We start from the raw sequence: 56,851 nt of genomic DNA on the forward strand, positions 1-56,851 counted from the left end.
GGTGGCTAGCTAATAAACTAACTGGGCCACTCGGCTTGCCGTTGAACTGGCTTGCCTCAGCGAGGAAGGCGTATTCTACGCATTTCCTGGTGTTTGTCAAGGGCGTTGTTTTCGATGTAAAACCGACCACATCCAAAACCGCTGGCTTTCGTAAAAGCACTAACTACCTGACAAACCGAAGCTTTTACACTTCATTCACCGCTGGTAACGCTTGGCGTCCCCGGCAGCGGATGCGTACTTTACGGTTTCCCTGCCGGGTTGGCAAGCGGTTTTTAAGCGTGATTTTGATAGAGGCGCAAGTGGTGCTCATTAGACACCACGGATTGAGTCTGGCACCAGTGAATCCGACCCGAGGTCGGCGATGCTCCGCGCACCGGTAAGGGTCATTGCAACCCGCATCTCTTTTTCGAATAGCTCAAGCAGATGGGCCACCCCGGCCTCTCCAGCAGTGGCAAGCGCATAGATGAAAGCACGCCCAATCAATACAGTGTCAGCCCCCATGGCGATCATCCGCACCACGTCGAGCCCGCTGCGCACGCCGGAATCGGCCAAAATGGCCAAGTCACCCTTTACCGCATCGGCGATAGCAGGCAACGCACGTGCAGTAGAGGGAACACCATCGAGCTGGCGGCCACCATGGTTGGAAACAACAATACCATCCGCACCGAAGCGAACCGCATCACGAGCATCCTCGGGGTCAAGTATGCCCTTAATGATCATAGGGCCATCCCATTGTTCTCGAATCCACTCCAAGTCCTTCCAGGAGATGGACGGATCAAAGTTGTCACCCAGCCAGGCAATATAGTCCTCAAGCTCCGTTGGTTTACCGCGATAATCAGACACGTTACCCAAATCATGGGGACGACCATGGATACCCACGTCCCAAGCCCATAAAGGATGTGTTACGGCCTGAAGCATGCGCCTCACTGGCCCGCTCTTTCCGCTCATACCAGAATGAGCATCGCGATAACGTGCGCCAGGAACAGGCATATCAACGGTAAAAATCAGCGTCTTGACACCAGCAGCCTTGGCCTTCTCCAGCACATGCTTCATAAAACCCCGGTCTTTCAGCACATAGAGCTGAAACCAGAGGGGCCGATCAATTGCCGAAGCCACCTCATCAATAGGGCATACCGATACCGTCGACAGCGTAAACGGTATACCTTTATTAGCCGCTGCCCGCGCCGCCTGCACTTCTCCGCGCCTAGCGTACATACCCGCCAGCCCCACCGGCGCCAGGGCGATCGGCATGGCAAGCTTTTCACCAAACAGCTCGGTTTCAAGTGACAGCGACGACATATCCTTCAGCACACGTTGGCGCAATGCGATGCTGGCAAGATCCTGAACATTATGGCGCAGCGTATGCTCCGCGTAGGATCCACCGTCGGCATAATGAAAAAGAAAGGGAGGTATACGACGCTTGGCGGCTTGGCGGTAATCCGTAGATGCTGAAATGATCATGAGGAGCCCTATGCGATGGATGCGCTAAACACTGACGCTCCAAAGTAAAAAATTGGTTTTACCAATTTACAAAAAATTAACACTAACAGTAGTGAGCCACCCTAAGCGTGTCAAACAGTGATAACGATTAAAAGCGCTATACTTTAGTTTAAATGCACTGCCAGCAAACATTATAAACGCCAAAGCACATCCTTCAGACGCTTGAGATCGACTTCCAAAGCTTTTAATATTGGTCTTACCAATTGCGGACGCTAATCGACATGAGCTATTAAATATGAGCTATCCACCGCTCCGCCAACAGCGCTTGGCCGATGTTATTACCGAGCGCTTAGAAGCCATGATGCTGGAAGGCAGCCTAAAGCCAGGCCAGCGCTTACCCCCCGAACGTGAGTTAGCCGAGCGCTTTGGCGTCTCGCGCCCCTCTTTACGGGAAGCTATTCAAAAATTGGCCGCTCGCGGCTTACTTACTAGCCGCCAAGGCGGCGGCACCTTTGTTAACGACGATCTTAGCAATGGCTATACCGACCCGCTGCTGGAAATGCTTTCTCGTCACGACGAGTTTAACTTAGATTTACTTGAATTCCGTGATGCTATGGAAGGAATATCCGCCTATTACGCCGCTCTTCGCTCCACACCCGCCGACAAAGCCATACTGATTCAGCGCTTTGAGGAGCTCGATGGCGGCTTTGCAGGCGCGGATCCTATTCAAGAAGCTAAACTAGATGCGGCGTTTCACCTAGCGATTGCCGAGGCCGCCCACAATGTTTTGCTGCTGCATACCATGCGCGGCATTTTTCATCTGCTAGAGAAGAGTATTGTGAATAACTTGGCCCATTTATTTGCCAAGGAAGGTTCGCGCAGCCAGTTAATGCAGCAGCATCGCGCCCTGCTCAATGCCATTTTGGAGGGGCGAGCTGAAGATGCCCGTGCCCGCGCCCATGAACACTTGGTATTTGTTGAAGAAGGTCTACTTGAGATGGCACGTGCAGAGACACGCGCTCAGCGCGCCCTTCGCCGCGCTCAAGGCAGTAGTAAGACGACGGCATGAACAGCACTGGCGTGAATAACCAATCACCCACCCCTCTGCCACTGCGATGGCGACGCCTATGGCTACTGGTCATTTCGCTTGGCTTGCTATTTTGTATGTGGCAGGCCGCCCAACTGGCGCGGGAGCAAGCGCTTTCTAACTTACAGGACGATGCCGAAAACGAGCTGCGGCTGTCTGCCGCCAACTTAAACGGCTATTTACTGCGCTACGACTACCTGCCGCAAATGCTTGCCACTCGGGAAGGTGTGCAGCGCTTCTTGGCCTCTCCCGATAGCCAAGACCCGATGCCGCTCAATATGCTACTGGATCGTTTCCGCTTTACAGCGGGAGTTTCAGACGTCTATTTACTCAATCGCGATGGCGACACAATCGCCGCCAGTAATTGGCACCGCCCTAACACCTTTATCGGCCAAAACTATGCTTTTCGCTCTTACTACACCGATGCTATTGCCGGGGGTCAGGGGCGCTTTTTTGGTTTAGGCATCAAGTCTCTTGAGCGGGGTTACTACTTTTCATCGCCCGTGTGGCTAGACGATACCTCGCCCGATGCGCAGCCGGACGGCGTGCTAGTGGTTAAAGTGCTGTTAGATGACGTTGAAGAAAGCTGGGCAGAGCAGGATGCCGAGCTGTTTGTCACTGATAGTGACGACATTATCTTCATGGCCAGCCACCCCGAGCTGCGCATGAATGCGCTCTACCCGCTCACCGATGAGCAACGCCAAAGCCTGCGGGCAACGCGCCGCTATGCCATGGAGCCGTTGACGCCTTCGGGTATTGAAGTCAATGCACCTTACCGCCAGGGTAGTCAGTTGGTAAGTTTCTCCCAAGGCCCGCTGAGCAGCAGCGACTATCTTAGCTTGACTCGGCATATCCCCGAGTTTGGCTGGCAAATGCATATTTTAAAGCCGCTAACACCGGTGATTAGCGCGCAGTGGATTGCCGCTCTCATGGCAGGCGGCCTCTACGGCGTGGTCACTCTCGGCGCAGGCATTGGCTGGCAACGCCTGAGGTTGCGCCGTGAGCGTGAAGCGTTTGCCGAGCGGGAGCGCAACACCTTGGCACGCGTTCGTGACGAACTAGAAGTTAGCGTGGAACGCCGCACCCGTGACCTAGTGGCCAGTAATCAGCGCCTTTCGGATGAAATTGAAGAGCGCCGCCGCGCTGAAGCCAACTTAAGACAAACCCAAGACGAGCTGATTCAAGCCGCCAAACTCGCTGTATTGGGGCAGCTCGCCGCGGGCATCAACCATGAGCTTAATCAACCGCTGGCGGCTATTCGCGCTTACGCGGAAAATGCCCGCCGCTTTATGGCATTAGCCCGCCACGAAAAAGCGGATGCTAATCTAGAACAAATTGTTGAGCTGACCGAACGTATGGCGGATATCAGCGCGCAGCTGCGCCAGTTTTCGCGTAAGAGCAGCGAGCGCCAGGAGGCGATTTCGGTACAAGCCTGTATCGACTACGCTCTACGCCTGTTTCAAAGCCGCCTACGCGAAGGCAATATCAGCATTATTCAGGATTGGCCCAATGAAACGCTATGGGTGCAAGGCGACTTGGTACGTCTGGAACAAGTGTTGGTAAATTTAATCGGCAATGCGCTGCAGGCAATGAAAGGCGTACCGGTGCCACAACTGACCTTGGGCGCCCATACCCAACATCAACAGGTTATTATTAGCGTTACCGACAATGGCCCCGGCATCCCCGAGGAGCACTTAGGGCATATTTTTGACCCCTTTTTTACCACCAAAGCACCAGGGAGTGGCTTAGGGCTGGGGCTCTCGATCTCATCACGTATCATGGACGATCTAGGCGGCAAGCTGCAGGCGACTAATCAGCCCGAAGGCGGCGCTCGCTTCACCATTACCCTGCCCCATTCACCGATAACCCACACCCAGGAGAATTCCTCTTATGCATGAGCCGTCGACGCTGCCGGTCATGGTGATCGACGACGAACCGCATCTGCGGATCACCGCCAGCCAAACCCTCGAACTTGCGGGCTATACGCCCTACTGCTTTGAATCAGCAGAACAAGCCCTGGCGGCATTAACGCCAAACTTTCCGGGTGTCATTGTCAGTGATATCCGCATGCCAGGGATGGATGGCATGGCGTTACTCCATGAGCTACATAGCCGCGACGCTACTCTGCCCATCATTTTAATTACTGGGCACGGCGATATTTCCACGGCCGTGGAAGCCATGCGCGCTGGGGCCTGGGATTTTCTCGAGAAACCCTTTGCCGGTGATCAACTGCTAGATGTGGTGCGCCGAGGCATAGAAAAGCGCCAGCTCAGTTTGGAAAACCACCGTCTTAAAGCCGAACTTGAAGTGCAACAAGCCGCGTTGGGGCCGCGACTCGTTGGGCGCACAGCGATTATTTCGCGGCTGGCCGCAATGATTCAGCGTATCAGCCAGGTAGAGGCCGATGTACTGCTATTTGGTGAGACCGGCACCGGTAAAGACTTAGTGGCCCGTGCGATTCACGAACGCAGCGGACGGCGTAATAGCCCCTTTATGGCGATCAACTGTGGCGCTGTGCCCGAAAACACCATTGAGTCCGAGCTGTTTGGTCACGAAAAAGGCGCCTTCACCGGCGCTGTAGAGCGGCGCATCGGCAAGTTTGAACACGCCAATGGCGGCACGGTGTTTCTGGATGAGATTGAATCGATGCCCATGGCGCTGCAAGTCAAACTGCTGCGGGTACTGCAAGAGCGCAGCGTAGAAAGGCTAGGCGCCAATGAAACAGTCCCGCTCGATATTCGGGTGATTGCGGCCACCAAGGTGGATCTCAAAGCCGCCTCCGAAGAGGGGCACTTTCGCGAAGATCTTTACTACCGGCTAAACGTGGTCACCCTGCCGTTGCCTGCTCTGCGCGAGCGGCGTGAGGATATTCCCTTGCTGTTTCAGCACTTTGCCGTGGTCGCTGCCAACCGCAGTGGGCTGGAAGCACCGACCCTCGACAGCCCCGCCATTGCCGCTCTACTGGCCCATGACTGGCCCGGCAACGTGCGCGAGCTGCGTAACCTTGCCGAGCGCTACGTGCTGCTGGGCGCCGCCTTTGACTATCGCCTGGATGCGCTGTTGGAAGGGGTTAATGCCGACACCGAGGAGCCTACCCTGCCACGCCAAGTAGAGCTGTTTGAAAAGAGCCTCATCAGCCAATCGCTAGCGCGCTACCATGGCCGGGTAACCGATGTGTGTCGCCACTTAGGCATTCCGCGCAAAACCTTTTACGACAAGCTTAAAAAGCATGGCCTCAATGCCGACGACTATCGCCACAGCAGCGAACCTTGATGCAGCAACTCACCTAATACCGACCAGGGCGGCACCCAAGGTATTAGCGTTAACGTGGCAATCAGCATTAGCAGGTTGGATATTGGCCGCCGGCTATCGCCTAGCTTAAGCGCCGTACCAAAGGAGCGCTTTAACCGCGCGCCTTCAAGGTCAACGCTGTATATCTCATCCAAACTCAAGTGGATCAAAAACCCTACCAAGGTGGCAGCACCGTGAGACCAAGCCAGCCACGCTGGCTGGTTGAGTAAATTAAAGCTTAACGCGGTGGTGAGCAGGCTACATAGCCCGCCCGCTAGCAAGGAATGCCAAATACCACGGTGCACTGTAAAACGCGAGAACAGCACCCCCGCCAAATAGCGCACACAGAAGTAGATCCCACCGCAGGCAATCAACAACGCACCCGGCGTCAGCCATGGCTGTAACAACAGCGCGCCCAATACCAGGGCGGGCACCGAAAGCAGGTTGAATATCAGACGGATAGAGTGGGATCGGTCAGCATCAATGTCGGGCAAAATGCCCCCAAAAGTGACCAGCGCAATCATCACTACCGCTTGTGAAGGCGGCCACCATTGGCCTTTCCAGCCTGCGTAAGCTATCAGCATGCCGCCCGCCGCTGCTACCGTAATATGCGTGCGAAAATTAGCCATGAAGCGGCATCCCAGAACCTGCAAACAGAGAACTGTATAAATTAACAGATTTCTGACGCCCGCAACATGGCTTAAGAAGAAAAAAGGTTGGCTGAGCAACTGCTTAGAGAAACAACGTTAAAGTTAAGTTTCTGCCAAAAAGCGGTCTTTCAATTTAACGTAGTTACCTGCGGTATAAGGGAAGAACGCACGCTCTTTCTCTTTCAGCGGCCGAAGCGCCTTAGCCGGATTACCGGCATACACATAGCCACTTTCCAAATGCTTACCCGGCGTTACCACGGCGCCGGCGGCGATTATGACCTCATCCTCAACGACCGCGCCATCCATCACAATCGCGCCCATGCCCACAAGTATCCGGCTTCCCAAGGTACAGCCATGCAAGATCGCTTTATGGCCGATGGTCACATCATCGCCAATGGTGAGCGGAAACCCTTCGGGGCTGAAGTCACTGGCGTGGGTAATATGCAGCACGCTGCCATCCTGCACGCTGGTACGCGCGCCGATACGAATACGGTGCATATCGCCACGGATAACCGTCATCGGCCAGACGGAGCAGTCGTCGCCCATCACCACATCACCAATGACCACACTGGCCGGATCAATATAAACGCGCTCGCCCAGCTGGGGCTCCATACCTTGATAGCGCCTTAACGCACTGCTCATAACTCGCTCCTAGGGTTCTGATGGACAGCTTAGAGAGTTTAATTACCTCACTATAGCAACCCGGCCAGTAGAACAATAAAGGTTAGCGGAATCGACACCCAGCGAATGATATTGCGCCACACCCGATAGCCACTTTCACCAACGCCTAACGCGCTCACTACCCTCTCGCGGGGCATTACCCAAGCGGCAAAAACCGCTATCAATAGGCCTCCCAAGGGCAGGAAAACATCCGGCGGTATACTGCTGACAAGCTCGAATACATTGCGCCCAAACAGCGGCCGAAACTCCGAAAGCGTTGAAAAAGAGAACGCTGATAAAAGTCCGATCAGCCAGACGCTGAGCGCCACAATCGCTGTCGAGATGCTGCGGCGCAGCCCCAAGCCCTGCAGCGTGGCGACCATTGGCTCCGCAAGGTTAATGGCAGATGTCCAAGTCGCCAGCAGCAGCAGTAAAAAGAATACGCTTAACCACACGGAGCCCCAGGGCAGCTCAGAGAACGCAATGGGAAGGGTGACAAACATTAACCCTGGGCCGTCAGTAGGATCCATGCCTTGGGCAAACACCACCGAGAAAATAGCGATCCCCGCCAGTAACGCCACGCTAATATCGAGTACCGCGACCGCAACGGCTGCCTTGGGCAGACTTTGCTCTTCAGGCATATAAGCGCCATACGCCATCAAGGCACAGGCCCCTACCGCCAAGGTAAAGAACGCATGCCCCATGGCATGCACCACCACTGAGGGGGTCAGCGCCTCGAAAGAGGGCAGGAATAACCACGCTAACGCTGGCGCAAAACCATCGGTGGTCGCAGCATAGCCCGCTAATAGCAGCAATAGCAGGTATAACAGCGGCATCAGCAGGTTATTGAGCCGCTCTAGCCCCTTGGCAACGCCCGCCGCTACAACCGTCATGGTCATAAACAGAAACAGTGAGTGATTGAAGATCAACAGCCCCGGGTTGGCCAAGAAGGCTTCAAAACCAGCGCCAATCTCAGCGGCACTCGCGCCATTGAAATTGCCATTAACAGAGGCCACCAAAAACTCAATCGACCAGCCGGACACCACCGAGTAGAACGACAAGATGCAGAATACGGTGAACGCCCCGAATAGCCCCAGCCAACGCCAGTGGGGCGATGCGCCAGCCTCGGCCGCCAGGGCACTCAAGGCTTGCATCGGCCCCCGCCGCCCGGCACGACCAATCAGAATCTCCGCCATCATCACTGGAATACCCAGCAGCAGCACAAACGCCACGTAAATCAGTAAAAACGCCGCACCGCCGTTCTCTCCGGCCACGTAAGGGAAGCGCCAGATGTTGCCTAACCCCACCGCAGCACCTGTTACCGCCAAGATAAAGGCCCGCTTCGACCCCCAGCGCTCCAGCGTTTCGCTCATCACATGCTCCTGCCATTGGTGGCATTAAAAGGCGGCAAGACTAGCAGGCACTTGCGTGCAGGCCAAACCCTGTTATTGAACCTAGCATTGAAACACGGCTCAACCGCCCGCACTGTGTCATTATTATTGCGCTCTTTTTACGCGTTCCTGACGTTTTAATACTTATGTTTTTAGAACTAGGTTTTTAGAATCAGGTTTTAAAAGCATGCCACCCGAGGTGTCTATGTCCTCCAACTCTGTGTCCACCAATCCGCTACTTGAAACCCACGAGCTACCTCCCTTTGGCGAGATTCGCGCCGAGCACGTGGAACCTGCCGTGGACACGCTGCTAAGCGAAAGCCGTGAGGCCATTGATCGCCTGGCTGAACAGGCAGCCGCCACCCCACCCACATGGGACAATTTTGCAGCGCCACTTGAAGCGGTTAATGACCGCCTCACCAAGGCGTGGTCACCGGTATCGCACCTCAACGGCACCATGAACTCCCCAGAAATGCGCGAAGCGTACCAAGCATGCCTCGAAAAGCTCTCTGACTTCGGCACCTGGGTAGGCCAACACGAAGGGTTGTTTCATGGCTGGCAAGCGTTAAAAGATGGCCCGGCCTGGGAATACTTGGATGCCGCCCAACGGCGTACCGTGGAGAACGCTCTGCGCGATTTCCGCCTAGCCGGTGTTGACCTTCCCGTTGACCAGAAAGCTCGCTACGGTGAGATTCAGTCGCGGCTCTCACTGCTGTCAAACCAGTTCTCTAATAACGTGCTGGATGCCACCCAGGCATGGCACAAAGACATTGATAGCCAAGAAGCTTTAGCAGGGGTGCCGGAAAGTGCCCTCGACACCTTAAAAGCCACCGCCGAGGCGAAATGCGTTGCGGGCTACCGTATTACTCTGGATTTCCCCAGCTTCTTCCCGGTGGTTAGCTACGCCGATAACCGCGAGCTGCGCCGCGAAGTGTATACCGCCTTCGTTACCCGAGCTTCTGATGAAGGCCCGGATGCGGGTAAATTCGATAACGCGGCAATCATGGAAGAGATTCTGGCGCTACGCAGTGAAATGGCCCAGCTGCTCGGTTTTGCCACCTACGCCGATTACTCCCTCACCACCAAAATGGCGGAATCTCCCGAGCAGGTACTCGACTTTCTTAACGATTTAGCCCGTCGCGCGGTGCCACAGGCGAAGGAGGAGTTTGCTGAACTTAGCGATTATGCCCGTGATGAACTAGACCTGGAGACGCTGGAGCCGTGGGATGTTGCCTATGCCAGTGAAAAACTACGCGAAGCGCGTCACTCTATCTCCCAGGAGCAGTTACGCCCCTATTTTCCGGCGCCCCAGGTAGTCGATGGTTTGTTTCAGGTGGTTGAACGCCTTTACGGCGTGTGCTTTGAGGAAGATACCCAGGCGTCCCGCTATCATGATGACGTGCGCTATTTCCGCATCACCGAAAACGGGCAACCGATTGCTGGCTTTTATCTCGACCTCTACGCCAGAGAAGGTAAGCGTGGCGGCGCGTGGATGGCCGACTGCCGAGTACGGCGCCAAACGGAGCAGGGCCTGCAACTACCGGTCGCCTTTCTTACCTGCAACTTCACTGCCCCGGTAAGTGGCCGCCCTGCCTTGCTTACCCACGACGAAGTCACCACGCTGTTCCATGAGTTTGGCCACGGCCTTCACCATATGCTGACACAGCAGCAGATTGCCGATATTTCTGGCATTAATGGCGTCGCCTGGGATGCCGTCGAGCTGCCTAGCCAATTTATGGAAAACTACTGCTGGGAGCGTGAAGGCTTAGACTTACTCGCCAAGCACGTGGATAGCGGCGAACCGCTACCTGCAGAGCTACTTGAGCGACTGCAGGCGGCCAAGAATTTCCAGTCGGCCATGGGTATGATGCGCCAAATCGAGTTTTCGCTATTCGATCTGCGTCTACATCATGAAGTAAGTGCTCCCAGCGCCAGCGATGTGCAAGCTTTGTTAGATGAGGTGCGTGAAGCAGTATCGGTGCTGCCTAAAGTGTCGTTCAACCGCTTCCAAAATAGCTTTGGTCACGTATTTGCGGGTGGCTACGCTGCCGGTTACTACAGCTACAAGTGGGCGGAAGTTCTCTCGGCGGATGCCTGGAGTGCCTTTGAAGAGGCCGGTATCTTTGATCCTGAAACAGGACAGCGCTTTCGTCGCGAAATTCTTGAGCAGGGCGGTGCCCGCGATGCCGCTGACCTGTTTGTCGCCTTTCGGGGCCGAGAGCCGAGCGTTGAGCCGCTGCTGCGCCATAGCGGCATTCGCGCCGCTTAGCACTTTTCTCAAACCAGTTACTAGCCTTCTCAAACCACTTTCCCATACGCGGTGCCTTAGGCACCGCTTGTTTGGAGAACCCAATGTCGACTATTAAACGTTTTATCGCCGGTGTTACTTGCCCGCGCTGTGCGGCGATGGATCGTATCCGCGCCTGGGAGCAAAATGGCATTCGCTACCGGGAGTGCGTCAGCTGCGATTTCTTCGAGCAACTACCCATTGAGGAAGACGCACTTACCGAAATGACCACCCGGGTTAATCAGGTACGCGATGATCAGAAGCAGCAGGATGTACAGCCCGTGCGCATTCTAGATCCAGGTAAACCCTCGCGTTAACACCTCATTTCTATCCCCTCACCCTTATCTCCTCGCCACCACGGCTGGCCTATTCAACCTTCACCAGCCAGGTAGCCCTACCTTTACGACCCGACTTAAAGCCGTTAGCGTACGGACAACTCAATTTGTGTGCGGTTATCCGCACACAAAAAAGCCGTCATCGTGCGAACACTCGGACACTTCAGCTGTTAGCACTTGCCACCAAAGTTGAATAAAAAATTTATAAACAACTGATTTTAAAAGAACAAACTTTAAATGGCACAACTATCGCTGTTATATAAAGGCATACCTGCTTAAAGCAGTATCGACTGGCGGTATTGATCGACGCCGGCAGTATATAACCCCAATAACAGCTAGGAATTTTCGCCATGCGCAAACATATGCCTAAAACGTTTACTCTTCTCGCCAGCAGTGCTCTGCTTGTAGCGGCCGCCAGCAGTGCTCAAGCGCAAGCAGACCGCTCCGATTGGCCCGATAACTTTACCGTAGGTACCGCTAGCCAAGGCGGCACTTACTTTGTTTACGGTTCAGGCTGGGCAAACTTTATCGCTGATGAGTTAGGCGTATCTGGCGGCGGTGAAGTCACCGGCGGTCCTACTCAAAACCTGGCGCTCGTGCACACAGGCGATATGGCATTTGGCTTAACCACCATGGGCCCTGCTTCTGACGCCGTTAAGGGTGAAAGCCCGCTGGCACCTGGCATGCAGATGGATAATGTATGCGCCATGTTCCCCATGTACGAAACGCCGTTCTCCATTACCGCGCTTGCCGACAGCGGCATCGAGTCAATTTCCGATATTCCTGATGGCGCACGCATCGGTTTTGGCCCGGCTGCCTCAACCTCGGATACTTACTTCCCGGCCATTTTAGAAACCCTGGGCGTTAACTTCGATCGCCGTAATGGCGGCTGGTCAGACTTAGGCGGTCAGTTGCAGGATGGCTTGCTTGACGTTGTTGCCTTTGCCGCTGGCATTCCGATCCCCGCCGTTAGCCAGTTGGAAGTGCAAACGGACGTCAACATCATCGAATTTAACGAAGAAGAGCTGGCCACGGTGCTGGAAAACTTCCCGGTTGCTGAGTTTATGATTCCGGCCAACACTTATACGACGCTGGAAGAAGACGCCCGCGCTGTCTCCATGTGGAACTTCGCCATTGCTGGCTGCGACCTGCCGGAAGATTTCGTTTACGAAGTCACCAAGGCCACCATGGAAAACAATGACCGCATGCGTTCCGTGCATCGCAGTGCTGAAACCAGCATTCCAGAAAACATTAAGCACAACACCGTGCTGCCGTTTCACCCAGGCGCTGCACGCTGGTACGAAGAGAACGGCTATGAAATTGCTGATGACATGATCAACTAAGCAACTTTTCCCGTTCTAACTGCCCCGTTACCGGCCCCGCCGGGCGGGGCAGCTTTCGCTGCTGCTACCCCTTTGTCTGCTTTTGCTGTGAGGGTGAACTCTAATGAGTCACAAAACCGACCAAGACCCCAATGACCTCAAGGATGATGCCCACGCGGCGTCTGTGATACCAGAGTCCATTGCCGATGGTGTCGATGAAGACGTTGTTGAACCCAATCGCCGCCTGTTTACTGGCTGGCAGTTCCTGCTATTTGCGGCATTAGCGATCGCTTACTCAAGTTTCCATCTGATTTCACTCAACGTGTATCCGATGGAAACCTGGTCGTTTCGTATCGTGCATATTGCCGGTGCGCTTATTCTCGGTTACGGGCTCTTTTCTGGTGCCCGTTTTGCCGACGACGATCACCAGGCGTCAGGTGCCTGGATCAAATGGCTTAGCTACGCGTTACTGATTCCTGCCGCCTATACTCTGGCGCAAGTTCTGTTGATGTATCAAACGCTCAGCGGCGGCGCCATGCGCATCGACCCGAGCATTGAAAACTGGCACTACGGCTACCCGTTAATGGCGACGACAGCGGCGGCTGTTGTGTTGTCATGGTTTTATCGTCAGGCACGTCATCGCTTCAATCCTGCAGACTTGGTACTGATGGTCTGCGCGCTGGCCAGCGCTGGTTATTTGTTAGTGGCTTATAACACCAATATCCGCATGTCGACGGGTACCTCTTTCGCACCGTCAGGCATTTCCTGGGCGGCGATTGCGGGCTCACTACTGATTCTGGAGCTCACCCGCCGGGTCGCAGGCCTGGCCCTGGTGGTTATTTCTGCGGTTTTCCTGACCTACGTTTTCGCCGGGCCCTATCTGCCAGGCTTTTTAGGCTATCCGGGGCTGTCACTACAGCGCTTCTTTAGCCAGGTGTATACCGACGCAGGCATTCTCGGCCCCACCACCGCCGTGTCGTCGACCTATATTATTCTGTTCATTATTTTTGCTGCCTTCCTACAGGCCTCTAAAGTAGGCGACTACTTCGTTAACTTTGCCTTTGCCGCAGCTGGCCGTGCCCGTGGTGGCCCTGCCAAGGTGGCCATTTTTGCCTCTGGCTTGATGGGTATGATTAACGGTACTTCGGCAGGTAACGTGGTTTCCACCGGCTCATTGACCATTCCCCTGATGAAGAAAGTCGGCTACCCATCACGTAGCGCAGGCGCGATTGAGGCAGCCGCCTCAACCGGTGGGCAAATCATGCCGCCGATTATGGGCGCGGGCGCGTTCATCATGGCCGAAGTGACCGGTATTCCCTATACCGAAATCGCCCTTGCCGCTGTTATTCCGGCGATTCTGTATTTTGCCTCTATCTATTTTATGGTCGACTTTGAAGCCGCCCGTAAAGGCATGCGTGGCATGCGCAAAGATGAGATTCCGCTGTTCTCGAAGCTGGTAAAACAGGTCTATCTGTTCGCGCCGATTATTATCCTGATTGTCGCCCTGTTTATGGGCTACTCGGTGATCCGCGCGGGCACCTTGGCCACGGCGTCAGCCGCAGTGGTTAGCTGGCTCTCACCCAATAAAATGGGCTTTCGGGCGATTCTTAAAGCGCTGCAAATAGCGGGCACTATGTCGATTCAGATTATCGCCGTGTGCGCCTGCGCGGGCTTAATCGTCGGGGTTATCTCGCTGACCGGTGTGGGCGCGCGTTTCTCGTCACTGCTACTTGGCTTAGCGGGCGTGAGCCAACTGCTGGCACTAGTGTTCGCCATGCTGATCAGTATTCTACTCGGCATGGGTATGCCGACTACCGCTGCCTATGCGGTGGCCGCTTCCGTGGTCGCTCCCGGCTTGATCAATATCGGCATTGAACCGCTAATTGCTCACTTCTTTGTGTTCTATTTTGCGGTCGTCTCCGCGATTACCCCCCCTGTTGCCTTGGCCTCCTATGCCGCGGCCGGTATCTCCGGCGACAACCCCATGGGCACCTCGGTGGCCTCGTTCAAGATTGGCTTGGCCGCGTTCATTGTGCCGTTTATGTTCTTCTACAGCCCGGCCATGCTGATGGAAGGCTCACCGATGCAGATTCTGCGCGTTGGGTTAACCGCGACGCTGGGCATTGTGCTGCTTTCTGGTATGGTTCAAGCGTGGTTCTTTGGCCCCGTTAACCTAGTGCAGCGTGTCGTCATGCTGGTGGGCGCGCTGTTTTTAATCTACGGCGGTATCTATACCGACATTGCCGGCCTTGCGATTGGTATCGTGCTATTCATGATGCAGCGTAAGATGCACGGTGGTGGTAGCAAAACGGCACAAGCTGGCTGATTGGTTTAGGCCACAAACGCTGAAGTAAAAAAACCCCGCTCAACAACGTTGAGCGGGGTTTTTAATGGGCGCAGGTGGGTAAATAATCTGGCTGAGTTAATCGGTCAGATTATCGACGATCTTCAGCACCGGCGCCGCCTGGTTAAGCGTGTAGAAGTGCAGGCCTGGCGCGCCGCCCTCCAGCAAGCGCTGGCAAAGGCGGCTCACCACATCGGTGCCAAAGGCGGCTATCGCTTCGCTGTCGTCGCCATAGGATTCCAACTGCTTGCGAATCCAGCGTGGTATCTCGGCACCGCAGGCGTCAGAAAAACGCGCCAGCTTGGTGTAGTTGGTAATTGGCATGATGCCGGGAATAATCGGCTGCTCGACGCCCAGCGCGCGGGCTTTATCGACGAAGTTGAAATAGGCGTCGGCGGTGAAGAAGTACTGGGTGATGGCCATATTGGCGCCAGCCTTCATTTTACGCGCGAAGTTTTCTACATCCTTATCAAGATTAGGTGCCTGTGGATGAGATTCAGGATAAGCAGCCACCGCAATATCGAAATGGTCGCCCGTTTCCGCGCGAATAAACTCAACCAGCTCGTTGGCATAACGTAGCTCGCCAATGCTTCCCATGCCAGAAGGCATGTCACCACGCAGTGCGACGAGGCTCTCGACCCCTTCCTCACGGTACTGCGCCAGCAGATCACGCAACTGCGCTTTTTCACTGCCGATACAGGAGAGATGCGGAGCGGTATTAATGCCACTTTCACCAACCGCACGCACCACCTCACGGGTACGCGCCTGGGTAGATCCGCCGGCACCGTAAGTCACCGAGAAAAACCGAGGGTTCCGGGCGGCCAGCTCATCGCGAACGTGGATCAGCTTGTCGCGCCCAGCATCGGTATTGGGCGGAAAGAATTCAAAGCTGATACCTAGCGGATGCTCATGGCTGCTCATGGGATTTCCTTATTAGAGATCAAAAGTAATGATATTTTGAGGTATTCTCGCTGTTCCAGCGCGCTGCGGCTAATGAAAGATTCCACGCTTGGCCTTTAATTCGGCTCATGTTAGCGAGCCACCACATACAACGGGAGGATAAATGGATCTTGCACCTGGGGCGCTCGTTGGGCCGTTACTTATGCTACTCAGCTACGTGGGACTAGGCTGGCTCGCCGCCCAACGACTCAAGCTAGATCCTCGCCCGATTGCGACGCTGCTGGTTTACCTGATAGCGCCTTTTACGATTTTTCGCGCGCTGATGAACGGCGGCCCAACACCTGACTATCTTTTACTCACATTAGCGTTGTTCATTCTGGCCAGCCTGATGGCACTGGTGGTACAGCGTATTACTCGCCACCGTTTTGGCGAGCAGGAAGCGGCCTTGCTGGCGTTCTCCTCAGGAACAGGTAATACCGGCTATTTTGGCCTACCGATTGCGCTGATTTTGCTGCCCCCTGAAGGCGTTACTCTTTACCTGTTCTGTATGTTGGGGATTAATATTTACGAATTTACCGTGGGCTTTTACCTTAGCGCACGTGGTCGTTTTTCAGTACGCGAGAGCCTGATCAAAATTTCTCGCTTACCGCTTATCTATGCATTCTTATTCGCGTTACTGCTTAGCGCCCTTGAAATCACCATACCCGCTGCGGCAATGAATTCGCTGGCAGTATTCCCTGCCACTTACACACTGCTAGGCATGATGATTATTGGCATGACGCTTAGCCAAGTGACGCTTTCCGCCTGGGATACGCGCTTTGTAGCCGCCTGTTTAGGGCTACGCTACCTGATGTGGCCATTGGTCATGCTAGTGGCCGTGTTAATACTGCAGTGGGTTACGCCACTTTCCTCAGAGTTAGCCCTAGCGCTGCTGTTGATAGGCGTGGTGCCCATGGCTGCTAATGTGGTGGTGGTGGCGATGGAGTTGGGTATTCAGCCGCAGAAAGGCGCGTTAGCGGTGCTGGTCACCACGCTGCTCGCACCGCTGCTGATTCCACTTTATCTAGGCTTGATGCTGCATCTCACCGGGCTTGGTTAGTCATTGAGTTAGTTAAAAACCAGCCACGCCCGCGTCGTTAAGGCGTCGTGCCATCTGCTGTATCTCGGGGTGGCTGAAAAACGCCACAAGTGCGTCAGCGCGAACCGGGCCAACGCCGGGAACGGCTTGCCACTGTTCGCGCTGGTAGCCCGTTAACTCATACCAATCCCCACGCACCGATTCGCTACCCGGTGGCGCCCCCAGCGCACTTAACCAGGCCGCAAACGGCTTACCCTGGGCGACTTGAAACTGCTCTATTAACGCGTCAGCGGTCGCCTCACCAATGCCGTAGGCCTGTTGCAGCTGGCGTGGTTCAACATTCAGCCAGTCCAGTAAATGAGTGACTACGCCCGCTTCGACTAACGCTTGCCAGGTACCTTCACCGACACCCTGCATGCCAAGCTGCTCTCCAAGGTAGGTGAGCCGCGCCAACAATTGATTTTCACAGCCAGCAGTTAATTCAAAACAACTTAGCAGGTGGTAGCGCTGGGGTGACGGAGGCGTCAGCGGCGAGCGCTCCTGGGTATGCCACACCACTTCAGTTAACTGGGGAATCGTTAACCCCGCTAGCGAAATCGCCACTTGGTCACCAGGACGCACATCCAGTGATTCCCAGCGTTCCAGCGAGCCTAACGAAAGGCGGCTAATGCGTCGTCCCTCCAGCTGTACCGGATTAAGCCACACCAACGGCGTCACGCGCCCGGTGCGCCCAACACGAAACTCAATGCCGCGCACTTCCGCCAGCGCCTGCTGAGCGGGGTATTTCCAGGCAATGGCCGTCTCGGGGGGCGAAGATGACCAGCGGCGCACGCCGGGGCGTTCAGCTTGCTTAATCACCACGCCGTCGGTAGCAAACGGCAACGGCCCGTTGAACCAGCGATCGCGCCAATAGGCGGCATCACGGCGGTCATCCAACGAGTGAGTGTAATCAGCGGTATCAAAGCCTAATCCGCTGAGCCCCGCTAACCGCTCGGCCATTGCGGTAGGCCCATCGGGCCAATCCCAAACAAACAGACCTATACGTTCAAGGGTGGCGGCTTCAGGAGAGGATTGCGCCATGGCGCCTGCTACGGCACCGCGTGCTCCTGTTGAGGGCGAGCGCGACTGAACGTGTTGCGAGAGCCGCCAATAAAGCTCGCCTTGAAGTACCGCAGAAAGGGGCTCGGGCAGCGTATTGGGTACGGCGGGTAGCTGAAGAGCGCGGTCTGTCCAATCCTCTCCCCGCTCACCGTCTCCCCGACTCACGGCTTCGACCAGCTCCCCGTCCTTATAGCGCAGTGTCACCGCTACGCCATCTACTTTGGGTTGTATCCATAGATCTTCACGGCGGCTGGTAAAGCGCCGCACACCGTCGTCATCAGCTTTATTGAGGCCGCGCTGCGCCGCCGGGTGATCAAGAGTGCCACTGCTTCGTGTAACGCGCGTAAGTGGTTGATGGTCGGGCGTATTACCTAAGCAACGCTGCCAGGTGGCGAGGCGCTCAACGGCTTGGTCATAAAGCGCATCGTCGATTAGCGCGACACCCTCTTGATGGTAAGCGATGTCCCAATACTCTACATGCTCAGCAAGCGCCTGGCTTTCGCGGCTTAAGCGCTCCTCCGGCCAATCAGGGCATTCGGCAGCCTGTGCGGAAAAAGTGACAAGCCAGATCAGGCCACCCAACAGCCAAGTTCGTACACTCAACAACATTCTTTACCCCCGCGGGAACACATCAGCCTTTAGGCTTAGCCTAGCGCAACGGACATAAAAAAAGCCCCTCGGCCGAAGCTAAAGGGGCGATTTAATCCATTTCTTACAAACGGCGTAGCGAATCTCTTACAAACCGGCGGCCTTACGCAGTGCCTCGGCCTTATCAATCTTTTCCCACGGGAAAGCAGTAAAGGTTTCGGTATGCGCTTGGCCTTTATCGTCACTCCAGGTGTAGCTGTGCTCGAACGGCGCCCGGCCAAAGTGGCCGTAAGCGGCGGTGAGCTGATACATAGGATGCAGCAGATCAAGCATCTTAGTGATCGCGTAGGGGCGCAGGTCAAAGTGCTCGCGAACCAGCGCCACGATCTTGGCATCGTCAATTTTACCGGTGCCGAAAGTGTCGATGGAGACCGAGGTCGGCTCGGCAACGCCAATCGCGTAGGAGACCTGAATCTCACACTTATCAGCCAGCCCCGAGGCCACTACGTTCTTAGCTACATAGCGACCCGCATAGGCGGCGCTGCGATCCACTTTAGAGGGGTCTTTGCCGGAGAACGCTCCACCACCGTGACGTGCCATGCCGCCGTAGGTGTCGACAATGATCTTACGTCCGGTCAAACCACAGTCGCCTACCGGGCCGCCAATCACAAATTTGCCGGTCGGGTTGATATGGTACTGGGTGCTGTCATCCAACCACTCGGCGGGAATGACTTGCTCAATGACCTCACGCTTGATCATTTTGCGCAGATCTTCCTGATCAATATCTGGGTCGTGTTGGGTAGAGAGAACGATGGCATCGACACCGCAGGGCTGACCTTCGGCGTTATAGCGGAAGGTTACCTGGCTCTTGGCATCCGGGCGCAGCCAAGGCAGCAGGCCATTTTTACGCAGTTCGGCCTGACGCTCAACTAAACGATGCGAGTAGTGGATCGGCGCCGGCATAAACGAATCAGTTTCGTTAGTTGCGTAGCCAAACATCAAGCCCTGGTCGCCAGCACCCTGGTCTTCTGGCTTGCTGCGGTCAACGCCCTGGGCAATATCGACACTCTGCTTGCCAATCAGGTTAACCACGCCGCAGGTCGCGCCGTCAAAGCCGACATCAGATGAGTTATAGCCAATGCTGATAATCACATCGCGCACGAGGGTTTCTAAATCGACCCAGGCGGAGGTGGTAATTTCGCCGGCAATGATCGCCACCCCGGTTTTCACCATGGTTTCACAGGCAACGCGGGCCTGTTTATCACGAGCGATAATGGCGTCTAACACCGCATCAGAAATCTGATCGGCAATCTTATCGGGATGACCTTCGGAGACGGACTCGGAGGTAAACAGGGAATATTCGCTCATCGCGCACTCTACCCTCTGTATGACGGCTGTATGTAATCCACAGCATCAGCAGGAAATCATGGCAGGTGTCCCCTGCCCGTATTAGTGAAGCGATAGCATTACTTTTCTACCGCGTCGGGAGGCAGAGTCTACACGCTGTCGGCGATGCTTCCCAGAACGTGATCCCGAGAATTTGCCGCTACATTTGCCGCAACATGGGAAGTCAGCGACAATAGCGCCTTTATAATTTCCGTTTTCAGGCGAGGAGCACCCCCATGCCGTCCCGTTTTGAGCTAGCCAATGCCATTCGCGCCCTGTCCATGGATGCCGTTCAGAAGGCCAAGTCCGGCCACCCGGGCGCCCCCATGGGTATGGCTGATATCGCCGAGGTGCTATGGAATGACTACCTCAAGCACAACCCCGAAGACCCCAAGTGGGCCGATCGTGACCGCTTTGTGCTCTCCAATGGCCACGGCTCCATGCTGCTTTACTCGCTGCTTCACCTCAGTGGCTACGAGCTAAGCCTGGAACAGCTGCAGAATTTCCGCCAGTTACACTCGCCCACTGCGGGCCACCCGGAATTCGGCTACGCGCCGGGTATTGAGACCACCACCGGACCGCTTGGTCAGGGCTTTGCCAATGCGGTCGGTTTTGCGATTGCTGAAAAAACTTTGGCAGCGCAGTTCAACCGCCCAGGCCACACGATTGTCGATCATCACACGTGGTGCTTTGTAGGTGACGGCTGCTTAATGGAAGGTATCTCCCACGAAGCCGCCTCCCTGGCCGGTACCCAGCAGTTGGGTAAGCTGATCACTGTATACGACGATAACGGCATCTCCATTGATGGCGAAGTGGAAGGCTGGTTTACCGACGATACCGCCAAGCGGTTTGAAGCTTACGGCTGGCACGTGGTGCCCAATGTGGATGGTCACAAGCCTGAAGAGGTGAAAGCCGCGATTGAGCTGGCCAAGAGCCACGACGATAAGCCGAGCCTGATTATCTGCAAAACCATTATCGGCTTTGGTGCGCCCAACAAGCAGGGCAAAGAGGACGCCCACGGTGCGCCCCTAGGCGATGACGAAGTGGCGCTGGCACGCACGCAGCTCGACTGGCCCCACGCGCCGTTCCATATTCCCGAGCCGATCTACTCGGCCTGGGATGCCCGTGAAGCAGGCAAAGCGGCTCAGCAGGCGTGGGACGCGCGTTTTGCCCGTTACGCTGAGGCTTTCCCCACGGAAGCGCGAGAGTTCACCCGCCGGATGAAGCGCCAGCTACCGACGGAACTGCCTACCGAAGCCTTGATTGAGCAGGCCCAAGAGCGCGGCGAGACTATTGCGTCACGCAAGGCCTCGTTCGAAGCGCTGAATGTGATCGGCCCGAAAATGCCGGAATTGCTGGGCGGCAGTGCCGATCTGGCACCGTCTAACCTGACCTTCTGGAAAGGCGCCAAAGCGATCACCCCGGAAGATGCCAGCGGCAACTACCTGCACTACGGTGTGCGTGAGTTTGGCATGGGGGCGGTTATGAACGGCATCGCCCTACACGGCGGCCTGGTACCTTACGGCGCGACCTTCCTGATCTTCATGGAGTACATGCGTAACTCGATTCGCATGGCATCGCTGATGGGCCAGCAGGTGATCTATGTGTTTACCCACGACTCCATCGGCCTGGGTGAAGACGGCCCGACTCACCAGCCCATTGAGCAGCTCACCAGCCTGCGCACGACGCCGAATCTAAACACCTGGCGCCCCTGCGATGCGGTCGAAACCACCGCCGCCTGGGATGCGGCAATTAAGCGTCACTCTGGCCCCACGGCGCTGGTGCTTTCGCGCCAGAACTTGCCCCATCAGCAGCGCACTAAAGCGCAGTTGGCAGCGATTCAAAACGGTGCGTACGTTCTTAAGGACAGCGAAGGAACGCCGGAGTTGATTCTGATTGCCACCGGTTCTGAAGTCGGCCTGGCGATGGACGCCGCCGCCGAGCTTGAGCAGCAGGGCAAAGCGGTACGCGTCGTCTCTATGCCATCGGCCTATCGCTTTAACGGCCAGGATGCCGAGTACCGTGAAAGCGTACTGCCTAAGGCGGTCACCAAACGTATCGCCATCGAAGCCGCTCATGCTGACTACTGGTACAAGTATGTGGGTCTGGAAGGTCGCGTGATAGGCATGACGACATACGGGGAATCCGCCCCGGCGGGCGATCTGTTTAAACACTTCGGCTTTACCGTCGAGAATGTGGTCAAACAAGCCAACGAACTACTCGGCTAAGCCATGCCAGCACTCAGTGGCTTTCTATGGCTGATTAGCTACTGGCTTATTGGTGAAGTGGTGATCCACTTCACCGCTTTGCCAATCTCGTCAGGCGTGATCGGCATGCTGCTGCTCTGCGCAACGCTCGCCGTTCGTGGCCGTGTCCCTACTAGCATTGCCGCTGCCGCCCAGCCACTGATTGCGCTACTCGCCATGCTGATTATGCCCGGCGTTGTTGGGGTGTTTTTTATCATCGGCGAGCTGGCCGGGCAGTGGACGGCTATCCTTATCGCGTTATTGCTGGGCACGTTACTCAGTGTGGTAACCACGCTGTGGCTGCTCAAGCGACTAATCGGGCAACCCAATGTCCGCTGATACGCCGCTGCTTACTCTATTAACCACCACCCCGCTGTTTGCGGTGGGGTTAACGCTGGCTGCTTATTTGCTTGGTAGCGCGCTGTTCCAGCGTTTAAAGCGCCCTTCTTGGCTGCCCGCTATTTTGATCGCGGCACTGCTGCTGGCAGGAGCCTTAGCGCTGGTAGGACTGCCTTACGCTACCTATCAGCAGGGGGCCACATGGCTAACGGTGCTGTTGGGGCCAGCTACGGTGGCGCTGGGTATGCCGCTTTATCAACAGCTGCCGCGTATCGTTGAATTATGGCGACCGCTGGCGATTTGTTTACCCATCGCCGCGACGCTGGCGGCTTGCTACTCGCTGGCAATTGCTTGGTTACTGGGCAGCTCGGACACCATACTTGCTTCCATTGCCGCTAAATCGGTGACTGCGCCTATCGCTATTGGCATTACGGAACAGCTTGGCGGCACCACGGCGCTGCTGTTGGGAGCGCTGTTGGTGACAGGGGTAATCACCATTCCCTGTGTCAGCCTCGCTGCGCGTTGGCTGCATATTGACGACGAGCGCTTGATTGGTTTCGCTCTGGGGCTTAACGGCCATGCCATTGGTACGGTGCGTGCGTTCGAGATCAGCCCCACCGCCGGTGCTTTTGCGTCACTGGGCATGAGCCTCACAGGGATTTTCACCGCGGTGCTGCTGCCTCTCGCCTGGCGATTGGTAGGTATGGGAGGCTGATGGGCACGGGCAGTTGATAAGAATCGACCACTGAAATACGTTATCATCGCAATGGCCTATTTCGATTATTGTTGAATCACTTTTAAGAGCCACCCTTCTGCATGGCTAATTCTGCTCCCAGGTATCGCATCGCCATTAACGGTTACGGACGCATTGGCCAATGCGTGTTGCGAGCGCTCGTCGAGCGGCAACATCCCGAACTTGAAGTGGTCGCTATCAACGAACTCTCTGATCTCGCGACCATTACCTATCTAACCCGTTACGACACCACTCATGGCCGCTTTCCCGGTGACGTCGATAACGACGGGCAGTACCTTATCGTCAACGGCCAGCGCATCCAGGTACTCTGCGAACAAGATCCACGCAAGCTGCCTTGGAAGGCGCTTGATGTGGATCTGGTGCTGGAGTGCTCAGGGAGCTTTAAAGATCGTGCCACCGCAGAGCTGCACTTAGCGGCAGGCGCGAAGCGGCTGCTGTTTTCTCAGCCAGCGGAAAATGATGTCGATGCCACCATTGTGTGGGGCATTAATGAAGGCGAGCTGGCGCTTTCCCAGCGAGTTCTGTCTGCGGCTTCGTGCACCACCAACTGTCTTGTGCCGCTATTGACCGTTTTGGATGAAGCTCTCGGCCTTGAGCACGGTGTCACCACGACGATTCACTCGGCGATGAACGACCAGCCGGTGATCGATGCCTACCACCAGACCGACCTGCGCCTTACCCGCTCGGCAATGCACTCTATTGTGCCGGTGGACACCGGCTTGGCGCTCGGCATTAGCCGCTTGATGCCCAATCTTGCGGGCCGCTTTGAGTGTCTGCACGTTCGCGTCCCCACTATCAATGTCTCTGCTATGGATGTGGCGCTCACCGTCAGCCGCGACACCCACCGGGACGATGTGAATACGCTGCTGCTGGCCGCCAGCCAGCAGCGCTTAAAAGGCGTGCTTGGCTATACTGAAGCACCCATGGCGTCGGTTGATTTTAATCACGACCCTCGCTCAGGCATCCTGGACGCTACCCAAACCCGGGTAGCGGGTAAACGCCTTATTAAGCTGCTGTGCTGGTTCGACAACGAGTGGGGATTCGCTAACCGTATGCTCGATATTAGCCAGCGGCTGGCCAGACTTTCGACAGAAACGTAACCTATTTGCATTAGCTGTTTATATTGAGTTCCACGGCCTAAACACGAGGAAACCGCTTCCATGAATGTAAAAAAGATGACTGACCTTCCCCTGGAAGGACAACGCGTGCTGATCCGTGAAGATTTGAATGTGCCCATCAAACATGGACGCGTCACCAGCGATGCCCGCCTACGTGCCGCGCTGCCGACCATTAAAGCAGCGATGAAGGCTGGCGCGAAAGTGATGCTCATGAGCCACTTGGGCCGTCCTAATGAAGGTGAACCCGCCGAAGAGTTTTCCCTCGCACCGGTGGCTGAACACCTGGGTGAACTGTTAGGTCGCCCAGTGCCGCTGATCACAGCCTATCTTGGCGAAACCCTGGATCTCGCCAACGGCGACGTCGTACTGCTTGAGAACGTGCGCTTTAACAGCGGCGAGAAAAAAGACGATGAGCAGTTGGCGAAACAGTACGCCGCGCTGTGTGATGTTTTTGTGATGGATGCCTTTGGCACCGCCCACCGTGCTCAAGCCTCTACCCATGGCGTGGCGCGTTTTGCCCCTAGCGCCTGCGCTGGCCCTTTGCTTGCCCAGGAACTCGATGCACTTGAAAAAGCGCTGGCGCATCCAGCCCGGCCCATGGCAGCCATTGTCGGCGGCTCGAAGGTCTCTACCAAGCTGGATGTCCTCACCGCGCTGGCTGATAAATGCGATCAACTGATTGTTGGCGGCGGTATCGCCAACACCTTTATTGCCGCCGCGGGATACAATGTCGGTAAATCGCTCCATGAGGCTGATTTGGTGGGCCAAGCCAAAGCGCTGATGGAGAAGGTCTCTATTCCGATTCCTACCGATGTTGTCGTTGCCACCGAATTTTCTGAGTCGGCCAAGGCCGTTGTCAAACCGGTCGATCAAGTGGCTGATAACGAGATGATTCTGGATATCGGCCCAGATACAGCCGCTCACTTGGCCAGCATGCTCAAAGACGCCGGCACCATTTTGTGGAACGGCCCCGTCGGTGTATTTGAAATCGATCAGTTTGGTAAAGGCACTCAGGTGATCGCCCAGGCTATCGCCGATAGCGCAGGCTTCTCTATTGCGGGTGGCGGCGATACGTTAGCGGCCATTGATAAATATGCCATTGCGGATCGCGTTTCGTACATTTCTACCGGTGGTGGTGCTTTTCTTGAATATGTAGAAGGTAAGCAATTGCCTGCCGTCGCTGCACTCGAAGCCGCAGCCAAACGCGGTTAACATTGCACAACTTGAATCGGAACGCTTACTACCGTTCAAACTGACAGCTCAATCTTCACAACTCAGTCTTTACAACCCAATTTTGACAACTCAGTCTCTACAACATAGATAAGGTAACTTCATGGCTTTGATCAGCATGCGCCAGATGCTCGACCACGCCGCCGAATACGGTTACGGCATTCCGGCGTTCAACGTCAACAACCTTGAGCAGATGCGCGCCATTATGGAAGCCGCTGATGCCACCGATTCGCCGGTCATCGTGCAAGCATCTGCTGGTGCACGTAAGTACGCAGGCGCGCCGTTCCTGCGCCATCTGATTTTGGCGGCAGTCGAAGAGTTTCCGCATATCCCTGTGGTCATGCACCAGGATCACGGCACCAGCCCTGCAATCTGCCAACGCTCCATTCAGCTCGGCTTCTCCTCGGTGATGATGGATGGCTCGCTGGGCGAGGATGGCAAAACGCCCGCCGACTACGACTATAACGTCAACGTTACTCGTCGCGCGGTAGAGATGGCTCATGCCTGTGGCGTTTCCGTCGAAGGCGAGTTGGGCTGCCTGGGCAGCCTGGAAACCGGCATGGCCGGTGAGGAAGACGGTATCGGCGCGGAAGGCAAGCTGGATATGGAGCAACTGCTGACCGACCCGGAAGAAGCCGCCGAGTTTGTGAAAGCCACCCACGTGGACGCTCTGGCGATTGCCATTGGCACCAGCCACGGTGCTTACAAATTCACTAAGCCGCCTACCGGTGACACGCTCTCTATTCAGCGCATTAAAGAGATCCACGCGCGGATACCGGATACCCACCTGGTCATGCACGGCTCCTCTTCTGTTCCCCAGGAGTGGCTGGAAGTGATTAACCAGTACGGCGGCGAGATCCCCGAAACTTACGGCGTTCCCGTCGAAGAGATCGTTGAGGGTATTAAGCACGGCGTGCGCAAGGTCAACATCGACACCGACCTCCGCTTGGCGTCTACCGGCGCAGTGCGTCGCTTCCTGGCGGAGAATCCGTCTGAATTCGACCCGCGTAAGTTCTTGAAAGAGACCGTTACCGCGATGCGCGATCTATGTATCGCTCGCTACGAAGCCTTTGGCACGGCTGGTAACGCCAGCAAGATTAAGCCGATTAGCCTGGAAGAGATGTTCCTGCGCTACGAGCGCGGCGAGCTGGCTCCCAAGGTAAAATAAGCGTGTAATTGCCGCACTTTCGAAAAAGACGACCAACCGGTCGTCTTTTTTGTGGCTAATTAAATAGATGTTGCAACGCAGCATTGATAGGCTAACACTGAGGGTGAGGCCACGACGTCTCGTGTTCCAGCAAGGAGGCCACAACGCTGATGAAATCGACAACTCCCCTTTCCCTAATGCCCACTACCCCGGTAGCGATGTTCGATATATGGAAAGTCGGCATCATGGCTTTTGAGCTATGGTCGACGTCTTTATCGACAATCACTATGCGAAATCATTTATGGCAAACACAGCCGTTTTTTAGCCCCAAAATGATGCAAGAAAATCAACGCATGGTCACTGAAAAACTCGAGGCCAGCATGGAAGCTGGCCTCGTTATGCAAAAAGCGCTGCTCAACTCAATGAGCGGTAAGCAGGCCCCCTGGTGGGTTACCAGCCAGCGCACAATGAAGCCTTACCACCAGCGTAGTAGCGCTAACTCGCGCAGACTCGCCAAGTAGCGCTTAGGCACTGACATTACTCATTATCGTCGGTGCCTTCTTCATCATCTTCGCTATTCTCTTCTTCGCTGCTGTGAATGGCATCTTCCGGGCTACCTGTGCCGCCTGTGCCAGCCTCTGGGTTGCGATCTTCACTCTTACCAGGCTCTAGTTCGACGTCAGCTTCGCCCTCACTGGTGGCTACTTCTTCATTTTTCTCTTCCTCCTCTTCCTCTTCACGGACGCGTGCCGACTCATTAGCGGCTTCTGAATCGCTGGAAGAAGCGCCTTCATCTTCATCACGCTTTACTGATCCCGCTTTAATGCCGTATTCCTCTTCAAGTGCTGCATCATCCATAGGCTCGTGCTGCTCACCCTCTGACTCATGGCTATCAGCAAACACATAGCCAGTCGTCGTTAGCAAAGCAGCGCTGAGTGCCAAAGGTAGCATCCAAGGGGTTAGTCGCATTGGGCGTTCTCCATGTTGTGGTTCTGACAAGATAGTGTATCCCTACTATCTATTCAGCGCAGCTTGACCATTTCCAACGCTAGCGCTGCAGCGTTTTTCATGATGCTAGATGGCATATAACAATTCATCAAAATAAGCGCAATTATTCAAGCTGGCTCAATAGCCACGTTCAGGCAAGCAAAAAATAACAAAACAGTGTTCACAAATGGCGTAAAATCCCGTTCAATAGCAGTATGGATGGCTTCAACTAACACTGGCAGTGCATAAGCCGCTGCAAGGAACCGCAATGCCGCTCCCACTTTTGCTGTTTGACTGTGATGGCACACTCGTCGATAGCGAGCCACTACTGGCCGAAGAGATGGCCGCCGGGCTCAATTCAGTAGGCCTGCCTTTCGCTTCTACTGACTATCTTGGCGAGTTTCGTGGAGCGCGCTTTCGGCGCATCGTTGCTGAACTGCAACAACGCTATGGCGACGTTGACCCTGACCAGCTTGACCGCATGGAAGCCTCTATGCGGGCCAATCTAGCCACCCGGCTTGCCCAAGAGTTGACCACCATACCAGGCGCCCACGAAGCGCTGGATATATTAGCGGCTTATCCCAGTGCCGTGGTTTCCAACGGGCCTGAAAGCAAAATCCGCACGGCGTTAGAAGCTACCGGGCTCAGCCACTATTTTGGCAAACGCTTTTTCAGTGGCTATACCGCCAATTGCTGGAAGCCCGAACCCTGTTTACATTTACACGCAGCGAGTATCATGGGTTATTCCGCAAGTGACTGCATTGCCATAGACGATGCCTTGGTAGGCGTCCGCGCGGCGCTTCAAGCAGGAATGACGGTGATTCACTTAAACCGTTTCCCTGATGCTGAAACAACGCCTGAAAACGCTATCATGATAAGCAATATGTATCAGTTACCCGCCGTGGTGGAGCGACTCACGCGTGAGTATTGGCAAACTCCGGTGCCTCAACACTCAATGGGAGGAGGATAATGGCCTCTTTACGTGACCAGCTCGGTGGGCTGGTTTACTCCACCGAACATGGCAAAACCTGCCCCACCTGCCGGGAACCACTCGATGCCTGCCACTGCGATGATTTGAGTGAGCAGCAGCGTCTGGCGGCACTTGATGGCGTGGTACGCATTCGCCGCGAAACGAGTGGCCGGAAAGGCAAAGGCGTGACTACTGTTAGTGGCATTCCACTGCCTAGCGAAGAGCTTAAAAGCTTGGCAAAAACGCTTAAAAAACGGTGTGGAACGGGTGGAGCAGTTAAAGAAGGTATTATTGAAATTCAAGGCGACCACCGCGATACCCTGCGTCAAGAGTTAAGCAACCTCGGCTACCAGGTTAAACTCGCTGGAGGTTAGTTCTGTACACCACTATGACTTACCATCAGGGCTTACTATTGGGTAAGTCTCTATAGAGCAAGGCACTGCAATGGCTTGGCTGGAATACGTGCTACCCCTGATTTTTTTATTCCCCATGGCGGCAATGGCCAGTATTGTCCTTGCGCTGCGCAGCCTGCATGATGCTCGCGTTCACTCCCCATTCAACGCCCCCCTTCGTGAGCCGGGCCAAGCGCTTCGATACCGCCTGGACAAGGCTTTTTCCAGCCTATTTTTAAACGGTGCATTAGGGCCGATTATTAGCCTCGCCCCGCTAGTTTACGGCATGGGACGCATGCTGTTTGTGGATAAGCAGGACTGGGTTGAGTGGGCGCTGTATGGGCTGCTTAGTACTTTGCTGGTACTGACTTTTTCACTACTGTTGGTTCGCGACTATCAGCGTATCCGGCGCTTAAAACTAGGCTTAGCCTGTGAACTCGCTGTTGGCCAAGAGCTAGAGCGCTTAGTCCGCCCTGATGCCCACCCATACTATGTATTTCATGATGTGCCCACCGATAGCTTCACGATAGATCACGTCGTAGTAACACCGCATGGGGTATTTGTGGTGGAGACACGGGCACGAACACTCGCGATCGGCACCGATGGTAATGAGCTCAACACAGTAGCGGTGGAGCGCGAGCGTTTGCGCTTTCCGCACTGGCAAGAGCGTCGTCCGCTGCATAAAACACGCCAAGGGGTTAGCTGGCTGACTCACTGGCTGGAGCGACGCTGCGGCGTGCCCGTACCGGTACGGGGCGTATTGGTGCTGCCGGGTTGGAAAATAGATAACAGCGAGGCTGCACCGGATATTCTGGTGGTAAGCGGTGACACCCTTGCAAAGCAGATAACCGAGCTAATGCCAGGCCCACTCAATGATGCCATCCATGACAAGATCATTAATGTTCTGCTTGAGCGCGCTCAGTTGATGGAGTTGAAACATCTGAGCCAACCTTCAGTTTAAGTGTTCTCCCCTCCGCTCAATCGCCGCGCAGTCGGCCGCCCATTTCCTGGGCCAGATCCACCGCATAGTGGTCTGTCATCCCACCAATAAAGTCCAGCATTCGTCGATAGCTATCGTAGAGTGGCCAAGATGGCAGGGGAGTATTTTCGCCGATCAGGGCCAGCACACGTTGATGTTTAAACGATGAGTGCCCTGTGTGATGAAGCTCGTGTGCAGCGCCAATAAAGGCTTCCAGCAGAATACCCAGCGTCGTATAGGCGCCAATCTCCAGCTTTGCCTTACGCTCATTCTGGAAAATACGCTCTCGAGCCAGCTGCTTAGCCGCCTGAACGCCCCACCCCAGGTCTGGGTGACACAGCTCCAAGAGGTCATCACTAAGCGTGCCACTCAGCAGGGCCTGCTCATGCTGCACAAACACTGCGCCGACATCATTAACCGCACGCTCCATGGCAGCGCCTCGTAGCAGTGCAATGCGGCGACGCTGAGACACGTTACGGGCTTGCATATCGGCATACTCGGGCGGAAACTCTCCGGCTATTTGGCGAAGTATTTCAACTACTTCTTCATAACGCAGGATGCCCATTTCTAAACCGTCTTCCAGATCCAATAGCGCGTAACAGATATCATCGGCGGCTTCGACAAGCCAAGCCAGCGGGTGGCGACACCAGCGCTGCTCGCCTTGTGGCAACAACCCCACTGCTTCAGCTACTTCTTTGAGCAACGCCTGCTCTGACTGATAGGCGCCGAACTTGCCTGCGCGCCCGCTGTAACGAACTGTCCAAGGGTATTTTAGCAGCGCACCCAGTGTGGCCGCAGAAAGCCGCATGCCGCCATTAAACTGGTTATATTCAATCTGAGTAATCACCCGAAAACCTTGGGCGTTACCTTCGTAGGTCAATAGATCCTCGCGCTCAGCGTCTGAAAGGCCTTCTAACAGGCCACTGCTCTGAGCACGTTGAAACCAGTCGCGAATAGCATACTCACCGGCATGACCAAAAGGGGGATTACCAATGTCGTGGCCAAGGCATGCCGTTTGTATAATGACACCAAGGTCGGCGGGAGTAATCCATTCAGGCAGACGATCATGCAGCAATTCGCCCACAATCATGCCCAAGGAGCGACCTACACAGCCAACTTCTAGCGAGTGAGTTAGGCGAGTATGGATATGATCGTTTTCGGTCAACGGATGCACCTGGGTCTTGCGCCCAAGGCGCCTAAACGAGCCTGAGAAAACAATTCGGTCGTGATCTTTATGAAACGGGCTACGACCAATTTCGCGGGTGCTTGTTGAGCGTTGATCGTGAAGACGACGTGGGGAAAGTAACTGTTCCCAGCGCATCTGAGTCATGGGCATTCCTCCTGGAGGAGTGCATTCTGACATAAAACGCCAGAAAACCGCACGTTAGTGTGAGTGGTGAGTGGTGAGTGGTGAGTGGTGAGTGGTGAGTGGTGAGTTGAACTGGCTTGCCTCGGCGAGGAAGGCGTATTCTACGCACTTCCTGGTGTTTGTCAAGGGCGTTGTTTTCGATGTAAAACCGACCACATCCAGAACCGCTGGCTTTCGTAAAAGCACTAACTACCTGACAAACCGAAGCTTTTACACTTCATTCACCGCTGGTAACGCTTGGCGTCCCCGGCAGCGGATGCGTACTTTACGGTTTCCCTGCCGGGTTGGCAAGGGCTTTTGTAGAAAAATTACAGATTGGCCGCCATGCGCGAATGAAAGCCCTTCGGCACTACCCTTAATGGCGGTTACACTAGCGCTATCTACCGCTCTATCCACCACAGTGCCGAGGAACGTTATGAGCCACCACTTGCTAACTGTCGACTCATTAAACCGCGAAAACGTAGACCACTTGCTGCGGGTGGCTGCGCGCATGGAGCCGATTGCTCAACGACGCCAGGTAACGCGAGTATTAGAAGGGGCGGTACTCGGTAATCTGTTTTTTGAAGCCAGCACCCGTACACGGGTAAGCTTCAATGCTGCCTTTTGTCGTTTAGGTGGCAGCGTGTGCGACACCACGGGCTTTACGTTCTCTTCTATGGCTAAGGGAGAGTCACTATATGACACCAGCCGTGTAATGAGTGGCTACTGCGACGCCATTGTAATGCGCCACCCCGACCAGGGCTCGGTGGCTGAGTTTGCTGCAGCGACGCATGTGCCGGTGATTAATGGCGGTGACGGCCCCGGGGAGCACCCTAGCCAAGCGCTACTTGACCTTTACACGATTGATAAAGAGTTTCAGCGCCTGGGGAAATCGCTGACCGGTGCGCATATCTTACTCACCGGTGACTTGAAGTATGGCCGTACCGTACATTCACTGATTAAGCTCTTATCACTCTATGACCCGCTGCGTATTACGCTGGTGTCGCCGCCGGGCCTTGAGATGCCTTCCAAGCTGATTGACTTAGTCGCCTCTCGTGGCCACCGCATTGAGCAGCGCGACTCACTCGCTAGTGATTTTGCCGATTTAGATGTGGTCTATACCACGCGGATTCAGAAGGAGCGCTTTACCGACGAGATGAATGAGAGCTTCCAGGGGCTCTCTGACGACTTTATGGTTAACCGCGATTTTCTCGATCACCGCTGCAGCCAAAGCACTATTGTGATGCACCCGCTGCCCAGGGATAGCCGCCCCGGCGCGAATGACTTAAACGTCGACCTTAACGGCGACCCACGTCTGGCGATTTTCCGCCAAACCGATAACGGTATTCCCATGCGAATGGCAATTTTCGCGACACTTCTCAATGTCGATGAGCTAATCGAAAAAGAGCTACGCCCCGTGCGCTGGTACGTACCCACCCAAACGGGCACGTTGGATCGTTAAAGCGCAAAAGTTTAAGGGTAGGGATTTCAAGGTAGGACTTATAGTGAAAGGCGCCCGCCAGGCAAGCCTTCCTGGTGGGCGAACCAGCCCTCAAGAATAAGAATGGCCGCGATACCATCGACACTATCTTGACGATAGTTGCCTTTATGGCCCGCCTCGCGAGCAATTAGCTTGGCTTCTCGCGTAGTGCCACGCTCGTCGACCATTTCACACGGTTTACCAAAACGGCCATGCAAACGATTACCGAATTTGCGGGCGCGGGTGCTCATATCTGACTCGCTGCCGTCCATATTAAGCGGCAGCCCCACCACTAACAGATCCGGCTGCCACTCGTTCAGTAACCGTGATACGACATTCCAATCAGGAATTCCATCCCGTGCCGTCAGCGGAGTGAGTTCGCGCGCACTGCGCAGTAGCTCATTTCCCACCGCCACACCGATACGCCGAGTGCCGTAGTCAAAGGCCAGGATTAAGCGCTGCCCCGCTTCTGCCATCAGGCGTGCCCCGCATCTCGGGTCATTAAGTTAAGGTCAATACCCAACAAACCAGCCGCCGCGGTTAAGCGCTCAACGGGTGGTGTGTTGAAGAGCACGCTGCTCTCGGCTTCAACCGTTAGCCAGCTGTTCTCCTTCAGTTCCTCTTCCAGTTGCCCAACTTCCCAGCCCGCGCAGCCTAAGCAGACTAAAAAGTGCTCTGGCCCCTCGCCTGCAGCAAAAGCCTGAAGAATATCCAGCGAGGTGGTAAGGGCAATGCCATCTTCCACCTGGATACTAGAATCCCATTGCTGGCTATCGCCAACATGCAGAATGAAACCACGGTCTTTATGCATCGGCCCGCCGTAATAAACCGGCGCATTACGGTGCGGACTTGTTTCACCGCCTAATTCCAGCTGATCAAACAGTGCCTCAAGCGTGATCTCTAACGGTCGGTTAGTAATCACCCCCATGCAGCCGTTGTTATCGTGATCGCAAAGATAGATAAGACTACCGGCAAAATTAGGGTCTTCTAAGTGTGGCATGGCCATTAGAAAGTGATGTTTCAAACTTTGCATGCGTCTCCCACTGCCTGCTAGCATCCCAGCAGGCATAGCGTAATAAGTGTCGTTATAAGTAAGAAAGCTCGCCTAGGCTAAGCGGCGCTCGATGGCATCCAGCAGTAAACCGGCAATATTGGTGCCCCGCTGATCGTCAATTTCACGCACGCAGGTAGGGCTGGTGACGTTAATTTCAGTAATATAGTCACCGATGACATCTAGACCCACGAACATTAAGCCCTTTTCACGAATCATTGGCTGTACCTGCTGAATTAGCCAGTGATCACGCTCGGTAAGCTCACGACTGACGCCCCGTCCACCGGCGGCTAAATTGCCGCGGGTCTCGCCCGCTGAGGGTATCCGCGCCAGCCCAAAGGGAACAGGCTCACCATCAACCAACAAAATGCGCGTATCGCCATCCTTAATTTCCGGCAGGTAGCGTTGGGCCATGATTTGCCGCTGGCCACGCAAGGTAAGCTGCTCGATGACCGCGCCGATATTACGGCCTTCCGGGCCAATATGAAAAATACCGGTACCGCCCATGCCATCTAGAGGCTTGAAGATGACATCGCCGTGCTCCGCGTGGAAGGCGCGCAGTACATCGTCGCGGCTGGCCACAAGCGTGGGCGCGCAGCACTGAGGGAACTGCTGGGCAAACAGCTTTTCATTACACTGCAATAGCGCCGCCGTGGGGTTAACCACCAGCACACCCTCACGCTCAGCAAAGCCAAGCAGGTGCACGGCGTTAGTAAAATCGGCGTCGACGGGCGGGTCTTTACGCATCAACACCACATCCAGTTCAACCAGTGGACGCGCAGAGGGCTCGCCCAGGTCGTACCAGTGGTTTGGATCACGATGCACCGTTAAGGGGCGCATGCGCGCGTAGGCTTGCCCTGCATTCAAGAAAAGATCTTCCTGCTCCATATAGTGCAGGGTGTAGCCGCGCTCCTGGGCGGCCCATAGCATGGCCATGGTGGTGTCTTTCTTGTAAGCGATGTCGCTGATGGGATCCATCACAACGCCGAGATGCAGATTTGATTGGCTCATCGGGGGCACTATCCAAACATGAACAATAGAGGCCCAGTATGCCGCACTGCCCGCTAGGCTCCAACTGCCCTAGGGCCTGTTGACGTTTCATCGCGAACCGCGTTGCCCCACAAAGCGCGTCAGACAAGGCGCAAAACGCTGGGAAGGGTGGTTCCCTTTTCAAGTTTTTCAACGCCGTATGGCGCGCTTTGTGGGGCAACCCGAAGGGCTGGGCCCGTTTTTATCCGCGGCCGCGAGTGAAACGTCAACAGGCCCTTAACTACTCGCTGAGTGCGCCAGGCACTAGGCGAATAGCATCAGGCTCTAAGGTGATCAACTGCTGCTTATAAAGCCGCCCAATGGCTTGTTTATAGGCGCTTTTACTCACCCCTAGGCGGGCTTTAACTTCATGGGCAGGGCTTTTATCCCCTAATGCCAGATAGCCACCGCTTTCACGCAGTGCCTGCATTATCTTATCGCCCACCACATCTAAACGAGCGGCGCCTGGCGGTAGCAGCGAGATATTTAGGCGGCCATCGTCACGACGCTGCTTTACATAGCCCTTGACTGATTGGCCACGGCGCAATGGCTGAGTGACGTCGTCCTGGAAAATAAGCCCCCAGTAGCGGTGATTGACCACCACCTTCATACCCAGATCAGTACGCTCCGCCACCACGACGGCGACTTCATCACCCTTTTCCAAGGCCCAGGCGTCATCGGTCAAAAAACGATCCAGCTTCATCGTAGCCACCGGACGACCCTGGTCGTCGCTATACAGCATGACCAGTACACGTTTGCCGGGATCAGGGCGAAACTGCTGCTCACTAAACGGCAGCAACACATCCTTCGGCTGTCCCCACTGCAAAAACGCGCCGATGTTGTTGACGGCCGTAACCGTTAGGTACGCCACTTCACCCAACTGGGCGGCTGCATCGCTGGCGGATCGAGGGGATGAGTGTGACTCACGCACCATGGGTGTCGTCCTTCAAGAAAATAGATAAACATTATGGTGCCTGACACACACAGGGCAAAGCCGGATAGCATTTTTAGTGGCCGAAAGCATCTCTACTGCCTGAAAAAGCAAACACCGCACAACCTGCTACTATCAAAACACTAGACAAAATTAGGCGTAGGGGAGCGAACATGGAAGGGTTCACGCTTTTTGATACGGTAGTTTTGATTGGTTACATCAGCTTAATCGCCTGGATTGGTTCACGATTCGGTAAAGATCAGCATAACCCTGAGGACTATTTTCTAGGCGGCCGCAAAATCCCCGGCTGGGCCATCGGTCTTTCGGTAATGGCGACTCAAGCCAGTGCGATCACCTTTATCGGTGCGCCGGGCTGGGGCTTCGAGGGCGGCCTTGAACGCCTGGTGACCTTTATCAATGTGCCCTTGGCTATGATCGTGTTGATTTTGGTGCTGGTACCTATTTTCCACCGCGCGGGCATCTATAGTATCTACGAACTGCTGGAACGTCGTTTCGGCCCAGCCACGCGTACTCTTACCGCCCTGCTGTTTCTGATTGCCCGCGGCCTAGCCACTGGCGTGGTGCTCTATGCGCCAGCGCTCGTGCTTGCGGTGGTGACCGGCTGGAGCGTGAACCTCACCATTATCATTATGGCGGTACTGGCCATCAGCTATACCGTGATGGGCGGTATCAGCGCGGTAATTTGGACTGATGTGGTGCAAATGTTCGTGCTCTGGCTTGGCGCACTATTAAGCATCTTCTTTTTAGTCACCAGCCTGCCTGGCGGTTGGGGCGATGTCTTCGAGTTTGGCGCGGCCAGCGGGATGTTCAACGCCATCGATTTGTCCTTCGACCCCAGCGTGACCTACTCGCTATGGGCCGGACTGTTCGGTGGCTTTTTCCTGCATGTGGCCTACTTCGGCACCGACCAGAGCCAAATCCAGCGAGTGCTCTCAAGCCCATCAGTGCTCGATGCTCAGCGCTCGCTGCTGATTGGCGGCTACCTGCTGATTCCGCAGATGCTGCTGTTTCTATTTATTGGCGTCATCTTGGCCACCTATTATCAGCAGCATGGGCTAACACCACCCGAAGATCTTAATGAGCTGCTACCCCGCTATGTCGTCAGCGCCTTTCCCTCAGGCATGGCCGGTCTTGTCATTGCCGGGGTATTTGCCGCGGCGATGTCGAGTCTCGACTCGGCGCTCAACTCACTTTCAGCGGTGACCGTCCGGGATTTTTATAGTCGCTATATCAAACCTAATGCCAGCGATGCTCACTATCTGAAAGCATCACGAGTGGCCACCATATTTTGGGGGCTTTATGCCACCCTGTTTGCTTTCTTCGCCGGTAATCTTGGCCCTGTGATCGAGGCGGTCAACCAAATCGGCTCGTGGTTTTACGGGGCGCTACTGGGTACCTTCCTATTGGCTATTTTTAGCCACCGCTCCAACGCACGGGGAGCGATGGCCGGACTGATTGCTGGCATGCTCTCCGTATGGGCCGTCTCTGCGCTCCTCGATATCTCATGGCTGTATAACAACACGGTGGGGGTAGCGGTTTCGATGAGCGTTGGCTATCTCGTTAGCCTAACGGCAACCGCTCCCAGCCAAGATCAGCTAAGCGATGTGATGATGGCCGAAGCGGCGCCGGATATGCAGGCCGTATTGGCCGCGAGAGCCGATAACGCTCAGGTGATTGGTCAAGAGGCAAGGTTGACGCGCCGTCGCTGTATCGGCCTATTCGCTTGGTTTTGTCTCATGCTGGGCATGCTAGCGCTACTGCAAGGCTGGGCGAATTAGAGGTGGGCGAATGACTGAACGCTTAACACTTGCGCGGCGGATTGATGAAGACATGGCTAAACGGCGACTACAGCGCCTGGGTGCGACGGCTTGCGAGCCTGCTTGGGTCAGTCTCTGGGCGACCGCACTTGGGCTGCCTAAAGGCACGCCGGGGGCTTGGCTACTGTGTGCTAAGGAAATGCGTCGTGCACTGCTATTAGTGGGTACCGAACTACCCACCCAGGTCGAAGAACCCAGCTCAGCACTTAACATTGATAGCGGTTTACCGCCAACGCCAGAAGCCCTGAACCGGCTGTGGCTATGGGAGCGCATGGGCACACCGCGCCACTGGCGAATTCAAGTGCTGGATAGCGCCCCAATGCCGACATGGCTGCCCTGCTGGCTAGGCTATGCGCGCGGCCGGCAACACCGCTTGCTGGTGATCAGTGGGCTGTCAGGCGAACCGCTGCCGATGCTTAAACCCATCGTGCTGAGGGGCCTTCAGCAGGCATATCGAAATGGGCCGGAATCAGAGAGAAAGAGTTCAAGGGCAAACGAACGAAGGGAAAAAGCAGTTTGATAAGGCTTTGGTGGGTAGTAAGTACTTACAAATCGCCAAAGTAGTGCTGCAGCAGTGAAAGAGCCACAACAGGTGCCGTCTCTGTACGCAACACACGCGGGCCGAGAGTCAGCGGCGTAAAACCAGCGGCCTGGGCAGCGGCGATATCACTCTCGCTTAAACCACCTTCAGGGCCGATAAGCAGCGCTACCGAAGCCGGTCGGTCTTGGCGATCAAACGCATTGCCGGTCGCTAGATGCAGCATCAAGCGCAGCGGTTCCTGGCGCGCTTCAAGCCATGTTGATAACGGCATCGGTGAATGCACTTGGGGCACCACCGCACGGCCACTCTGCTCGCAGGCACTGGCCGCCACCGCCTGCCAGTGGGCTAGCTTTTTATCTTCACGGTCACCCTTTAAACGCACGTCACCGCGCTCGGTATACAGCGGGGTAATCGCCGCAACGCCCAACTCGACGGCCTTCTGAATGGCATAATCCATTCGGTCGCCTTTAGAGATGGCCTGGCCTAAATGGACAGACAGCGGCGATTCACCACTGCCCGACCATACCGCTTCGACCCGCGCGAGCGTCTGTTTGCGGCTAACTTCCACCAGGCGCACCCCCGCCTCAAGACCTTGGCCGTCAAATAGCACCAGCGGCGCACCTTCCCCCATGCGCAGCACGCGGGTGATGTGGCGCGCCGGGCCGTCAGGCAGTGCGATGTCACTGCCTGCTACGAAAGCAGCAGGCACATAGAGACGTGGCATTTTGCCATGCTGGGCGTACCAATCAGCGGCACTCATTACTTAGTGAGTGTTCTCTGCTGCTTGCTGTGACTGCTGCGCTTCGCGCTGCTTACGCTGGGCGTACATCGCTTCGAAGTTAACCGGCGCCAGCATCAGCGGCGGGAAACCACCACGGTTGACCAGGTTATCTACGCACTCACGGGCGTAGGGGAACAGCAAATTAGGGCAGAAAGCACCCAGGGTTTGATCCAACTGCGCACCTTCAATACCGGCAATACGGAACAGACCCGCCTGCTCAACTTCGGCTAGGAAAGAGGTGGTACCGGTTTCGTTGTCGTTCACCTGGGCGGTGACCTTGACCACCACTTCATACTGGTCATCAGCAATTTTAGTGCTGGTAGTATTAAGATCCAGGTTCACCTTAGGTTTGAACGCCTGCTTGAACACCGATGGCGAATTGGGCGCTTCAAACGAAATATCTTTTACATAAATACGCTGCAGCGAAAATTTGAGCTGCGGTTTTTCGTCTGCCGCGGCACCAGCCTGCGGGGTGTTGTTATCTTCCGCCATGAGAAAACTCCTGATTGTTGATTAAACAAAGGTAACGTTGCTTACTTTTTAACCACCGGAAGGCCGTCGCCTTGCCACTGAGCCATACCGCCTCTCAACTTGTAAGCACGCTCAAAGCCTGCTTTGGTGAGCTTGGCCTGTGCGGCGCCAGAACTCTGGCCGTGCTTGCATACCACGATGATCGGCTGGGCTTTCACTTTATCCAGTTCGCTCATGCGGCTATCGAGGTTGCTCTGCGGAATGTTGCGCGCCCCCGCGATATGCCCGGCTTTGAAGTCTTTGTTTTCACGGATATCCAGCACCACCGCGTCTTCGCGGTTGATAAGCTGAGTGGCCTGCGAGGCGGTCAGTGCATTGGTGGAGGCGCTGCGCGTTTCATAAATAATCCACGCTATCAGCACCAGCAAAAATGCCCCAACTAGCAGGGGGTGGTTCTGTACGAATTCGAACACCTGATCGATCATCGCGAACACAATCTCTTGGTCTATGCAGAAAAAAGCGGCCTAACCGCTGCCAAAACGCGACAAGTATACACGTCAGATAGCTTCCCGCGCAGGCCAGGAGGCTGTCCGGCTTGGCCGATCATCGCGAGAAGAACGGATTGTGATCCAAATTTATCGATCGATTGAGGCGAATAGCGCGCTATTTAACGAAATCGATCGACTAAAGTTGGCCAAAATACCGGGATTCGCAGTAGATCAGTGTTAAGCCGGACAGCCTCCTAAATCATGACGCCTGGCAGTTGCCTGCGTTATGATGCCCCAAGCGTGCGCCTGTCGCGACCCCGAATTTTCGAGTCGTTCGGCTTGCCAATCTTAACGAGGTTTTTTTATGGATACTTCTCGCACCCCGCGCCCCGTGGCGCTGATTATTCTCGACGGCTACGGCCACAACCCCGAGAGCGACCATAATGCAGTGGCCGCTGCCCACAAGCCGACGATGGATAAATTGTGGGAAAGCCGACCTCACGCCTTCGTTCACACTGATGGTCTTAACGTGGGGCTTCCCGAAGGTCAGATGGGTAACTCTGAAGTCGGGCATATGAATATTGGTGCCGGACGTATCGTTTATCAGGACTTCACCCGCATCAGCAAGGCGGTCGAAGACGGCGACCTGGATGTTAATCACAACCTCACCCAGCCGATTGATGAGGCTGTCGCCAATGGCCGGCCGGTACACTTAATTGGCCTGCTCTCCCCCGGTGGCGTCCACAGCCATGAAGACCACTTTATCGCCATGGCCGAACTTGCGGCACGCCGTGGGGCCCAGCGTATTTTTATTCATGCCTTTCTCGATGGTCGTGACATGCCACCGCAAAGTGCGTTAGCCTCAATAGAGCGCGCCAATGCTCGCCTGGCCGAGCTGGTAGGTGCTGATAATGGCTTTGTCGCCTCGATTATTGGCCGTTTCTACGCCATGGATCGCGACAACCGCTGGGAGCGCGTCGAGCAAGCCTACCGTCTGCTTACCGATGGCCAAGCAGAGTACTACGCCACCAGCGCTGAAACCGCGCTCCGTGACGCCTACCAGCGCGGTGAAACCGATGAATTTGTGGCGGCTAGCAGCATACCGCTTAAAGATGGTAGCAAGGAAAATGCCATTACCCTACAGGATGGCGATGCAGCGATTTTCCTTAACTTCCGCTCTGACCGCGCCCGCGAGTTAACCCGCGCCTTTGCCGAACCGAATTTCAACGGCTTCGAGCGACGGGCATGCCCTAAGCTTGCGGGTAAAGGGCTGGTGATGATGACCCAGTACGCCGCTGATATTCCTACGCCTGCCGCCTTCCCGCCGTCGGATCTTAATGACACCCTGGGGGAAGTGGTGGCTAAGCGTGGCCTGAAACAGCTGCGTATTGCCGAAACTGAGAAGTACCCCCACGTTACTTTCTTCTTTTCAGGCGGCAATGAAGCCGAGTACGAAGGCGAGAAGCGCATCCTGGTGCCCTCACCGCGAGATGTGCGCACCTACGACGAAAAGCCTGAAATGAGCGCCTTTGAGATTACCGATAAGCTTGTCGACGCCATCGATGGTGGCAGCTTTGATCTGATCGTTTGCAACTACGCTAACGGCGATATGGTCGGCCACACCGGCGACTTCAATGCGGCGGTAAAAGCCATTGAGACCGTCGATACCTGCGTGGGACGCGTGGTTGAAGCTATTGAGCGTGCAGGCGGCGCCTGCTTAATTACCGCCGATCACGGTAATGCCGAACAGATGGTGCATCCCGAAACGGGTGCGCCGCAAACCGCCCACACCACTTTTGTGGTGCCGCTTATTTACGTTGGCGAACGCGAGGCCACGCTTAAAGAGGGCAAACTATGCGACCTGGCACCCACGCTGCTGACCATGATGGATCAGGAGCAGCCCGAGGCGATGACCGGTAAGCCACTGATTCATTACAAGTAGTGACCATGCGGCCGCATTTAGTACTGACACTCCTGCTGGCGTTAAGTTATTCGCCAGCAGGCTTTGCTCAGCAGGATGAAGGGGCGGCGCGCCAGCAGTTGGATGCGATTGGCCAAGAGATCGAGTCCGTTGCCCAACGCCTCAGCGCCACTGGCGAGGCCCGGGATAGCGCCGAACGCGAGCTCAAGGAAGTCGAAACCAAGCTTGCCGAGACACACCAGCGCTTGGACACGCTACAAGCCGAGCGCCGCCAGTTGAATGATGAAACTACCCAGCTCCGTCAGCATCGTGACCGACTGGAGAGCAAGCGTGCCGATCAGTATGCAGCGTTGGGTCAGCAGCTCTCAGCGCTTTATCGCCTTGGCCCAACGCCGCAGCTCAAACTGCTGCTTAACCAGGGCGACCCTGCTGAGCTTGATCGTATGCAGGCGTATATGAATCGGCTGACCGAAGCACGCAATCGCCGCTTGAATGCTATCGCCCGCCTCGATACGGCGCTCGCCGATACCCAGAAGGAGCTCAGCGAGCGACAGGCCCGCCTGGATACTCTGGCCGACGAGTTAGAAGAGCAAAGCGCGCTGTTAGCCCAACGCACCACCGAACGGCGAGGCGTTGTTTCCAACCTGGATGACCGCTACGGCAGTGAAGAGGAGCGGCTGGCCGACCTCAATCAGAGCCGCGAAGAAGCCGAACGCGTGCTGCGTAATATCCAGGCGGAGATGGCAAAACTTGCCGAACCCACACCCACTACGCATATTGTCAGTACCCAAGGCGACTTACCTTGGCCGGTACAGGGCTCAATCAGCAGCAATTTCCACCATCGCGACGGCGTGCACTATAACGGTATTGTGATTCAAGCCAGCGCAGGCACCCCGGTCACCGCCGTCCACACTGGCCGCGTGGTATTCGCCGACTGGATGAGGGGATTTGGTAACTTGCTGATTATCGATCACGGTGACCAGATTATGACACTGCATGCCCACCTGCAGCAGTTCAGCGTCAGGCCTGGTCAGCAGGTCAGCCGTGGCGATGAAATTGGTCGCGTTGGTGATAGTGGTGGTCAAACCCGCGCGGCGCTCTACTTCGAAGTTCGCCGCGGCGGTGAACCAATTAATCCGCAGCGTTGGATTGCGCGTCGCTGACGGGATAAGCTGCATGACTATTGATGTCTCAATGTTCTGCGACACGTTTTCAACTAAACATTTTTAATGACTCACTTTTAACTAACTATTTTCAACTACAGGGTGACGCGCTATTGCGTCACCTATCGCCCTGCGGAGTCTGCATGACGCTATCTGTTATCGGGGTATCAACCCCCGCCAAGCGCTTCTTGGCTACCCTGCTGCCGATTGCCTTATTGTCGGCCCCGCTACCGCTGCTCGCCCAACCAGCCGGTAGTGGTGCGGTGGATGAGCCATCCTACGACCAACTACCCCTAGAAGATATTCAGACCTTCGCCGAGGTGTTTGAGCGTATTAAGCGTGCCTACGTTGAGGAGGTCGACGACAGCACGCTGCTACGTAACGCTATGCGCGGCATGCTGAGTGAACTGGATCCCCACTCCGCCTACTTGGATGAGGAGGAGTACCAAAGCCTAAGGGAGTCGACTCAAGGTGAATTTGGCGGCATTGGCATCGAAGTAGGCACCGAGAATGGTCAGCTTATGGTGATTACGCCTATCGATGACACTCCAGCTTCCCGCGCTGGGCTACTCTCTCGCGATATTATCGTCGCCATCGACGGCACCCCCACCGACAGCATGTCGCTACAAGAAGCGGTGACTCTAATGCGCGGCGAGCCGGACACCGAGCTGCGTATCAGCATACTGCGTTCAGGTGAAGATTCGCCGCGGGAGTTCACCCTGACCCGCGAAATTATTCGCAGCGAGAGCGTTAAACACGAACTGCTCGAACCCGGTTACGGCTACCTGCGCGTCAGCCAGTTCCAATCGCGCACAACAGAACAGGCTCGCGAAGCGCTTGAGCGTATGGCTCGCGAACAGCCTCTAGAAGGGTTGATACTCGATTTACGTAATAACCCCGGTGGGGTGCTACAGGCCGCCGTGGGCATTGCCGACCTGTTCCTGGATGAGGGCTTGATCGTGTATACCGAGGGGCGCCTCTCAGATACAGAAATGTCGTTCTCCGCCTCACCCACCACGCCCGCTGCCGATGTCCCGCTGGTCGTCTTAATCAATGGCGGCAGTGCGTCAGCGGCGGAGATTGTCGCCGGTGCACTGCAGGATCAACGGCGCGGCGTGATTATGGGCACAGATAGTTTTGGTAAGGGCTCAGTGCAGCAGATTATGCCACTCGGCAATGGCGAAGGGCTGAAACTCACTACAGCGCTTTACTACACCCCCAACGGACGCTCCATTCAGGCTCAAGGCATTGAGCCCGATGTGGACGTCGTGCGCGGTCGTTTGGAAGTCGCCGAAAGCCGCCGAGAGATTCGCGAAGCCGATCTCGAGGGCCACCTAAGCGCTCAGCAAGCGCCACGTGATCGCCAGGAAATGGCCGAGCGGCTACTCAACGATTACCAACTCAGCGAGGCGCTTAATTTGCTTAAAGCACTCAACGTAGTCGACCGTCAGCGGCGTTAACGACGCCTGATTTAACGACAGCTAAGAGGCAGGCGGCCGCGCTCCCCGGTCGCCTGCCGCATCAATACCCGCTTCAATGGCACCAACTGGTTCATACCACTCATTCCCAAATTACGCGCCAGCGTCAACGCCGGGTCGTGGCTGCCAAATAGCACTTTAAAGCCCTTCATGAGCCCCAGCATGGCGCTGTTATCAAAGCGCCGCCGGCGCTCATAGCGCCTCAAGGTGCTTAACTCTCCCCAAGGCGCGCCGCGCTGCCAGGCATGCACCACCTCTTCTGCCAAGACCGCCGCATCCATTAACCCTAAATTGACGCCTTGGCCCGCCAGCGGATGAATGCTGTGGGCAGCGTCCCCCACCAGCGCGAAATGCGGCTGCACATAGTGGCGGGCATGGCGCTGTACCAACGGAAAGCGGTGGGCCTTATCGCAGACCGTTACCTCACCCAGGCGGTAACCAAACGCTCTACCCAGTGCCTCCCCAAGCGCTTCTCGAGGCAGCTCACTAAGCTCAGCGGCGTGCTCTGGGGTGGTCGACCATACGATCGAGCAGTAATGATCATTACCTTCCACAGTTAAAGGCAGAAAGGCCAGCGGCCGGCCGTCAATAAACGCTTGCCGCGCAGCTCCACCATGGGGCTTAGCGCACTTAACGGTGGTCACCACGGCCTCCTGCTGCATATCATCGCTGGCCACCTCAATACCGGCCATTTCGCGCAGTACCGAGTGGGCACCATCGGCGGCGATTATTAACGGCGCGTGTAGCTGTCGCCCATCGTCAAGTATCAGCCAGTCGCCACTTGATGCTTGCCCGCTGGCGCGCTGTAGCGCCTGTAGGCGAGTGCCGAAAAATGGGGTGACATTGGGATGGTCAACAACCTGACTATTGAGCGCGGCCAGCGTGACCTCGTTCTCAACAATATGGCCCAGCACCGCGACACCCGCCTCGTCGGCAGAAAAGGCAATTTCACCACTGCCTTCGGCATCCCATACCTGCATGCCTTGGTAGGGAGTCACTCGGGTTTTCTGCATGGCGGGCCAAGCGCCCAAATGGGTTAGCAAGCGTTGAGAGACTGGCGTTAATGCACTGACTCGAGGGGCTGGCAGCTTGCTAGTGGCATGTTCAAGGCTTAACGGCGCAGGCTTTGCCTCAATAAGCGCCACCTGCATACCCGCCTGAGCTAACAGCGCACAGAGCGCAGTGCCGACCATACCACCGCCAACAATAATCGCCTCAAAGCTCTCCACCGGCGGCTTCACAATAGATGAGTCCGTATGCATAGCATTCCCTTCTAGTGGCCAAGGATTTATAAATCTAGCGTTCTAAGCCCATGGCGCGACGGGCCAGCCCTCGCCGCAGCGGCCCAACCAGGTTTAGGCCGATTAACCCTGCCGCGCGGGCATGGGGCAACAGCGGGAAAGAGAGCCCAAACAACCGCACCAGGCCGTCGCTAAAGCGAATCACGTTGGCGCGGTCTCGGGAGCGCTGCTTTTCAAAGGCTTGCAGCGTACTCATATCGCCCAGTGGCCGCTTGGCCTGCTCACCCTGCTCCAGCGCGTCGACCAGATCCATCACCCCGCGCAGAGCTAAGTTAAACCCCTGCCCCGCAACTGGGTGCAAGGCGTGTGCAGCGTTACCTAATACCGCCAGCCCTGGGCGCACCGGCTCTTCAGCGGTGACCAGTGAAAGCGGATAGGCGTGCCGGGTACCGACCCGGGTAAAGCGACCCACCCGATCGCCAAACGCACGCTGAAGTTGCAGCAGAAATTCTCGCTCGGGAAGCGCCATGCGCGTTGTTTCGCTGCCGCTGTGGTGCGTCCAGATTAGCTCCATGGCCTGGCCGGGCAGGGGCAATAAGGCCATTGGCCCTTGGGAGGTAAAGCGCTCGTAAGCGACCCCACTGTGAGGCTGACTTACCCCTACGTGAGCGATAAGCGCCGTCTGCTGATAAGACTCATGACGGCTGCCTATACCTAATTGCTCTTTAAGCCCAGAACGCCCTCCATCGGCCAGTACCGTTAGCCCTGCCGTCAACTGGCTGCCGTCTGAGAGCTGCAGCTCATGCCCATTAGCTATGGGGGTAAGTTGCTCAACCTTTGCAGGGCAGTGCCATTCCAGCGGCAGTTGAGCAAGCCGTTGGTGCAGCACACGGCCCATCCACGCATTAGGGATTACATGGCCCAACGCTGCAACGCCCAGCTCGTCAGCGCTCAACCGTGTCGCTCCTAAGCGGCCACGTTCGCTGATATGAATGCGTTTGATAGGCGTGGCCTCACCGCGCATCGCTTCCCACACGCCCAACTGCTGGAAGCGCTGGGCTGAACCTTCCGCGATCGCGCTGGCCCGGGCATCAAAACTCGGCTGCCAGGTGGTTTCCTGCGGCTGAACAGCCATAGGCGCCGGCTCAATGATCGCCACGCGCCAGCCATAGCGCTCAATCAGCGGCGCCAGGGCGCAGCCTAAGCTGGCACCTACCAGCCCCCCACCCACAATCACAATGTCATGCGTCGGCATTCCCTTAACCGCCTGATTAGACTGCTGCATTGGCTTCTCCCGGCCACGACGCCACTTCATAAAGAGGTAATAATAATTTCGTAACGTAATTTACATAAAGGCCACTGAAGACATTGAGAGCTGGTTACTTTTTAGCCATCAATACCTCAATTTCGTCGACCTGTTTAGGCACGTCTGCGGTCAGCACTTCATGACCTTCGTTAGTGACGACCACATTGTCTTCAATACGAATACCAATACCCTGGTAGGCGTCAGGAATATCGTCATCGCTAGGGATATACAGGCCAGGCTCCACGGTGAGCACCATGCCTGCGACCAGTGGCCGAGGTGTTTGCTCATTCAGCCGGTAGGTACCGACATCGTGTACGTCCAGCCCCAACCAGTGTGACGTTGAGTGCAGGTAAAAGCGTCGATAACTCTCGTCATCGATACGCGCCTGTACATCACCTTCCAGCAGACCAAGCTCAATCAGCCCAGCAGTTAGGTCATGCACCACGCCCTGGTGTATATCAGCAAGGGTGGCCCCCGGCTGAACCGCACTCACAGCGCGCTGCTGGGCATCGAGTACGACCTGGTAGAGCGCCCGCTGGGCATCATTAAACCGCCCGGAGACCGGGAATGTGCGGGTGATATCACCAGCATATAACTCAAACTCGGCCCCCGCATCGATAAGCACCAAGCCGTCTTCACACAGCGGTGCGCTGTTTTCAATATAGTGCAGTACGCAGGCGTTGGCACCGCTACCTACAATCGTACTGTAGGCAGGGCCACTGGCCCCATGCCAGACAAACTCATGCTCTAACTCGGCCTGGAGCTGAAATTCGCTCAGCCCTGGGCGCGCCACCTGCATGGCGCGCCGGTGAGCATGGGCAGATATCAGCGCCGCATGTCTGAGCAGGGCAATTTCAGCATCGCTTTTGATTAGCCGCATGGCGTGAACCAACGGGTTGATATCCAGCCAACCTTTTAGCGGTGGCCGACCGCGTCTAAGCCCGACCAGGGCTTCATGTAAAGCATCTTCAGCCATGCTGACAGCTTCAGCATTGTCTAGCGGCAGATAAAGTAGCTCACGACCTGCCAACAGTTCAGGTAGCCGCTCATCACGTACTGCGTTTTCAAACGCCTGATCGATGCCGTAATCAGCGACCACGCCTTCGGCACCCAAACGGCGCCCTGTCCAGGCTTCCATGGTGGGGTCGCGATCCTGACAGAACACCACGCTTTCACCTTCAGCGCGTCCTGGTAGCAGCAACAGCAGTGCATCTGGTTCGTGTATGCCCGTCAGGTAGTAAAAATCGCTGTTCTGACGGAAGGCAAATTCACTATCCCGTGAACGGGTCATCAGTCCGGCACCGGGGAGCACCACCGCTGCGTTATCCGGCAGCTGGGCCATTAAGGCGTCACGGCGGTGGCGGTACTCGCCCATACTGATCGCAGGGGGGCGAGGTAACAACGTAGGCAACACAGGGTCGGACAGCATAGCGGCTCCTATCTAGGCAACGGGATTAGTGAACGGGTGCGTCAGTTTGCTCGACTTGCGGCATACCGGGGTGCTGCTCGGTATACAGCAGCATAGCGGCCATGCGGGCATGCTCGGTAAGCGCAAACAGATCGTTTTCGTTTTCGGGGCTGTCGTCGATATCGGTATCTATCCGACCCAGCGCCTGCAAGTCATCAATCGCCTCACGGAGCGCCTGAGACCAACGCTCGCGCAGCTCGTTGTCGGCCACTTCATCGACCACCTCAATAAAGCCCAGCGTCCACTCTTTAAGACCCTGCGCCTGCTCGCCCAGGGAGAACAGCTCGTCGGGTAGCAGTGGGGTATAGTCCAGGTCGCTGGCGCTAAGCGCCTCTACGGTTTGCCGCCGCCAGCCTAATAGCCGCTCGGCACTTGCCTGATCGCGGGGCTGCTCAACACCAAGGCTCTGGCAGACTTCGTCCAACCAAGCCTCTGCATTCACATCGCGTAACGCCAGCAGCGCACATAAGCGGCCATCCAAAAACGCCGGCGACTGCATGCTGCCATGGAGAAGAAAGACATCTGCGACATCGGAGAAGTCCTGACGCTCATCAATCAATGACATAGTATTTAATAACCTCGTATTTATTGGGCGTGTGGGGGATAGGGTGGCGGCAATGGTACGAGATGCACTCGCCCGCGCGTTGACCGCGCACAAGTGCCTCTCTTATAGTGAGTGACACCTATCTTCCTATGCTGTGATGTTAACGCATTGGGCCCCTTGCTGGCCCGTGCTGGAGTCTTTGATGAGCAACGCCAAGCGGCCAACCAAAGAAATAACCCTATTAGGGCGCGGCTATATCATTGCCTGCGACACGGGCGAAGAAGCCAAACTTGATCGCGCCGCGCGCTACTTAGACCGCGCCATGCAGGGTATCAATGCCCAAAGCAGCGTGCTGGGGAGTGAGCGTGTGGCGATCATGGCGGCCCTCAATATCACCCACGAACTTCTTGAAGCCATGGATGAGCACCGTGCCGGTGAAGAGAGCCTGAACCGTTTAAATGAGCGCCTTGAGCGGGCATTATCCAAAACGCGCCAGTCTTAGGCTTTACCTGAAAGCGCTGTCAACGATCTAAAGACTCGGCGAACGTTTAACCCAGACCTTTGGCATTAGCCGTCGCTCTGTTAGGATGGCGGGGTTCTCTGGGGTGTACGCCAGTCGTTATAGTCCCTCGAGCCTATGCGTAATACCCAGGGGGCCAAATGCTAGCCAGGCCCGTGTGCATGTCCGTGCGTCGGAAAGCCTGACGGTCTGGCTGCGGCCACCCACCTGAACCAGTAGGTTCAGGGCCAGAATGACAGCGGCACTCTGGAGAACACCCAAAGTCTAGGCTATGCGAAAATATAGAGGATAAAAGAATATCTGCATGGAAAGCCTCTATCTGGACGACGATAAGCGCGCGCTCCGCCGCTCTTTACGTCACCAACGCCGAGCCCTTTCTGAGCATGAGCAACGCCTTGCGGCACAGCGCTTGTGCCAACGATTGAAAACCCTGCCTGAAATACGCCGCGCACGGCGCTTAAGTCTTTATCTGCCTGTCAACGGCGAAATCGATCCTACCCCGCTTATTCCCTGGCTACGTCAGCGTAACGTCAATATTTATCTCCCGGTTTTACGTCCGTTTAGCGCTAACCGCCTGTGGTTTGTTGCCTACCGTCCTGACACCCCAATGATAAAAAACCGTTTTGGTATTTGGGAGCCTGACGTGAGATTCAGTGCCCAGCGGCGTAATCGGCTGCCCACTTGGGCGCTAGATACGCTGATTGTGCCGCTAGTCGGATTTGATGCTAATGCAAACCGCATGGGCATGGGGGGTGGATTTTACGACCGCAGCTTAGCGTTCATGCACCGCCCCGGCCCATCGCCTACTTTGATTGGCGTCGCCCATGCCTGCCAACAGGTGGCTTCTCTGCCTGTGGAGCCATGGGATGTGCCTTTACAGGTGGTGGTCAGTGACCAAGGCTACGTTCGCCGGCAATCGCTGTCCTTAAAAACTGGCCATAAAAAAGGGCTGACCCCATAAAGGATCAGCCCCTCTCATCTGCTATCTGTCACCTTGCGGGGAATTAGCTTCCCGACAACGCCTGCGCATAGCCGGTAGCCAGCACTCCTAATGCAAATACCACCATCAACGCCATTACCATATCAGGCTTCTTCCGCCGCATGCCGCTTCTCCAACACCTTTACCGTTGCCGAATGTGCTAAATCCACCACACTTTACGGTTTCAAAAGGGTGGCAGATTTGCTTAATTTCGTTCACGACTATAGGGCTATTAGGCCATCGTTGACAACTAGTTTAGCGACCTTTTTTAGCCTCATTTCTGAGGATTAAGTTACGTTATGTTACTAGCAGCTCTGACGTTAAAGGTAAGCAACCACTTACACACAACTATTTACGCACGTCTTATGCTTACCGCAGGGCAGCGCTAAGCCATAAATAATCGGTAGGCCGGATTATCGCTTTCACGCCAGTAACGGTAGCCGATGGCATCTAAGTACTCTGCCACATGAGTACGGTCACCGTTTGGGACTTGCATTCCCACCAACACTCGGCCGTAGGCAGCGCCATGGTTGCGATAATGAAATAGCGAGATGTTCCAGTCGTGTGGCAACTGCGTCAAAAAGTTCATCAGCGCACCGGGGCGCTCGGGGAACTCAAAACGGTATACCTCTTCTTCGAAACGTTCGCTGGGGCGGCCACCACTTAGGTGACGAATATGCAGTTTCGCCAGCTCATTGTCAGTCAAGTCTTCTACTTGATAGCCACTCTCACGCAGCTTGTCGATCACTGCCTGTCGATCTTCACCGCCGGGCTTAACCTGCACGCCTACATAGATATGCGCTTCACTGCTGTCAGCGTAGCGATAGCTAAACTCGGTCACCATACGCTTGCCTAGCGTGCGGCAAAACTTCTTAAAGCTACCGGGTTTCTCGGCAATGGTCACCGCCAGGATCGCTTCACGCTGCTCGCCTAGTTCCGTGCGCTCGGCAATGTGCTGTAGGCGATCAAAATTGGTATTGGCGCCTGAGTTAATGCACAGCAGCGTCTCGCCTTCGGCACCGGTCTGCTGCACGTATTTTTTTAGCCCTGCCAGCGAGAGCGCGCCAGAGGTTTCCGCCACGGCACGGGTATCTTCAAAAATATCTTTCACCGCTGCACACATTTCATCGGTATTGACGGTGATAACGCCGTCAATCAGATCTTTGATCAACGAAAACGGCACCTCGCCAATTTGTGCCACCGCGACGCCTTCGGCAAATACACCCACTTGCTCGAGCACCACACGCTCACCCGCCTCTAAGGCGGCTTTGAGGCAGGCGCTGTCTTCGGCTTCGACACCGATTACTTTGATATCCGGGCGGAGGTACTTCACATAGGCTGCGACACCGGCGATCAAACCACCGCCGCCAACCGGCACGAAGATGGCGTCTAAGCGCCCAGCGTGTTGGCGCAGAATTTCCACGCCGATGGTGCCTTGACCGGCCACCACATCAATATCGTCAAACGGCGGAATATAGGTGTAACCGTGCTCTTTGATCAGCTCTTGAGCATGCTCGGCTGCAGCAGCGAAGGCATCCCCTTTGAGGATGACCTTGGCGCCCCGGGCGCGCACCGCCTGCACTTTGATATCGGGGGTAATACGCGGCATCACAATGACGGCTTTGACACCCATCAGCTTCGCGGCCATGGCCAGCCCTTGAGCATGGTTACCGGCGGAAGCGGCAATCACGCCTTTATCTTTTTGATCCTGGGTGAGCTGCGCCATTTTGTTATAAGCGCCACGGATTTTGAACGAAAACACCGGCTGTAGATCTTCGCGCTTAATCAAAATCTGGTTGTTGAAACGACGCGACAAAAAGGGTGCAGGGGAAATCGGGGTCTCACAAGCGGCTTCATAAACGCGGGCTTGGAGGATCTTTTTGACGGTTGCTTCGAGCATGCGGGTATCCCAAGGGAAGAACGTGAACGGACAAAGCTTTTATTGGTAGCAGATTACGTATAGCGGCGTCTAGCCGCGTTTCCATCGGCAGGCAACGTTTAGGCCGTTATACTAACGCCACTACCTCTTTTCTCTAACTCTCCTCTGACTCACAAGGCTATTTATGAACCAAGCTATGAACCAGGATGAATTAAAGGCCGCCGTGGCGGACGCCGCCATTGCAGAAATTAAATCTCAGTTGGAAAAGGATACCATCTTAGGCATTGGCACCGGCTCCACGGCTAACCTGTTTATTGATCGCCTGGGGCCCCTGCGCCATCATTTTAAAGGCGCGGTGGCGAGCTCTAAGGCAAGTGCCGAGCGCCTTGAGAAACTGGGCATTGAAGTTTTTGAGCTCAATAGCGTTGGCACAGTTCCTTTTTACATCGACGGTGCAGACGAAGTAAATGCTAACTTACATATGATTAAAGGCGGCGGTGCTGCGCTTACCCGCGAGAAAATCGTGGCTGCCTGTGCCGAACGCTTTATCTGCATTGCCGACGGTTCAAAGTACGTGCCTCAGCTAGGTCATTTTCCGCTACCGGTAGAAGTCATCCCCATGGCTCGCTCCTATGTCGCCCGCGAGCTGGTAGCGCTTGGTGCCGAGCCGGTTTATCGCCAGGGGGTAGTCACCGACAATGGCAACCAAATCATCGACTGCTTTGAATTTATGATCGAAGACCCGGTAGCCATGGAGGCGCGTATCAACGCTATCGTCGGTGTGGTGACCAATGGCTTGTTTGCCGCCCGCGGCGCCGATGTTCTGCTGCTGGGCAAAGAAGATGGTGTGGAGCGCATAGCGCTTAAATAAAGATTCTTCGATACAGGCAATGGCTAACGAGACAGTAACGACGCCAATCCTGTCAGGGTGCGATCAAGTGCGCCTTTTTGCGTCTCAATCACCGCGCGGCCAGCGCGCCCAGCCTGTTGGGCGCGCTCAGGGTTAGCAAAGTAGTCCGCCAAGGCATCTGCCAGGGCATCCGAGCTATCGACCAGCGTTAGCGCACCTGCCGCTTGAAGCGGTTCAGCGACATCGGCGAAGTTCTCAATTGAGGAACCGCTAAGCACCGGCCTACCGAGCGCCGCTGGTTCAAGCACATTGTGCCCGCCCAACGGCACTAGGCTGCCCCCCACAAAGGCCACACGACCTGCTGCATAAAGAACGGCCAGTTCACCGAGCGTATCCCCCAGGTAAACCTGAGTTTGCTTTGTGGCAGGCTGCTGTAGGCTGCGGCGGCTTAGTGTCCAGCTTTCTGTTTGGCAAAGTTTAGCCACCTCATCAAAGCGCTGGGGGTGACGAGGCACCAGCACCAGCAACGCGTTCGGATAGCGCCTAAGTAGCTGACGATGGGCTTGAAGCACAAGTGCTTCTTCGCCGTCTCGGGTGGAGCCCGCTACCCAAACCGGACGCCCTTCCCATTCTTGAAGTAAGCGCTCACTCTCTTCAGACACCTTATCTTGGCAAGCTATTTCAAATTTCAGCGAACCAACGATGCGTGTAATATCCGTGCCGCAGCCAAGGGCATTAAAGCGTTCGGCATCTGCCGGTGATTTTGCGGCTAGCCAGCTAATATTGGCGAGCGTGCTGGCCATTAGCGGGCGCAGGCGTTGGTAGCGCTTAAAGGCGCGGGGCGATAGGCGACCATTCACCACTGCCACCGGCACACCCTGCTGGCGACAGGCGTGGATCAGGTTGGGCCACAGCTCGGTTTCAAACAGGATCGCAAGTTCGGGCTGAACGCTGCGTACAAAGCGTCTGGCAGCACCGGGAAAATCCAACGGTAGGAAGCGATGGGTAAGCCTTGCTTGATCGCTTGGGGTTTGCTCGCTAATAAGCGCTTGAGACTGCTGAGCACCTGTCGCAGTCATGGTAGTGAGCAGCAGGCTATGCGTTGAATAACGCGCTAGTAGCCCCTCAATCAACGGTCGAGCGGCGCGTACTTCTCCCACCGAGGCACAGTGCAGCCAAATACGTGGCGCGGAAGGCAGCGGTTCGAGGCGTAAACCCAGCCGCTGAAGGCGTGAGTAAGTGGGTACTTGCTCACGCCATATGCGCCAGCCAATCAGCGGTGAGAGCGCATACAGTGCCGCTGAGTAGGCAAGCCGAGGCCAGGCAGGTGAAGACATCAGAGGTTTCTTAGCGTTCACGATCTAGAATCGAACTAATCATCGCCGAGGTCGAAACGCCATCTTCAAAGCCCAGTACTTTAACCTCACCACCATTAGCGATAACGGCCGCGCCCCCGGCGATATCTTCTGGACGATAATCGCCACCTTTGACCAAGATATCGGGTAGCACCGCTTCGATCAGCGCCTGAGGGGTGTCGTCACTGAACGGCACAACCCAATCGACAGCCCCTAACCCCGCCAACACCTGCATCCGCCGGTTAAGCGGATTAATCGGACGTTTGGGCCCTTTCAGGCGACCAATAGAGGCGTCGTCGTTAACCGCGACGATTAAACGGTCACCCAGACGTTTAGCCTGCTCCAGGTAGGCGACGTGGCCCGCATGCAAAATATCAAAGCAGCCGTTGGTCATGACCACCCGCTCACCGCGTAGCTGGGCAGCACGCACCGCCTCGATCAATACATTCGGTTCAATCACCCCAAACTCGGCCAGCTTATCGCCGTGTAAGGCAGTGTAGAGCTCGGCGATAGAGAGCGTGGCCGTGCCCGGTTTGGCCACTACCAGCCCTGCCCCCAAATTAGCCAGCATCATTGCTTCGGGAAAGGCGTGGCCTGCCGCTAGCGCTAGCCCCATTAAGCCAATAACGGTATCGCCTGCCCCTGTTACATCAAAAACTTCCTGAGCGCGAGTAGGTAGGTGTAGCGGCGCATGCCCTTCACGAATCAGCGTCATGCCCTTTTCGCTGCGAGTAATCAGCAACGCTTCCAGCTCCAACTCAGCACGTAGCGCTTCACCCCGGCGGGATAACTCAGCATCGGTCGCACAATGACCAACCACGGCTTCAAATTCGGTCAAATTGGGAGTGATTAAACTTGCCCCACGGTATTTGCTGAAATCCTGCCCTTTCGGATCGATTAGCACGCGCTTGCCCTGAGCTCTTGCGTTGGCTATCAGGTTCTCTACTTGGTTCAGCGTGCCTTTGCCGTAGTCGGAAAGGATCACTACGTCGCAGTCGGGGAGCGCCTTTTCTACCACCTGAGTCACCAGCACATTGGTATCGACACTGTCCAAGCGCTGCTCGAAATCCAGGCGCAGCAACTGCTGGTTACGACTCATCACACGCAGCTTGGTAATCGTGGGTATCTCAGCACTGCGCTGAAAGTAAGTACTCACACCAGAGGCAGTCAAACTGGCTTGTAGAATCTGCGCGTTGTCATCGTCTCCGATCACGCCCGCCAGCACCGCGTGGCCGCCCAGGGAGGTAATGTTCAGCGCCACATTAGCCGCTCCGCCCGGGCGGTCTTCAACATCTTCTACCCGAACTACTGGCACAGGCGCTTCGGGGGAAATCCGCGAGGTACCTCCATGCCAATAGCGGTCAAGCATGACATCGCCGACCACAAGTACACGGGCATGTTCTAACGCGGTTAAATCAATCTTCATCGGTGCTCCCTGCGCTGGCAGTCAAAGCGGTATGCGCCAGCAATGTATCCAGTTTAGCGATAACGTCGTCTGCTTTAATCAGCATCATGGCGCTTGGGTGACGCACCCGTTGGCCCCAGCTCACCTCGTCTACCGACTTATGCAGATAAGTACGTACCGCGTCTGGGTAAGCGTTGACCGCAAAATCGCGCCACAGATAGGGTGCGGCACGCTGGGGATTGGTCGATGCATAAAGACCCAATGCCGGCGTTCCCATGGCATTGGCCATATGGATAGGGCCGGTATCCGGCGCTATCACCGCTTGGGCTTGATCGATCAGCGCTAAAACCCCTTTCAGTGAGGTGCCGCCGATGGCGTTAATGACACTGGCTGGCTGACAGAGTGCTTCAATTTGCTCGCCTATTTCACGCTCCAGAGCACTGCCGCCACCGGTCAATACGCTTTTAAGACCGTGCTGCACCCAAGCGTGTTCAATCACGCTCGCGTAGCCCTCTACCGACCAGTTGCGAAAATTACGCAGGCGAACGTTGCTACACGGGTTAATGACGAGGTAAGGGGTCTCACCGCTGATCACCTGAGCCTCATTACGTGCCGTATCGGGCACAGGTAAATCCCACGCTAAGCGGTCATCCTCTACCCCGAGCACCCGGGCGAAGTCCATAAAGGACTCCAACACATGGGCATTGGGGTGCGGCGCAAGCTGATGCTGGGTAAACCAGTGCTGAGCATCTTTGGCACGCG

The 56,851-nt window shown here is 55.8% G+C and carries 51 protein-coding genes and 1 other RNA gene (1 of these 52 only partly in view); 28 read left to right on the plus strand and 24 right to left on the minus strand.

Annotated features, from left to right (window positions below; genetic code table 11):
* Positions 1–309 precede the first annotated feature (309 nt).
* A complete protein-coding gene (gene lldD / locus HALA3H3_RS07580; protein WP_022520967.1) occupies positions 310–1,461 on the minus strand; it encodes an FMN-dependent L-lactate dehydrogenase LldD in 1,152 nt (383 codons plus the stop codon).
* Positions 1,462–1,735: 274 nt separating this feature from the next.
* Between lldD and HALA3H3_RS07585 the strand changes: the two genes are divergently transcribed.
* Genes HALA3H3_RS07585 through HALA3H3_RS07595 form a run of 3 tightly spaced genes read left to right on the plus strand, consistent with a single transcriptional unit; the run spans position 1,736 to position 5,800 of the window.
* Entirely contained in the window at positions 1,736–2,509 is a 774-nt protein-coding gene (locus tag HALA3H3_RS07585; RefSeq protein WP_022520968.1) for a GntR family transcriptional regulator, read from the plus strand.
* Positions 2,506–4,425, plus strand: a complete 1,920-nt coding sequence (locus HALA3H3_RS07590; protein ID WP_022520969.1) for a sensor histidine kinase — start codon at positions 2,506–2,508, stop codon at positions 4,423–4,425. The genes HALA3H3_RS07585 and HALA3H3_RS07590 overlap by 4 nt, the downstream gene beginning before the upstream one ends.
* Positions 4,418–5,800: a sigma-54-dependent transcriptional regulator gene (locus tag HALA3H3_RS07595; RefSeq protein WP_022520970.1), complete on the plus strand. Its 1,383-nt coding sequence runs from the start codon at positions 4,418–4,420 to the stop codon at positions 5,798–5,800. The genes HALA3H3_RS07590 and HALA3H3_RS07595 overlap by 8 nt, the downstream gene beginning before the upstream one ends.
* On the opposite strand, the gene HALA3H3_RS07600 is transcribed toward HALA3H3_RS07595, so the two are convergent.
* From HALA3H3_RS07600 to HALA3H3_RS07610, 3 genes are all read right to left on the minus strand, one after another.
* Positions 5,776–6,447 (minus strand): metal-dependent hydrolase, encoded by a 672-nt coding sequence (locus HALA3H3_RS07600; protein ID WP_022520971.1) that lies wholly within the window; start codon positions 6,445–6,447, stop codon positions 5,776–5,778. The genes HALA3H3_RS07595 and HALA3H3_RS07600 overlap by 25 nt on opposite strands.
* A 123-nt stretch (positions 6,448–6,570) precedes the next feature.
* Positions 6,571–7,110, minus strand: a complete 540-nt coding sequence (locus HALA3H3_RS07605; RefSeq protein ID WP_022520972.1) for a gamma carbonic anhydrase family protein — start codon at positions 7,108–7,110, stop codon at positions 6,571–6,573.
* Between the two features lie 50 nt (positions 7,111–7,160).
* Positions 7,161–8,501: a sodium-dependent transporter gene (locus HALA3H3_RS07610; protein WP_022520973.1), complete on the minus strand. Its 1,341-nt coding sequence runs from the start codon at positions 8,499–8,501 to the stop codon at positions 7,161–7,163.
* Positions 8,502–8,739: 238 nt separating this feature from the next.
* Here HALA3H3_RS07610 and prlC point away from each other — a divergent pair, with 238 nt between their 5' ends.
* From prlC to HALA3H3_RS07630, 4 genes are all read left to right on the plus strand, one after another.
* Positions 8,740–10,788 carry an oligopeptidase A gene (prlC, locus tag HALA3H3_RS07615; RefSeq protein ID WP_053857152.1) on the plus strand — a complete coding sequence of 683 codons (2,049 nt, stop codon included), beginning with the start codon at positions 8,740–8,742 and terminating at the stop codon, positions 10,786–10,788.
* Positions 10,789–10,871: 83 nt separating this feature from the next.
* Positions 10,872–11,123: a YheV family putative zinc ribbon protein gene (locus HALA3H3_RS07620; RefSeq protein WP_022520975.1), complete on the plus strand. Its 252-nt coding sequence runs from the start codon at positions 10,872–10,874 to the stop codon at positions 11,121–11,123.
* 368 nt (positions 11,124–11,491) lie between these two features.
* A complete protein-coding gene (locus HALA3H3_RS07625; protein ID WP_022520976.1) occupies positions 11,492–12,484 on the plus strand; it encodes a TAXI family TRAP transporter solute-binding subunit in 993 nt (330 codons plus the stop codon).
* Positions 12,485–12,587: 103 nt separating this feature from the next.
* Positions 12,588–14,789 carry a TRAP transporter permease gene (locus tag HALA3H3_RS07630; RefSeq protein ID WP_022520977.1) on the plus strand — a complete coding sequence of 734 codons (2,202 nt, stop codon included), beginning with the start codon at positions 12,588–12,590 and terminating at the stop codon, positions 14,787–14,789.
* Positions 14,790–14,885: 96 nt separating this feature from the next.
* Here HALA3H3_RS07630 and metF read toward each other — a convergent pair whose 3' ends face one another.
* Positions 14,886–15,728 (minus strand): methylenetetrahydrofolate reductase [NAD(P)H], encoded by an 843-nt coding sequence (gene metF / locus HALA3H3_RS07635; RefSeq protein WP_022520978.1) that lies wholly within the window; start codon positions 15,726–15,728, stop codon positions 14,886–14,888.
* A 142-nt stretch (positions 15,729–15,870) separates the two neighbouring features.
* Between metF and HALA3H3_RS07640 the strand changes: the two genes are divergently transcribed.
* The gene (locus HALA3H3_RS07640) at positions 15,871–16,806 is read left to right on the plus strand and encodes an AEC family transporter (RefSeq protein ID WP_022520979.1); all 936 of its coding nucleotides are present in this window, start codon (positions 15,871–15,873) and stop codon (positions 16,804–16,806) included.
* 12 nt (positions 16,807–16,818) lie between these two features.
* Here the strand turns inward: HALA3H3_RS07640 and ligB are convergent, their stop codons facing one another.
* Together ligB and metK are read right to left on the minus strand one after the other, a co-directional pair.
* Positions 16,819–18,495, minus strand: a complete 1,677-nt coding sequence (gene ligB, locus HALA3H3_RS07645; protein WP_022520980.1) for an NAD-dependent DNA ligase LigB — start codon at positions 18,493–18,495, stop codon at positions 16,819–16,821.
* Between the two features lie 126 nt (positions 18,496–18,621).
* Complete coding sequence (gene metK / locus HALA3H3_RS07650) at positions 18,622–19,842, minus strand: methionine adenosyltransferase (RefSeq protein WP_022520981.1); 1,221 nt, start codon at positions 19,840–19,842, stop codon at positions 18,622–18,624.
* Positions 19,843–20,096: 254 nt separating this feature from the next.
* Here metK and tkt point away from each other — a divergent pair, with 254 nt between their 5' ends.
* The 7 genes from tkt to HALA3H3_RS07685 all read left to right on the plus strand — a co-directional run bounded on the left by tkt (position 20,097) and on the right by HALA3H3_RS07685 (position 27,215).
* A complete protein-coding gene (tkt, locus tag HALA3H3_RS07655) occupies positions 20,097–22,088 on the plus strand; it encodes a transketolase (RefSeq protein ID WP_022520982.1) in 1,992 nt (663 codons plus the stop codon).
* A 3-nt stretch (positions 22,089–22,091) separates the two neighbouring features.
* The gene (locus HALA3H3_RS07660; RefSeq protein ID WP_022520983.1) at positions 22,092–22,445 is read left to right on the plus strand and encodes a CidA/LrgA family protein; all 354 of its coding nucleotides are present in this window, start codon (positions 22,092–22,094) and stop codon (positions 22,443–22,445) included.
* Complete coding sequence (locus HALA3H3_RS07665; RefSeq protein WP_022520984.1) at positions 22,435–23,160, plus strand: LrgB family protein; 726 nt, start codon at positions 22,435–22,437, stop codon at positions 23,158–23,160. The genes HALA3H3_RS07660 and HALA3H3_RS07665 overlap by 11 nt, the downstream gene beginning before the upstream one ends.
* 101 nt (positions 23,161–23,261) lie before the next feature.
* Positions 23,262–24,299 (plus strand): type I glyceraldehyde-3-phosphate dehydrogenase, encoded by a 1,038-nt coding sequence (locus HALA3H3_RS07670; protein ID WP_022520985.1) that lies wholly within the window; start codon positions 23,262–23,264, stop codon positions 24,297–24,299.
* Positions 24,300–24,359: 60 nt separating this feature from the next.
* Positions 24,360–25,529, plus strand: a complete 1,170-nt coding sequence (locus HALA3H3_RS07675) for a phosphoglycerate kinase (RefSeq protein ID WP_022520986.1) — start codon at positions 24,360–24,362, stop codon at positions 25,527–25,529.
* Between the two features lie 121 nt (positions 25,530–25,650).
* On the plus strand, positions 25,651–26,715 hold the full coding sequence (gene fba / locus HALA3H3_RS07680) for a class II fructose-bisphosphate aldolase (RefSeq protein WP_022520987.1): 1,065 nt from the start codon (positions 25,651–25,653) through the stop codon (positions 26,713–26,715).
* Positions 26,716–26,864: 149 nt separating this feature from the next.
* On the plus strand, positions 26,865–27,215 hold the full coding sequence (locus tag HALA3H3_RS07685) for a hypothetical protein (RefSeq protein ID WP_022520988.1): 351 nt from the start codon (positions 26,865–26,867) through the stop codon (positions 27,213–27,215).
* Positions 27,216–27,231: 16 nt separating this feature from the next.
* Here the strand turns inward: HALA3H3_RS07685 and HALA3H3_RS07690 are convergent, their stop codons facing one another.
* Positions 27,232–27,663, minus strand: coding sequence for a hypothetical protein (locus HALA3H3_RS07690; protein WP_022520989.1), 432 nt, complete (start codon positions 27,661–27,663; stop codon positions 27,232–27,234).
* A 286-nt stretch (positions 27,664–27,949) separates the two neighbouring features.
* Here HALA3H3_RS07690 and HALA3H3_RS07695 point away from each other — a divergent pair, with 286 nt between their 5' ends.
* From HALA3H3_RS07695 to HALA3H3_RS07705, 3 genes are all read left to right on the plus strand, one after another.
* Complete coding sequence (locus tag HALA3H3_RS07695; protein WP_022520990.1) at positions 27,950–28,651, plus strand: HAD family hydrolase; 702 nt, start codon at positions 27,950–27,952, stop codon at positions 28,649–28,651.
* Positions 28,651–29,025 carry a translation initiation factor Sui1 gene (locus HALA3H3_RS07700; RefSeq protein ID WP_053856928.1) on the plus strand — a complete coding sequence of 125 codons (375 nt, stop codon included), beginning with the start codon at positions 28,651–28,653 and terminating at the stop codon, positions 29,023–29,025. Before HALA3H3_RS07695 ends, HALA3H3_RS07700 begins: the two co-directional genes overlap by 1 nt.
* A gap of 70 nt (positions 29,026–29,095) precedes the next feature.
* The gene (locus HALA3H3_RS07705; RefSeq protein ID WP_022520992.1) at positions 29,096–30,004 is read left to right on the plus strand and encodes a nuclease-related domain-containing protein; all 909 of its coding nucleotides are present in this window, start codon (positions 29,096–29,098) and stop codon (positions 30,002–30,004) included.
* Positions 30,005–30,020: 16 nt separating this feature from the next.
* On the opposite strand, the gene HALA3H3_RS07710 is transcribed toward HALA3H3_RS07705, so the two are convergent.
* Positions 30,021–31,352: a deoxyguanosinetriphosphate triphosphohydrolase gene (locus HALA3H3_RS07710; RefSeq protein ID WP_022520993.1), complete on the minus strand. Its 1,332-nt coding sequence runs from the start codon at positions 31,350–31,352 to the stop codon at positions 30,021–30,023.
* A 454-nt stretch (positions 31,353–31,806) separates the two neighbouring features.
* On the opposite strand from HALA3H3_RS07710, the gene pyrB reads away from it, so the two are divergent.
* A complete protein-coding gene (pyrB, locus tag HALA3H3_RS07715; protein WP_022520994.1) occupies positions 31,807–32,832 on the plus strand; it encodes an aspartate carbamoyltransferase in 1,026 nt (341 codons plus the stop codon).
* A gap of 38 nt (positions 32,833–32,870) precedes the next feature.
* On the opposite strand, the gene ruvX is transcribed toward pyrB, so the two are convergent.
* The 4 genes from ruvX to HALA3H3_RS07735 all read right to left on the minus strand — a co-directional run bounded on the left by ruvX (position 32,871) and on the right by HALA3H3_RS07735 (position 35,864).
* Positions 32,871–33,326 carry a Holliday junction resolvase RuvX gene (ruvX, locus tag HALA3H3_RS07720; RefSeq protein ID WP_022520995.1) on the minus strand — a complete coding sequence of 152 codons (456 nt, stop codon included), beginning with the start codon at positions 33,324–33,326 and terminating at the stop codon, positions 32,871–32,873.
* Positions 33,326–33,883 carry a YqgE/AlgH family protein gene (locus HALA3H3_RS07725; protein ID WP_022520996.1) on the minus strand — a complete coding sequence of 186 codons (558 nt, stop codon included), beginning with the start codon at positions 33,881–33,883 and terminating at the stop codon, positions 33,326–33,328. Before HALA3H3_RS07725 ends, ruvX begins: the two co-directional genes overlap by 1 nt.
* A 72-nt stretch (positions 33,884–33,955) precedes the next feature.
* The gene (gene gshB / locus HALA3H3_RS07730) at positions 33,956–34,912 is read right to left on the minus strand and encodes a glutathione synthase (protein WP_022520997.1); all 957 of its coding nucleotides are present in this window, start codon (positions 34,910–34,912) and stop codon (positions 33,956–33,958) included.
* Positions 34,913–35,171: 259 nt separating this feature from the next.
* On the minus strand, positions 35,172–35,864 hold the full coding sequence (locus tag HALA3H3_RS07735; RefSeq protein ID WP_022520998.1) for a CvfB family protein: 693 nt from the start codon (positions 35,862–35,864) through the stop codon (positions 35,172–35,174).
* Between the two features lie 170 nt (positions 35,865–36,034).
* Between HALA3H3_RS07735 and HALA3H3_RS07740 the strand changes: the two genes are divergently transcribed.
* Both HALA3H3_RS07740 and HALA3H3_RS07745 read left to right on the plus strand, forming a co-directional pair.
* Positions 36,035–37,660: a sodium:solute symporter family protein gene (locus tag HALA3H3_RS07740; RefSeq protein WP_022520999.1), complete on the plus strand. Its 1,626-nt coding sequence runs from the start codon at positions 36,035–36,037 to the stop codon at positions 37,658–37,660.
* A 10-nt stretch (positions 37,661–37,670) separates the two neighbouring features.
* Positions 37,671–38,219, plus strand: a complete 549-nt coding sequence (locus HALA3H3_RS07745; protein ID WP_022521000.1) for a hypothetical protein — start codon at positions 37,671–37,673, stop codon at positions 38,217–38,219.
* 25 nt (positions 38,220–38,244) lie between these two features.
* On the opposite strand, the gene HALA3H3_RS07750 is transcribed toward HALA3H3_RS07745, so the two are convergent.
* Genes HALA3H3_RS07750 through HALA3H3_RS07760 form a run of 3 tightly spaced genes read right to left on the minus strand, consistent with a single transcriptional unit; the run spans position 38,245 to position 39,977 of the window.
* Positions 38,245–39,000 (minus strand): 16S rRNA (uracil(1498)-N(3))-methyltransferase, encoded by a 756-nt coding sequence (locus tag HALA3H3_RS07750; protein WP_022521001.1) that lies wholly within the window; start codon positions 38,998–39,000, stop codon positions 38,245–38,247.
* A gap of 3 nt (positions 39,001–39,003) precedes the next feature.
* Entirely contained in the window at positions 39,004–39,513 is a 510-nt protein-coding gene (gene secB, locus HALA3H3_RS07755; protein ID WP_022521002.1) for a protein-export chaperone SecB, read from the minus strand.
* A 41-nt stretch (positions 39,514–39,554) separates the two neighbouring features.
* A complete protein-coding gene (locus HALA3H3_RS07760) occupies positions 39,555–39,977 on the minus strand; it encodes a rhodanese-like domain-containing protein (protein ID WP_022521003.1) in 423 nt (140 codons plus the stop codon).
* 367 nt (positions 39,978–40,344) lie between these two features.
* On the opposite strand from HALA3H3_RS07760, the gene gpmI reads away from it, so the two are divergent.
* The 3 genes from gpmI to HALA3H3_RS07775 all read left to right on the plus strand — a co-directional run bounded on the left by gpmI (position 40,345) and on the right by HALA3H3_RS07775 (position 44,524).
* Complete coding sequence (gene gpmI, locus HALA3H3_RS07765) at positions 40,345–41,922, plus strand: 2,3-bisphosphoglycerate-independent phosphoglycerate mutase (RefSeq protein WP_022521004.1); 1,578 nt, start codon at positions 40,345–40,347, stop codon at positions 41,920–41,922.
* A gap of 5 nt (positions 41,923–41,927) precedes the next feature.
* Positions 41,928–43,064, plus strand: coding sequence for a murein hydrolase activator EnvC family protein (locus tag HALA3H3_RS07770; protein WP_053856929.1), 1,137 nt, complete (start codon positions 41,928–41,930; stop codon positions 43,062–43,064).
* Between the two features lie 143 nt (positions 43,065–43,207).
* Positions 43,208–44,524, plus strand: coding sequence for a S41 family peptidase (locus HALA3H3_RS07775; protein WP_022521006.1), 1,317 nt, complete (start codon positions 43,208–43,210; stop codon positions 44,522–44,524).
* Between the two features lie 11 nt (positions 44,525–44,535).
* Here the strand turns inward: HALA3H3_RS07775 and HALA3H3_RS07780 are convergent, their stop codons facing one another.
* The 4 genes from HALA3H3_RS07780 to HALA3H3_RS07795 all read right to left on the minus strand — a co-directional run bounded on the left by HALA3H3_RS07780 (position 44,536) and on the right by HALA3H3_RS07795 (position 49,122).
* Positions 44,536–45,804, minus strand: a complete 1,269-nt coding sequence (locus HALA3H3_RS07780) for a UbiH/UbiF/VisC/COQ6 family ubiquinone biosynthesis hydroxylase (RefSeq protein ID WP_022521007.1) — start codon at positions 45,802–45,804, stop codon at positions 44,536–44,538.
* 34 nt (positions 45,805–45,838) lie between these two features.
* Positions 45,839–47,068 (minus strand): 2-octaprenyl-6-methoxyphenyl hydroxylase, encoded by a 1,230-nt coding sequence (gene ubiH, locus HALA3H3_RS07785; protein ID WP_022521008.1) that lies wholly within the window; start codon positions 47,066–47,068, stop codon positions 45,839–45,841.
* A 94-nt stretch (positions 47,069–47,162) separates the two neighbouring features.
* Positions 47,163–48,503, minus strand: coding sequence for a Xaa-Pro aminopeptidase (gene pepP / locus HALA3H3_RS07790; protein ID WP_053857153.1), 1,341 nt, complete (start codon positions 48,501–48,503; stop codon positions 47,163–47,165).
* A gap of 40 nt (positions 48,504–48,543) precedes the next feature.
* Complete coding sequence (locus HALA3H3_RS07795) at positions 48,544–49,122, minus strand: UPF0149 family protein (protein WP_022521010.1); 579 nt, start codon at positions 49,120–49,122, stop codon at positions 48,544–48,546.
* Positions 49,123–49,303: 181 nt separating this feature from the next.
* On the opposite strand from HALA3H3_RS07795, the gene HALA3H3_RS07800 reads away from it, so the two are divergent.
* The 3 genes from HALA3H3_RS07800 (at position 49,304) to HALA3H3_RS07805 (ending at position 50,582) form a co-directional block, all read left to right on the plus strand.
* Positions 49,304–49,603, plus strand: a complete 300-nt coding sequence (locus HALA3H3_RS07800) for a cell division protein ZapA (RefSeq protein ID WP_022521011.1) — start codon at positions 49,304–49,306, stop codon at positions 49,601–49,603.
* 92 nt (positions 49,604–49,695) lie between these two features.
* A non-coding RNA gene (ssrS, locus tag HALA3H3_RS26045) (6S RNA) lies at positions 49,696–49,878 on the plus strand.
* 47 nt (positions 49,879–49,925) lie between these two features.
* Positions 49,926–50,582, plus strand: a complete 657-nt coding sequence (locus HALA3H3_RS07805) for a 5-formyltetrahydrofolate cyclo-ligase (RefSeq protein WP_009286373.1) — start codon at positions 49,926–49,928, stop codon at positions 50,580–50,582.
* Between the two features lie 403 nt (positions 50,583–50,985).
* Here HALA3H3_RS07805 and ilvA read toward each other — a convergent pair whose 3' ends face one another.
* Entirely contained in the window at positions 50,986–52,500 is a 1,515-nt protein-coding gene (ilvA, locus tag HALA3H3_RS07810; RefSeq protein ID WP_009286372.1) for a threonine ammonia-lyase, biosynthetic, read from the minus strand.
* 175 nt (positions 52,501–52,675) lie between these two features.
* Here ilvA and rpiA point away from each other — a divergent pair, with 175 nt between their 5' ends.
* Entirely contained in the window at positions 52,676–53,350 is a 675-nt protein-coding gene (gene rpiA, locus HALA3H3_RS07815) for a ribose-5-phosphate isomerase RpiA (RefSeq protein ID WP_027958479.1), read from the plus strand.
* A gap of 23 nt (positions 53,351–53,373) precedes the next feature.
* Here the strand turns inward: rpiA and waaA are convergent, their stop codons facing one another.
* The 3 genes in view from waaA to HALA3H3_RS07830 are tightly spaced (at most 10 nt apart) and all read right to left on the minus strand, a layout consistent with a single transcriptional unit that may run on beyond the window.
* Positions 53,374–54,666, minus strand: coding sequence for a lipid IV(A) 3-deoxy-D-manno-octulosonic acid transferase (waaA, locus tag HALA3H3_RS07820; RefSeq protein WP_022521012.1), 1,293 nt, complete (start codon positions 54,664–54,666; stop codon positions 53,374–53,376).
* Between the two features lie 10 nt (positions 54,667–54,676).
* Positions 54,677–56,110, minus strand: a complete 1,434-nt coding sequence (gene hldE / locus HALA3H3_RS07825) for a bifunctional D-glycero-beta-D-manno-heptose-7-phosphate kinase/D-glycero-beta-D-manno-heptose 1-phosphate adenylyltransferase HldE (protein WP_022521013.1) — start codon at positions 56,108–56,110, stop codon at positions 54,677–54,679.
* Positions 56,100–56,851 carry the 3' portion of a glycosyltransferase family 9 protein gene (locus HALA3H3_RS07830; protein ID WP_053856930.1) on the minus strand. Its footprint extends 346 nt past the window's final position, so the window shows 752 of its 1,098 coding nt (coding positions 347–1,098); its start codon lies beyond the right edge, outside the window — the gene reads right to left on this strand; it ends in the stop codon at positions 56,100–56,102. Before HALA3H3_RS07830 ends, hldE begins: the two co-directional genes overlap by 11 nt.

It is taken from the genome of Halomonas sp. A3H3, assembly GCF_000982975.1.
In the GTDB taxonomy this organism is placed as follows: domain Bacteria; phylum Pseudomonadota; class Gammaproteobacteria; order Pseudomonadales; family Halomonadaceae; genus Vreelandella; species Vreelandella titanicae.

What these genes read in the sequence shown, in the direction of transcription:
- HALA3H3_RS07675 (WP_022520986.1), top strand. Translation starts at nt 24,360, where the DNA reads ATGAATGTAAAAAAGATGACTGACCTTCCCCTGGAAGGACAACGCGTG.
- HALA3H3_RS07750 (WP_022521001.1), bottom strand. Translation starts at nt 39,000, where the DNA reads ATGAGTGCCGCTGATTGGTACGCCCAGCATGGCAAAATGCCACGTCTC.
- tkt (WP_022520982.1), top strand. Translation starts at nt 20,097, where the DNA reads ATGCCGTCCCGTTTTGAGCTAGCCAATGCCATTCGCGCCCTGTCCATG.
- secB (WP_022521002.1), bottom strand. Translation starts at nt 39,513, where the DNA reads ATGGCGGAAGATAACAACACCCCGCAGGCTGGTGCCGCGGCAGACGAA.
- HALA3H3_RS07665 (WP_022520984.1), top strand. Translation starts at nt 22,435, where the DNA reads ATGTCCGCTGATACGCCGCTGCTTACTCTATTAACCACCACCCCGCTG.
- rpiA (WP_027958479.1), top strand. Translation starts at nt 52,676, where the DNA reads ATGAACCAGGATGAATTAAAGGCCGCCGTGGCGGACGCCGCCATTGCA.
- HALA3H3_RS07805 (WP_009286373.1), top strand. Translation starts at nt 49,926, where the DNA reads ATGGAAAGCCTCTATCTGGACGACGATAAGCGCGCGCTCCGCCGCTCT.
- HALA3H3_RS07725 (WP_022520996.1), bottom strand. Translation starts at nt 33,883, where the DNA reads ATGCAAAGTTTGAAACATCACTTTCTAATGGCCATGCCACACTTAGAA.
- HALA3H3_RS07775 (WP_022521006.1), top strand. Translation starts at nt 43,208, where the DNA reads ATGACGCTATCTGTTATCGGGGTATCAACCCCCGCCAAGCGCTTCTTG.
- HALA3H3_RS07640 (WP_022520979.1), top strand. Translation starts at nt 15,871, where the DNA reads ATGGATCTTGCACCTGGGGCGCTCGTTGGGCCGTTACTTATGCTACTC.
- HALA3H3_RS07685 (WP_022520988.1), top strand. Translation starts at nt 26,865, where the DNA reads ATGAAATCGACAACTCCCCTTTCCCTAATGCCCACTACCCCGGTAGCG.
- HALA3H3_RS07795 (WP_022521010.1), bottom strand. Translation starts at nt 49,122, where the DNA reads ATGTCATTGATTGATGAGCGTCAGGACTTCTCCGATGTCGCAGATGTC.
- pyrB (WP_022520994.1), top strand. Translation starts at nt 31,807, where the DNA reads ATGAGCCACCACTTGCTAACTGTCGACTCATTAAACCGCGAAAACGTA.
- HALA3H3_RS07695 (WP_022520990.1), top strand. Translation starts at nt 27,950, where the DNA reads ATGCCGCTCCCACTTTTGCTGTTTGACTGTGATGGCACACTCGTCGAT.
- HALA3H3_RS07740 (WP_022520999.1), top strand. Translation starts at nt 36,035, where the DNA reads ATGGAAGGGTTCACGCTTTTTGATACGGTAGTTTTGATTGGTTACATC.
- gshB (WP_022520997.1), bottom strand. Translation starts at nt 34,912, where the DNA reads ATGAGCCAATCAAATCTGCATCTCGGCGTTGTGATGGATCCCATCAGC.
- HALA3H3_RS07605 (WP_022520972.1), bottom strand. Translation starts at nt 7,110, where the DNA reads ATGAGCAGTGCGTTAAGGCGCTATCAAGGTATGGAGCCCCAGCTGGGC.
- HALA3H3_RS07585 (WP_022520968.1), top strand. Translation starts at nt 1,736, where the DNA reads ATGAGCTATCCACCGCTCCGCCAACAGCGCTTGGCCGATGTTATTACC.
- HALA3H3_RS07800 (WP_022521011.1), top strand. Translation starts at nt 49,304, where the DNA reads ATGAGCAACGCCAAGCGGCCAACCAAAGAAATAACCCTATTAGGGCGC.
- HALA3H3_RS07595 (WP_022520970.1), top strand. Translation starts at nt 4,418, where the DNA reads ATGCATGAGCCGTCGACGCTGCCGGTCATGGTGATCGACGACGAACCG.
- HALA3H3_RS07770 (WP_053856929.1), top strand. Translation starts at nt 41,928, where the DNA reads ATGCGGCCGCATTTAGTACTGACACTCCTGCTGGCGTTAAGTTATTCG.
- HALA3H3_RS07660 (WP_022520983.1), top strand. Translation starts at nt 22,092, where the DNA reads ATGCCAGCACTCAGTGGCTTTCTATGGCTGATTAGCTACTGGCTTATT.
- fba (WP_022520987.1), top strand. Translation starts at nt 25,651, where the DNA reads ATGGCTTTGATCAGCATGCGCCAGATGCTCGACCACGCCGCCGAATAC.
- gpmI (WP_022521004.1), top strand. Translation starts at nt 40,345, where the DNA reads ATGGATACTTCTCGCACCCCGCGCCCCGTGGCGCTGATTATTCTCGAC.
- HALA3H3_RS07780 (WP_022521007.1), bottom strand. Translation starts at nt 45,804, where the DNA reads ATGCATACGGACTCATCTATTGTGAAGCCGCCGGTGGAGAGCTTTGAG.
- HALA3H3_RS07690 (WP_022520989.1), bottom strand. Translation starts at nt 27,663, where the DNA reads ATGCGACTAACCCCTTGGATGCTACCTTTGGCACTCAGCGCTGCTTTG.
- metF (WP_022520978.1), bottom strand. Translation starts at nt 15,728, where the DNA reads ATGAGCAGCCATGAGCATCCGCTAGGTATCAGCTTTGAATTCTTTCCG.
- HALA3H3_RS07610 (WP_022520973.1), bottom strand. Translation starts at nt 8,501, where the DNA reads ATGAGCGAAACGCTGGAGCGCTGGGGGTCGAAGCGGGCCTTTATCTTG.
- waaA (WP_022521012.1), bottom strand. Translation starts at nt 54,666, where the DNA reads ATGTCTTCACCTGCCTGGCCTCGGCTTGCCTACTCAGCGGCACTGTAT.
- lldD (WP_022520967.1), bottom strand. Translation starts at nt 1,461, where the DNA reads ATGATCATTTCAGCATCTACGGATTACCGCCAAGCCGCCAAGCGTCGT.
- ruvX (WP_022520995.1), bottom strand. Translation starts at nt 33,326, where the DNA reads ATGGCAGAAGCGGGGCAGCGCTTAATCCTGGCCTTTGACTACGGCACT.
- ligB (WP_022520980.1), bottom strand. Translation starts at nt 18,495, where the DNA reads ATGTTGTTGAGTGTACGAACTTGGCTGTTGGGTGGCCTGATCTGGCTT.
- HALA3H3_RS07590 (WP_022520969.1), top strand. Translation starts at nt 2,506, where the DNA reads ATGAACAGCACTGGCGTGAATAACCAATCACCCACCCCTCTGCCACTG.
- HALA3H3_RS07625 (WP_022520976.1), top strand. Translation starts at nt 11,492, where the DNA reads ATGCGCAAACATATGCCTAAAACGTTTACTCTTCTCGCCAGCAGTGCT.
- HALA3H3_RS07705 (WP_022520992.1), top strand. Translation starts at nt 29,096, where the DNA reads ATGGCTTGGCTGGAATACGTGCTACCCCTGATTTTTTTATTCCCCATG.
- ilvA (WP_009286372.1), bottom strand. Translation starts at nt 52,500, where the DNA reads ATGCTCGAAGCAACCGTCAAAAAGATCCTCCAAGCCCGCGTTTATGAA.
- HALA3H3_RS07700 (WP_053856928.1), top strand. Translation starts at nt 28,651, where the DNA reads ATGGCCTCTTTACGTGACCAGCTCGGTGGGCTGGTTTACTCCACCGAA.
- HALA3H3_RS07600 (WP_022520971.1), bottom strand. Translation starts at nt 6,447, where the DNA reads ATGGCTAATTTTCGCACGCATATTACGGTAGCAGCGGCGGGCGGCATG.
- ubiH (WP_022521008.1), bottom strand. Translation starts at nt 47,068, where the DNA reads ATGCAGCAGTCTAATCAGGCGGTTAAGGGAATGCCGACGCATGACATT.
- HALA3H3_RS07735 (WP_022520998.1), bottom strand. Translation starts at nt 35,864, where the DNA reads ATGGTGCGTGAGTCACACTCATCCCCTCGATCCGCCAGCGATGCAGCC.
- metK (WP_022520981.1), bottom strand. Translation starts at nt 19,842, where the DNA reads ATGAGCGAATATTCCCTGTTTACCTCCGAGTCCGTCTCCGAAGGTCAT.
- HALA3H3_RS07710 (WP_022520993.1), bottom strand. Translation starts at nt 31,352, where the DNA reads ATGACTCAGATGCGCTGGGAACAGTTACTTTCCCCACGTCGTCTTCAC.
- hldE (WP_022521013.1), bottom strand. Translation starts at nt 56,110, where the DNA reads ATGAAGATTGATTTAACCGCGTTAGAACATGCCCGTGTACTTGTGGTC.
- HALA3H3_RS07620 (WP_022520975.1), top strand. Translation starts at nt 10,872, where the DNA reads ATGTCGACTATTAAACGTTTTATCGCCGGTGTTACTTGCCCGCGCTGT.
- HALA3H3_RS07760 (WP_022521003.1), bottom strand. Translation starts at nt 39,977, where the DNA reads ATGATCGATCAGGTGTTCGAATTCGTACAGAACCACCCCCTGCTAGTT.
- HALA3H3_RS07630 (WP_022520977.1), top strand. Translation starts at nt 12,588, where the DNA reads ATGAGTCACAAAACCGACCAAGACCCCAATGACCTCAAGGATGATGCC.
- HALA3H3_RS07745 (WP_022521000.1), top strand. Translation starts at nt 37,671, where the DNA reads ATGACTGAACGCTTAACACTTGCGCGGCGGATTGATGAAGACATGGCT.
- HALA3H3_RS07670 (WP_022520985.1), top strand. Translation starts at nt 23,262, where the DNA reads ATGGCTAATTCTGCTCCCAGGTATCGCATCGCCATTAACGGTTACGGA.